58 protein-coding genes and 1 pseudogene (2 of these 59 only partly in view) are annotated in these 55,622 nt (G+C 63.9%); 24 read left to right on the top strand and 35 right to left on the bottom strand.

Annotation, left to right across the window (positions count from 1 at the left end; all coding sequences use genetic code 11):
* The 6 genes in view from JN279_RS33765 to JN279_RS33740 are tightly spaced (at most 23 nt apart) and all read right to left on the bottom strand, a layout consistent with a single transcriptional unit that may run on beyond the window.
* Positions 1-753, bottom strand: partial view of a branched-chain amino acid ABC transporter permease gene (locus JN279_RS33765; protein WP_202351361.1) — the 5' portion only. 111 nt of this gene lie to the left of the window's left edge; the window shows 753 of its 864 coding nt (coding positions 1-753); the start codon lies at positions 751-753; its stop codon lies beyond the left edge, outside the window.
* Between the two features lies 1 nt (position 754).
* Positions 755-1,459, bottom strand: a complete 705-nt coding sequence (locus JN279_RS33760; protein WP_202351360.1) for an ABC transporter ATP-binding protein — start codon at positions 1,457-1,459, stop codon at positions 755-757.
* A complete protein-coding gene (locus tag JN279_RS33755; RefSeq protein ID WP_096454367.1) occupies positions 1,459-2,178 on the bottom strand; it encodes an ABC transporter ATP-binding protein in 720 nt (239 codons plus the stop codon). The genes JN279_RS33760 and JN279_RS33755 overlap by 1 nt, the downstream gene beginning before the upstream one ends.
* A 2-nt stretch (positions 2,179-2,180) precedes the next feature.
* Positions 2,181-3,455 carry an ABC transporter substrate-binding protein gene (locus JN279_RS33750; protein ID WP_096454369.1) on the bottom strand — a complete coding sequence of 425 codons (1,275 nt, stop codon included), beginning with the start codon at positions 3,453-3,455 and terminating at the stop codon, positions 2,181-2,183.
* Between the two features lie 23 nt (positions 3,456-3,478).
* The gene (locus tag JN279_RS33745; RefSeq protein ID WP_096454371.1) at positions 3,479-4,540 is read right to left on the bottom strand and encodes a maleylacetate reductase; all 1,062 of its coding nucleotides are present in this window, start codon (positions 4,538-4,540) and stop codon (positions 3,479-3,481) included.
* The gene (locus JN279_RS33740) at positions 4,537-5,400 is read right to left on the bottom strand and encodes a dioxygenase family protein (RefSeq protein WP_096454373.1); all 864 of its coding nucleotides are present in this window, start codon (positions 5,398-5,400) and stop codon (positions 4,537-4,539) included. Before JN279_RS33740 ends, JN279_RS33745 begins: the two co-directional genes overlap by 4 nt.
* Before the next feature lie 91 nt (positions 5,401-5,491).
* Between JN279_RS33740 and JN279_RS33735 the strand changes: the two genes are divergently transcribed.
* The 12 genes and pseudogenes from JN279_RS33735 to JN279_RS33685 all read left to right on the top strand — a co-directional run bounded on the left by JN279_RS33735 (position 5,492) and on the right by JN279_RS33685 (position 15,409).
* Complete coding sequence (locus tag JN279_RS33735) at positions 5,492-6,442, top strand: LysR family transcriptional regulator (RefSeq protein ID WP_096454375.1); 951 nt, start codon at positions 5,492-5,494, stop codon at positions 6,440-6,442.
* A 62-nt stretch (positions 6,443-6,504) separates the two neighbouring features.
* Positions 6,505-6,645 (top strand): annotated as a pseudogene (locus tag JN279_RS38765) (serine hydrolase domain-containing protein); the annotation flags it as partial.
* A gap of 49 nt (positions 6,646-6,694) precedes the next feature.
* A complete protein-coding gene (locus JN279_RS33730) occupies positions 6,695-7,633 on the top strand; it encodes a serine hydrolase domain-containing protein (protein WP_274608617.1) in 939 nt (312 codons plus the stop codon).
* A 248-nt stretch (positions 7,634-7,881) separates the two neighbouring features.
* Positions 7,882-8,931 carry a PilN domain-containing protein gene (locus JN279_RS33725; protein WP_096458681.1) on the top strand — a complete coding sequence of 350 codons (1,050 nt, stop codon included), beginning with the start codon at positions 7,882-7,884 and terminating at the stop codon, positions 8,929-8,931.
* A 2-nt stretch (positions 8,932-8,933) separates the two neighbouring features.
* The gene (gene gspM / locus JN279_RS33720; RefSeq protein ID WP_202351359.1) at positions 8,934-9,527 is read left to right on the top strand and encodes a type II secretion system protein GspM; all 594 of its coding nucleotides are present in this window, start codon (positions 8,934-8,936) and stop codon (positions 9,525-9,527) included.
* Entirely contained in the window at positions 9,524-10,081 is a 558-nt protein-coding gene (locus JN279_RS33715) for a hypothetical protein (RefSeq protein ID WP_202351358.1), read from the top strand. The genes gspM and JN279_RS33715 overlap by 4 nt, the downstream gene beginning before the upstream one ends.
* Positions 10,078-11,004, top strand: a complete 927-nt coding sequence (locus JN279_RS33710) for a general secretion pathway protein GspK (RefSeq protein ID WP_202351357.1) — start codon at positions 10,078-10,080, stop codon at positions 11,002-11,004. Before JN279_RS33715 ends, JN279_RS33710 begins: the two co-directional genes overlap by 4 nt.
* Positions 11,001-12,644: a GspE/PulE family protein gene (locus tag JN279_RS33705; RefSeq protein ID WP_202351356.1), complete on the top strand. Its 1,644-nt coding sequence runs from the start codon at positions 11,001-11,003 to the stop codon at positions 12,642-12,644. Before JN279_RS33710 ends, JN279_RS33705 begins: the two co-directional genes overlap by 4 nt.
* A complete protein-coding gene (locus tag JN279_RS33700; protein ID WP_202351355.1) occupies positions 12,644-13,861 on the top strand; it encodes a type II secretion system F family protein in 1,218 nt (405 codons plus the stop codon). Before JN279_RS33705 ends, JN279_RS33700 begins: the two co-directional genes overlap by 1 nt.
* Positions 13,858-14,331 carry a GspH/FimT family pseudopilin gene (locus JN279_RS33695; protein ID WP_202351354.1) on the top strand — a complete coding sequence of 158 codons (474 nt, stop codon included), beginning with the start codon at positions 13,858-13,860 and terminating at the stop codon, positions 14,329-14,331. Before JN279_RS33700 ends, JN279_RS33695 begins: the two co-directional genes overlap by 4 nt.
* A complete protein-coding gene (locus JN279_RS33690; RefSeq protein WP_202351353.1) occupies positions 14,328-14,687 on the top strand; it encodes a PulJ/GspJ family protein in 360 nt (119 codons plus the stop codon). Before JN279_RS33695 ends, JN279_RS33690 begins: the two co-directional genes overlap by 4 nt.
* Positions 14,688-14,752: 65 nt before the next feature.
* Entirely contained in the window at positions 14,753-15,409 is a 657-nt protein-coding gene (locus tag JN279_RS33685) for a general secretion pathway protein GspJ (protein WP_244734265.1), read from the top strand.
* A gap of 21 nt (positions 15,410-15,430) precedes the next feature.
* On the opposite strand, the gene gspG is transcribed toward JN279_RS33685, so the two are convergent.
* The 8 genes from gspG to JN279_RS33645 form a co-directional block, all read right to left on the bottom strand.
* Positions 15,431-15,883: a type II secretion system major pseudopilin GspG gene (gene gspG / locus JN279_RS33680; protein WP_202351352.1), complete on the bottom strand. Its 453-nt coding sequence runs from the start codon at positions 15,881-15,883 to the stop codon at positions 15,431-15,433.
* The gene (locus JN279_RS33675; RefSeq protein ID WP_202351351.1) at positions 15,883-16,377 is read right to left on the bottom strand and encodes a prepilin peptidase; all 495 of its coding nucleotides are present in this window, start codon (positions 16,375-16,377) and stop codon (positions 15,883-15,885) included. Before JN279_RS33675 ends, gspG begins: the two co-directional genes overlap by 1 nt.
* 2 nt (positions 16,378-16,379) lie before the next feature.
* Entirely contained in the window at positions 16,380-18,506 is a 2,127-nt protein-coding gene (gene gspD / locus JN279_RS33670; protein ID WP_202351350.1) for a type II secretion system secretin GspD, read from the bottom strand.
* A 265-nt stretch (positions 18,507-18,771) separates the two neighbouring features.
* Positions 18,772-19,227 carry a hypothetical protein gene (locus JN279_RS33665; RefSeq protein WP_202351349.1) on the bottom strand — a complete coding sequence of 152 codons (456 nt, stop codon included), beginning with the start codon at positions 19,225-19,227 and terminating at the stop codon, positions 18,772-18,774.
* Positions 19,228-19,231: 4 nt separating this feature from the next.
* Complete coding sequence (locus JN279_RS33660; protein WP_202351348.1) at positions 19,232-20,131, bottom strand: RHS repeat-associated core domain-containing protein; 900 nt, start codon at positions 20,129-20,131, stop codon at positions 19,232-19,234.
* 80 nt (positions 20,132-20,211) lie between these two features.
* On the bottom strand, positions 20,212-20,889 hold the full coding sequence (locus tag JN279_RS33655) for a transposase (RefSeq protein WP_096454402.1): 678 nt from the start codon (positions 20,887-20,889) through the stop codon (positions 20,212-20,214).
* Positions 20,890-21,223: 334 nt separating this feature from the next.
* Positions 21,224-21,760: a hypothetical protein gene (locus tag JN279_RS33650; protein WP_210347615.1), complete on the bottom strand. Its 537-nt coding sequence runs from the start codon at positions 21,758-21,760 to the stop codon at positions 21,224-21,226.
* Positions 21,761-21,881: 121 nt separating this feature from the next.
* Positions 21,882-23,204, bottom strand: a complete 1,323-nt coding sequence (locus JN279_RS33645) for an MFS transporter (RefSeq protein WP_038644843.1) — start codon at positions 23,202-23,204, stop codon at positions 21,882-21,884.
* 215 nt (positions 23,205-23,419) lie between these two features.
* Here JN279_RS33645 and cyoA point away from each other — a divergent pair, with 215 nt between their 5' ends.
* The 8 genes from cyoA (at position 23,420) to JN279_RS33605 (ending at position 31,692) form a co-directional block, all read left to right on the top strand.
* Positions 23,420-24,601, top strand: coding sequence for a ubiquinol oxidase subunit II (gene cyoA / locus JN279_RS33640; protein WP_202351347.1), 1,182 nt, complete (start codon positions 23,420-23,422; stop codon positions 24,599-24,601).
* Positions 24,602-24,611: 10 nt separating this feature from the next.
* Entirely contained in the window at positions 24,612-26,609 is a 1,998-nt protein-coding gene (gene cyoB, locus JN279_RS33635; protein ID WP_202351346.1) for a cytochrome o ubiquinol oxidase subunit I, read from the top strand.
* 9 nt (positions 26,610-26,618) lie between these two features.
* Entirely contained in the window at positions 26,619-27,245 is a 627-nt protein-coding gene (cyoC, locus tag JN279_RS33630; RefSeq protein WP_202351345.1) for a cytochrome o ubiquinol oxidase subunit III, read from the top strand.
* The gene (gene cyoD, locus JN279_RS33625; protein WP_202351344.1) at positions 27,242-27,616 is read left to right on the top strand and encodes a cytochrome o ubiquinol oxidase subunit IV; all 375 of its coding nucleotides are present in this window, start codon (positions 27,242-27,244) and stop codon (positions 27,614-27,616) included. The genes cyoC and cyoD overlap by 4 nt, the downstream gene beginning before the upstream one ends.
* On the top strand, positions 27,613-28,431 hold the full coding sequence (locus JN279_RS33620; RefSeq protein WP_202351343.1) for an SURF1 family protein: 819 nt from the start codon (positions 27,613-27,615) through the stop codon (positions 28,429-28,431). The genes cyoD and JN279_RS33620 overlap by 4 nt, the downstream gene beginning before the upstream one ends.
* Entirely contained in the window at positions 28,428-29,777 is a 1,350-nt protein-coding gene (locus tag JN279_RS33615) for an ATP-binding protein (RefSeq protein ID WP_202351342.1), read from the top strand. The genes JN279_RS33620 and JN279_RS33615 overlap by 4 nt, the downstream gene beginning before the upstream one ends.
* Positions 29,767-30,303, top strand: coding sequence for a response regulator transcription factor (locus JN279_RS33610; RefSeq protein ID WP_027047188.1), 537 nt, complete (start codon positions 29,767-29,769; stop codon positions 30,301-30,303). Before JN279_RS33615 ends, JN279_RS33610 begins: the two co-directional genes overlap by 11 nt.
* A 126-nt stretch (positions 30,304-30,429) precedes the next feature.
* Positions 30,430-31,692, top strand: coding sequence for a DUF763 domain-containing protein (locus JN279_RS33605; protein WP_202351341.1), 1,263 nt, complete (start codon positions 30,430-30,432; stop codon positions 31,690-31,692).
* 21 nt (positions 31,693-31,713) lie between these two features.
* Here JN279_RS33605 and JN279_RS33600 read toward each other — a convergent pair whose 3' ends face one another.
* Positions 31,714-31,914 (bottom strand): KTSC domain-containing protein, encoded by a 201-nt coding sequence (locus JN279_RS33600; protein ID WP_096454422.1) that lies wholly within the window; start codon positions 31,912-31,914, stop codon positions 31,714-31,716.
* 136 nt (positions 31,915-32,050) lie between these two features.
* Here JN279_RS33600 and JN279_RS33595 point away from each other — a divergent pair, with 136 nt between their 5' ends.
* Positions 32,051-32,665, top strand: coding sequence for an alpha-ketoglutarate-dependent dioxygenase AlkB (locus JN279_RS33595; RefSeq protein ID WP_202351340.1), 615 nt, complete (start codon positions 32,051-32,053; stop codon positions 32,663-32,665).
* A 35-nt stretch (positions 32,666-32,700) separates the two neighbouring features.
* Here the strand turns inward: JN279_RS33595 and JN279_RS33590 are convergent, their stop codons facing one another.
* Positions 32,701-33,486, bottom strand: coding sequence for an SDR family NAD(P)-dependent oxidoreductase (locus JN279_RS33590; RefSeq protein ID WP_096454426.1), 786 nt, complete (start codon positions 33,484-33,486; stop codon positions 32,701-32,703).
* A gap of 103 nt (positions 33,487-33,589) precedes the next feature.
* On the opposite strand from JN279_RS33590, the gene uxuA reads away from it, so the two are divergent.
* Positions 33,590-34,774 (top strand): mannonate dehydratase, encoded by a 1,185-nt coding sequence (gene uxuA / locus JN279_RS33585; RefSeq protein ID WP_202351339.1) that lies wholly within the window; start codon positions 33,590-33,592, stop codon positions 34,772-34,774.
* Between the two features lie 13 nt (positions 34,775-34,787).
* Here uxuA and JN279_RS33580 read toward each other — a convergent pair whose 3' ends face one another.
* Entirely contained in the window at positions 34,788-35,645 is an 858-nt protein-coding gene (locus JN279_RS33580) for a sigma-70 family RNA polymerase sigma factor (RefSeq protein WP_202351338.1), read from the bottom strand.
* The gene (locus tag JN279_RS33575) at positions 35,645-36,121 is read right to left on the bottom strand and encodes a carboxymuconolactone decarboxylase family protein (RefSeq protein ID WP_095198044.1); all 477 of its coding nucleotides are present in this window, start codon (positions 36,119-36,121) and stop codon (positions 35,645-35,647) included. The genes JN279_RS33580 and JN279_RS33575 overlap by 1 nt, the downstream gene beginning before the upstream one ends.
* Before the next feature lie 188 nt (positions 36,122-36,309).
* Here JN279_RS33575 and JN279_RS33570 point away from each other — a divergent pair, with 188 nt between their 5' ends.
* A complete protein-coding gene (locus JN279_RS33570; protein WP_202351337.1) occupies positions 36,310-37,749 on the top strand; it encodes an FAD-binding oxidoreductase in 1,440 nt (479 codons plus the stop codon).
* A 121-nt stretch (positions 37,750-37,870) separates the two neighbouring features.
* On the opposite strand, the gene JN279_RS33565 is transcribed toward JN279_RS33570, so the two are convergent.
* The 16 genes from JN279_RS33565 to JN279_RS33490 all read right to left on the bottom strand — a co-directional run bounded on the left by JN279_RS33565 (position 37,871) and on the right by JN279_RS33490 (position 53,814).
* The gene (locus JN279_RS33565) at positions 37,871-39,187 is read right to left on the bottom strand and encodes an aspartate aminotransferase family protein (RefSeq protein ID WP_202351336.1); all 1,317 of its coding nucleotides are present in this window, start codon (positions 39,185-39,187) and stop codon (positions 37,871-37,873) included.
* Positions 39,184-39,969, bottom strand: coding sequence for an N-formylglutamate amidohydrolase (locus JN279_RS33560; protein ID WP_202351335.1), 786 nt, complete (start codon positions 39,967-39,969; stop codon positions 39,184-39,186). Before JN279_RS33560 ends, JN279_RS33565 begins: the two co-directional genes overlap by 4 nt.
* Positions 39,969-41,291, bottom strand: a complete 1,323-nt coding sequence (locus tag JN279_RS33555) for a glutamine synthetase (RefSeq protein WP_202351334.1) — start codon at positions 41,289-41,291, stop codon at positions 39,969-39,971. The genes JN279_RS33560 and JN279_RS33555 overlap by 1 nt, the downstream gene beginning before the upstream one ends.
* Positions 41,288-41,950 (bottom strand): cysteine hydrolase family protein, encoded by a 663-nt coding sequence (locus JN279_RS33550; RefSeq protein WP_096454438.1) that lies wholly within the window; start codon positions 41,948-41,950, stop codon positions 41,288-41,290. The genes JN279_RS33555 and JN279_RS33550 overlap by 4 nt, the downstream gene beginning before the upstream one ends.
* Before the next feature lies 1 nt (position 41,951).
* Complete coding sequence (locus JN279_RS33545) at positions 41,952-42,884, bottom strand: MurR/RpiR family transcriptional regulator (RefSeq protein ID WP_096454440.1); 933 nt, start codon at positions 42,882-42,884, stop codon at positions 41,952-41,954.
* A gap of 306 nt (positions 42,885-43,190) precedes the next feature.
* Positions 43,191-43,700: a helix-turn-helix transcriptional regulator gene (locus JN279_RS33540; RefSeq protein ID WP_096454442.1), complete on the bottom strand. Its 510-nt coding sequence runs from the start codon at positions 43,698-43,700 to the stop codon at positions 43,191-43,193.
* Between the two features lie 183 nt (positions 43,701-43,883).
* The gene (locus JN279_RS33535) at positions 43,884-44,699 is read right to left on the bottom strand and encodes a trypsin-like serine peptidase (protein ID WP_096454444.1); all 816 of its coding nucleotides are present in this window, start codon (positions 44,697-44,699) and stop codon (positions 43,884-43,886) included.
* Entirely contained in the window at positions 44,696-45,052 is a 357-nt protein-coding gene (locus JN279_RS33530) for a hypothetical protein (RefSeq protein ID WP_096454446.1), read from the bottom strand. Before JN279_RS33530 ends, JN279_RS33535 begins: the two co-directional genes overlap by 4 nt.
* Positions 45,053-45,069: 17 nt before the next feature.
* Positions 45,070-45,768 carry a hypothetical protein gene (locus JN279_RS33525; protein WP_096454448.1) on the bottom strand — a complete coding sequence of 233 codons (699 nt, stop codon included), beginning with the start codon at positions 45,766-45,768 and terminating at the stop codon, positions 45,070-45,072.
* Positions 45,769-45,818: 50 nt separating this feature from the next.
* Positions 45,819-46,853 (bottom strand): DUF4438 domain-containing protein, encoded by a 1,035-nt coding sequence (locus tag JN279_RS33520; protein ID WP_202351333.1) that lies wholly within the window; start codon positions 46,851-46,853, stop codon positions 45,819-45,821.
* A complete protein-coding gene (locus tag JN279_RS33515) occupies positions 46,850-47,683 on the bottom strand; it encodes a hypothetical protein (RefSeq protein ID WP_096454452.1) in 834 nt (277 codons plus the stop codon). Before JN279_RS33515 ends, JN279_RS33520 begins: the two co-directional genes overlap by 4 nt.
* A 131-nt stretch (positions 47,684-47,814) precedes the next feature.
* Positions 47,815-48,918 (bottom strand): hypothetical protein, encoded by a 1,104-nt coding sequence (locus JN279_RS33510; protein ID WP_096454454.1) that lies wholly within the window; start codon positions 48,916-48,918, stop codon positions 47,815-47,817.
* Between the two features lie 41 nt (positions 48,919-48,959).
* Positions 48,960-49,634 carry a hypothetical protein gene (locus JN279_RS33505; RefSeq protein ID WP_096454456.1) on the bottom strand — a complete coding sequence of 225 codons (675 nt, stop codon included), beginning with the start codon at positions 49,632-49,634 and terminating at the stop codon, positions 48,960-48,962.
* A 23-nt stretch (positions 49,635-49,657) separates the two neighbouring features.
* Entirely contained in the window at positions 49,658-51,418 is a 1,761-nt protein-coding gene (locus tag JN279_RS33500; protein ID WP_244734262.1) for a hypothetical protein, read from the bottom strand.
* An 11-nt stretch (positions 51,419-51,429) separates the two neighbouring features.
* Positions 51,430-52,722 carry a hypothetical protein gene (locus JN279_RS33495; RefSeq protein WP_096454458.1) on the bottom strand — a complete coding sequence of 431 codons (1,293 nt, stop codon included), beginning with the start codon at positions 52,720-52,722 and terminating at the stop codon, positions 51,430-51,432.
* Positions 52,723-52,755: 33 nt separating this feature from the next.
* Complete coding sequence (locus JN279_RS33490) at positions 52,756-53,814, bottom strand: hypothetical protein (protein ID WP_202351332.1); 1,059 nt, start codon at positions 53,812-53,814, stop codon at positions 52,756-52,758.
* A gap of 560 nt (positions 53,815-54,374) precedes the next feature.
* Here JN279_RS33490 and JN279_RS33485 point away from each other — a divergent pair.
* The gene (locus JN279_RS33485; RefSeq protein ID WP_202351331.1) at positions 54,375-55,394 is read left to right on the top strand and encodes an isopenicillin N synthase family dioxygenase; all 1,020 of its coding nucleotides are present in this window, start codon (positions 54,375-54,377) and stop codon (positions 55,392-55,394) included.
* 36 nt (positions 55,395-55,430) lie between these two features.
* Here the strand turns inward: JN279_RS33485 and JN279_RS33480 are convergent, their stop codons facing one another.
* Positions 55,431-55,622, bottom strand: the 3' portion of a protein-coding gene (locus JN279_RS33480) for a hypothetical protein (RefSeq protein ID WP_202351330.1). 18 nt of this gene lie beyond the right edge of the window; 192 of the gene's 210 nt are visible here — the last part of the coding sequence; its start codon lies off the right edge, out of view; it ends in the stop codon at positions 55,431-55,433.

Raw genomic sequence — 55,622 nt, 5'->3', positions numbered from 1 at the left:
TTGGGCGATGCCGATGACGATGCCGCCGGCGAGCGTCCCCCACAGCGAGCCGAGACCGCCGATGATCACCGCCTCGAAAGCGTAGATCAGCCGCGCCGGGCCGATGGTCGGATCGAAATTGGCGCGCGTGCCGAGATAAAGCGCGGCGATCGTCACCACCACCATGGCGATGCCGGTGGCGGTGGCGAAAATCCGCTTTGGCCGGATGCCCATCAGCCCGGCTGTGACCGGATCGTCGGAGGTGGCGCGGAAGGCGCGACCGAGCGACGTGCGGTAGAACAGCTGGTTCAGCCCGACAATCACCGCGATGGCCGAAGCCAGGGTCAACAGCGGCATGACGCCGACATTGATCGGGCCTATTGCCAGCGACGCCGATTCCAGTCCGCCAACCGAAATGCGTCGGCTGTCGGCGGTAAAACCTTCGAGCAGGCCATTCTGGATGACGATCGACAGGCCGAAGGTAACGAGCAACGGCGGCAATATGTCGGTGCCGAGCGTGCGGTTGAGCAAGAAGAATTGCAGTGCCCAGCCGATCGCGAACATCAGCGGCATTGCCACCAGGGCGGCGACGAAGGGATTGAGGCCAAGGGCCGAGACCAGCATCAGGATCAGGAAGGCGGCGAGCACGATCAAGTCGCCATGCGCCAGATTGACCAGCCGCATGATGCCGAAGACCAGGCTGAGGCCCGCCGCGAACAATGCGTAGAGGCCGCCAAGCAGAATGCCCTGGATGATGGTGTCGAGCCACGCCATGTCAGGCCACCCCGAAATACGCAGCGTGGATCTTTTCGCGCGTCAGATCCGACGGCGCACCGGAGAGCGTGATGCGACCCTCCATCATGCAGTAGACGCGGTCGGCGACCATCAGCGCCTGGCCGATGTCCTGTTCGACCATGACGATCGAGGCGCCGGCGGCGCGGATGCGGGGGAAGGCGGCGTAGATATCCTTGATGACGACCGGCGCCAGGCCAAGGCTGATCTCGTCGCACAGCAGCACGCGCGGGTTGGACATCAGCGCGCGACCGATCGCCACCATCTGCTGCTGGCCGCCGGACAGCGCCGTGCCCGGATTGCCACGTCTCTCCCTCAGGATCGGGAATAGCGCGTAGACGGTGTCGAGACTCCAATGTCCTTCGACCGCGCGGCCATAGCGGCCAATGAGAAGGTTCTCCTCGACGCTGAGCGAGGCAAACAGTTTTCGCCCTTCGGGCACCATGGCAATGCCGTGCGCGACGATGTCGGGAGCGGGCAGGGCGCCGATCTTCTCACCGTCGAACAGCACCGCATCGGGCTGGTTGGCCAATATGCCTGATATCGAGCGCATCAGCGTCGTCTTGCCGGCGCCGTTGGCGCCGATGATGGCTATGGTCTCGCCCTGGTTCAGCGCGATGTCGACGCCGAACAGTGCCTGGAAGTCGCCATAGCGCGCGGTGAGGTTCCTGGTCTCGAGCAGCGCCATCAGACTTCGATCCCGAGATAGATTTCGCGGACCTCGCGCGACGCCATCACGGCATCGGGCGCGCCCATGCCGATAACCCTGCCGAAATTGAGCACCAGCAGCCGTTCGACCACCGAGTTCAGCGCGTGCAGCACATGCTCGATCCAGATGATCGACATGCCACCTTTGTGGATGGTGCGGATGGTGTCGACCAGCATGCCGCATTCGCCTTCGGTCAGGCCGCCGGCGATTTCGTCCAGCAACAGCAGCCGCGGCTCGGTCGCAAGCGCGCGGGCAAGTTCCAGCCGCTTGCGCTGCAATAGGCTCAAGGTCCCCGCTGGATGATTGGCGCGGTCGATCAGTCCTGTCTCGACCAGGATCTCGGCGCAACGCTCACCGACCTCGGCTTCAGTCTTGCCTGCCCCGAAGGCACCGGCGACCAGCAGGTTCTCGAACACGGTCAGTTTCTCGAAGGGTTGCGGGATCTGGAAAGAGCGGCCGACGCCGGCAAGGCAACGTTGCATCGGCGGCAGTCGTGTCACCTCGCGGCCGTCGAAGACGATGGTACCGGCATCGGCCGATATGTTGCCGGTGATCAGGTTGAACAGCGTCGACTTGCCGGCGCCGTTCGGGCCGATGATGCCCAGCGCCTCGCCCTCGCCAAGTTCGAACGAAACCGCGTCGGCGACCGTCAGTGCGCCGAAGCGTTTCGACACATTGGAGAGGGCGAGGATGGCCATGGCTAGCCGATGGCTTCCATCTTGCCGCCGGTCGGAATGTTCGGCGCGGTCTTGTTGTCGGTGATGACGAGGTCATAGCCGCCGCCGTCCTTCAGCCGCCACTGGCCGCCGACCAGCGGCGTCTTGGCGATATTCTTGGCGGCAAAGGGCGGCAGTTTGGCACCGTCCCAGGCGATCGGCCCGACCAGCGTGTCGAGCTTGGTTGCGGCAATCGCCGCCGCCACCTTGTCGCCGTCGCCGGCTTCACCCGCCCGCTTCATCACATCCACCGCGATCTCAAACAGCGCGTGGACAAAGCCGATCGGCTGCGTCCACTGCCGGCCGGTGGCCTTGGTGAAGCCATCAGCCACCTGCGCCGAGCTTTCTCCGGTCAGCGACGATTTGAACGGGTGGTTGGGTGTCCACCAGACTTCCGACGACAGGTTGTGGCCGGACTTGCCGAGCGCCTCGACCGATTGCGGGAACAGCAGCGCCTTGCCGATCGAGGCCACCTTCGGCGCAAAACCCTGCTGCTTGGCCTGGTTCCAGAAAGTGGTGAAATCGGGCGGGATCATCACGCCGGTGATGATTTCGCACGACGCGCCCTTGAAGGCGTTGATCTGCGCGGAAAAATCGTCGGTCAGGTTCTGGTAGCGGCCGGTATCGGTCAGCCCGTAGCCGCCCTTGGCCAGCACCGGCGGAAAGCCGACCGTGCCATCGCCCCAGGCATTGCCGTCACCATCATTGGGGAAGAGCCCGCCCACCTTCTTGTTGGTCTCGACCTGCGCCCACATGTTGGTGAAGACGGCTATGACGTCTTCCAGCCCCCAGAAGAAATGATAGGCGTAGTTGAACGGCTTCCACGAAGCGGGATCGCTGGGATTGCCTTGCTGGCCGATGAACCAGGGCTGCCAGGGCGCCACGGTCGACAGGCACGGCACTTCCTCGGCCTCGCAGGTGGTGGCGACCGGATTGGTGGTCTCTGGCGTCGAGGCGACAAGCATCAGATTGACCTTGTCGTTGACGATCAATTCCTTGGCGACTTCCGCCGCGCGGTTGGGATTGGACTGGCTGTCCTTGACCACGACCTCGTAGTTGAGGCCGGCGGCCTTGGTGGCGGCCATAAAACCGTCGATGATGAATTTGTCGGCCTCGGCGAAGGCGGCGAGCGGGCCGGATTGCGGGCTGACATAGCCAAGCTTGATCGGCGCGCTCTGCGCGATCGCCGGCATGGGCAGGCCGCCGGCAAGCAGGCCGGTGGCGGCCGTATTCCGGATGAATTCGCGTCTGGTAATCACTGTTGTTCCTCCCTGTGTTGCCGTCAGTCCTGCGGACGTCTTCCCTCCCACGCGTCCTGCAACAGGGCGCGGATTGCGGCGCGGTCGAAAGGCCGCGGGTTCCAGTACGGGTTCTTCGTCGCGATCTCGGCGGCGCGGTCGAGGTCGGCCTGCTTGAGGCCAAGCTCCTTCAGCGTCAGCGGTGCGTCGACGGACCCGGCAAAAGCGTGGAGACCGCCGCCGGCACTGCCGCCAAAGAGATCGGCGACCGGCTTGAGCAGTTCGGGCACGGCGACGGCGTTGAAGCCGATCGTGTGCGGCAGCATCACCGCATGGGTCTCGGCATGCGGCATGTCGAAGGAGCCGCCCAGCGTGTGGCAGATCTTGTGATGCAGCGCCATGCCGACTGTGCCGAGCACCGTGCCGCACAGCCAGGCGCCGTAGAGTGCGTCGCCACGGGCATCGAGATTCCTGGGTTCTCTCACCAGAACGGGGAGAGCCGCCTTCAGGGCACGCAGTCCCTCGCTCGCCATCAGCGTCGAGATCGGATTGCGGTCCTGGGCGTAAAGCGCTTCCGCCGCGTGCGCCATGGCATTGAGACCAGAGGTGACGCTCATCGCGACCGGCAGGCCGATGGTCAGTTCGGGATCATAGATCACCACTTCCGGCAGGATTTTCGCATCGCGTACCGTGGTCTTTTCGCCATGCTCGGTCTGGCCGAGGATCGGCGTCACTTCCGAGCCGGCATAGGTGGTCGGGATGACGATCTGCGGCAGGTCGGTGCGATACGCGATCGCCTTGCCGAGACCGGTGGTCGAGCCGCCGCCAAGCGCGACGACGCAGTCGGCCCTGACCTCGGCTGCCTTGCGCATGGCGGCTTCGGTCACCTCGACGGGCGTGTGCATGGCAGCGCCCGAAAAGGTCCCGGCGGCCAGCGATCCAAGCCGCTTCGCCAGCGCCTCGCCATCGCCCGCTTGATGCGGCGTCGACAGCACCAGCGCGCGTTTGCAGCCGAGCTTTTCGATCCAGCTGCCGACCTGCGAGGCGGCGCCATTGCCGAAGACGATGTTTGCCGGGCTGCCGGAATAGGTGAACGTTCTTGTCATGCCGCCCCCTTGCGCGCCATCGCCATGACGAAGCTGTAGTCGAGCGACCAGCCGTCGCCAGTGCTAGAGCGCTTGAAGTCACCGACCAGTTCCGGCCTGACGCCGAACAGCGCGTCCTGGTCGAGGCGCGGGTCGGCACGATCGAACACTTGCGTGGTCAGAGTCTCGAAATTGTCGGCGCGTATGAGGAAGTGGATATGTGCAGGCCGGCTGAGAGGATAGTTCAGGCGGCCGAGCATCTGTCCGACAGGTCCATCGTCCGGCACGCCGTAGCCGTCGGGCTTGACGGTGCGGTAGTGGAAGCGGCCGTCTCTGTCGGTGATGAAGACGCCGCGCAGATTATATTCCGGCTGCAGGTCGGGCTGCTGGTTCTCGTAGAAACCTTGCGCGTTGGCTTGCCAGGTTTCGACCATTGCTCCCGCTATCGGCATGCCGTCGAGATCGGTCACCCGCCCCGACACGATGAGCGGCGCGCCGGCGCGATCGAGCGAAATGTCGGCGCCGTGCGGCAGCCTTGGCGCATCGGGGCGATAGAAGGGACCGCGCCCGGTGTTGGGCGTCGCGCCGTTCGGGCGGCGGGAGTTGATGTCCTCGACCAGCGCGGTGACGCCGAGCAGGTCCGACAGCAGCACCCATTCCTGCCTTTTGTCGTCGCTGGCATGGCCGATTTCGGTGAGGAAGGCGATGGCCTGGCGCCAGTCCGCCGCGGTCGGTCGGGTTTCCCTGACGATCTGATGGAGGTGGTCGACGACAACAGCGAGAAAACGCGGCAGCGGCCCGGCCTTCGCCTTGAGCAGGCGCTGGGCGACCATCTCGGCCGAGTTGGCCTCGCTGAATGGTGGGATACCGGTCTGTGACATGCTCCTCCCCGGTTTCATCTCACCGGGGAACATTAACGCGGGCCAAAGACGAAGATGATGATTTCTGCCAGATTTAATATACCATATCGTTATGAAGCTCGATGAGAGGCATTTGATTCAGCTGGCAGCGGTGGTGCAGGCGGGCGGCGTCACCGAAGGCGCCGCGCTTATCGGCCTGTCGCAGCCGGCCGTGTCGCGTACTTTGTCGATGCTGGAAAAGCGGCTGGGCGAACCATTGTTTCTGAAAGGCCGCCGGCCGTTGCAGCCGACGCCACTCGGCAAGGCGCTTGCCGATCATGGCCAGGTGATGCTGACGGCCTCGCTCAAGGCCTCCGACATCGTCGCCAATTTCAGCCAGGGCCGTTCCGGCGTGGTGCGGGTCGGCGGCACGCCGTTTTTCATGGATGCGCTGATCTCCGGCATGATCGCCGATTTCCAGAACGCCTATCCCGATGTGCGCGTCGACCAGAGCTATGGCTATCTCACGGACCTGCGCGCCGCCATCAACGCCGACCGCATCGACCTTGCCGTTTGTCCGATCGACATACTGGAGGAAGGGTCAGGGATGGAGTTCCGCGAGATCCTGCCCGGCCGCAATGTCGTCGCCTGTCGCGCCACGCATCCATTGCTGCTGCGGCGCAAGCTCAAGACCGGCGACCTGCTCGATTATCCCTGGATCGCGCCGCCGCCGGGCAGCCCGCTGCTGGAAGATCTGCGCAGCCTGCTGTTGTCGCTCGGCGCCACCGAGATAAAGATCCGCTATTCCGGCGGATCGCTGACCAGCGCCGTCAACTACATGAAGGAGACTGATGCGCTGACCGTGCTGCCGCACAGCGTGGTCTTTGCCTTTCGCAAGGACAAGTCGATCACGGCGCTTCCCGTTGCCATTCCGCATCCCGAGCGGGCGCTCGGCCTGCTTCGGCGCGCCGACACCCCGCGCGCACCGGCCGTCGATGCCTTCGCCAAACACATCCGCCAGAGCTTCGACAACCTCAAGCACCTGATCAAGCGCCATGAGCAGGCGGTAGTCTGGGGCATGTGAACTGCATTCATGCTGCGCAGGCTGTTTGATTCAGCGAGCCCAGCCTGACATAGAATTCGCGCATGAACATAAATGGTATCTGTGATCCACGCTTTGCCGCCGTTGGCGAGGCATTCGCCGAATGTTTTGCCCAAGGGCTGGAACATGGCGGTGGCGTATCCGCCGTCGTCCACGGCAAGACTGTCGTCGATCTGTGGGGAGGCCACGCGGATGCCGCGCGCACCCGCCCTTGGCGGCAGGACACGCTGATCAATGTCTGGTCCTTCCACCAAAGGCGTCGTGGCGCTGGCGATCGCAATGTTGGTGGAGCGCGGCAGGCTGGATTATGCCGCACCCATTGCCCGCTACTGGCCGGAATTCGCGGCCAGCGGCAAGGAGCGCATCACGCTCGATCAGGTGATGTCGCACCAGGCCGGGCTGAATGGTCTTGCCGTGCCGATGGACGAAGCGGGAATGTTCGCGTGGACGCCGTTTGTCGACGCGCTTGCGGCCATGTCGCCGCTATGGGAGCCTGGCAGCCGCTGCATCTATCACGCCCTGACCTATGGCCACCTTGCCGGCGAAGTGCTGCGCTGCGTCGACGGGCGAAGCATCGGCCGCTTCATCGCGGAAGAGATCGCAGGCCCGCTCGGAGCCGACTTTCATGTCGGTCTGCCGGACCGCGAGGATTCCAGGGTCGCCGAGATGATCGAGGGTCCCAGGACTTCGGACTGGGTCGAGTTCGTTCGCGCTTCGCCATTTCCCCACGCAAGCGACAATCCGGCGCCGCGTGCATTGGCCCCCAACGACCGCGTCTGGCGCGCCGCCGAGGTGCCGGGCGGCAATGGCCAGTCGACGGCGCATGCCCTGGCACGTATCTACGGCATGATGGCAGCAGGCGGGGTCTGGGAGGGCAAAGCTCTGATCGGCCGCGCGGCGATCGAGGAAGCAACGCACCTGCGCATTCGCGGCATGGATGACAGCTTCGCGGTTCCAACGGCCTTCGCCGCCGGCTATCAGATGGAGGATCCGGTCTATGCCGGCCGTGCGTCGCCGCAAACCTTCGGCCACACCGGCTGGGGCGGCGCCATCGGCTTTGCCGATCCCGGTGCCGGCGTCGGGTTCGGCTATGTCACCAACCGCATGCTGGGCTTTGACGATTTGGACCCACGCCGCAAACTGTTGATCGACGCCGTTTACGACTCGCTCTGACTGAATGGCGCAAGGTCAGCCGGGTTGCTGCATGCCGGAACGAAAACTGACCCTGGTCCGCGCCGTCGGCTTGCCGCCTTCGGGTCGTTCGAGACGTATAGCTCCCGCAATCTCTTGGCACTCCCAACAAAAGCTGTGGCTAATCCCTCTCCCACACCCCCGCAAATATCCGCATCGCCACACCATCTGTAGTAGTCTCGCCTTGAATACCTCGGCCGAGAATCAGCCGGGGCGGCGGGTGGTTGATTGTGGCGACACTCAACGCGCAATTTCTGGATTTTTTCGACTGGTGGCTCGATGAGCTGCGAGGGGTCCGGACGCGGGTTGTTGCCAGGAAAGAACAAGCCTCCACCGCCGACTGGATCGTCAGCCTGGCGGATGACGGCATTCGCGTGCGGGAGGCCAATGCGCCGGAGTTTCAGTCGATCCCCTTGGCGCTGACTGCTTCCTCGGATGAGATCCTGGCATTGCTCCAGGGTGGCGCTCGGCGCAGGCGGCCGAGCTTCGATATCAGGGTCCAGCCCGGCCTGGTCCTGACCCGGCAACTGGCGGCTCGCCGGCTGCCGCTTCGGCAGGCACGCGACATGGCCGAACTCGACCTTCTGGCTGCGACGCCGATCGACCCGGCGCAGGTGCATGTCATCTTCGCCACGGCTGCGGAACAGGACAGCGCCTACCATGTCGTCAAGGCCAAGACGCTTGCCGCCGTGCTGGACGCGGTCCGCCGGGCGGGTGGCTCGGTCCGCTGCCTGTCGCTGCCGCGGCCGGCCGGCACGCTGCACGCCGATCCGCTCAGCCTTGCCGCCATCTGGCCGCCGACGGCGCGTGACCGGCGCGCCAGGACTGCATGGATCACGGCCATTTCGGTGCTGGCCGGGGCCGTGCTGGTGACCTTCGCGCATGCGCATTGGCGCGCCTGGCAGGCCGAGGCCGAACTGGACATGCAGATCGCCGATGCGCAGGTGCTGGCCAAGGCGGCGCGAACCTCGCTGCAGAAGCGCCAGGCCGGCATAGAGCGGATCGAGAAGATCCGTCAGGAAAAGAAGACGACGGCATCGCTGGTGCGCGTCTGGGCCGAGCTGACGCATCTGCTGCCCGACACGGCATGGTTGACCGATCTCTCGGCCAAGGGCGACGACCTGACCATTTCCGGTTTTTCCACTTCGGCCGCCGAACTGATCCAGCCGATCGACGCCTCGCCGCTATTTTCGGCGCCTGAATTTGCTTCGCCGGTGGTCAAGGTTCCCGGCCAGGACGGTGAGCACTTCACCATTTCGGCAAAGATCGGAGCGCTTTGACGATGCTCTCCGCCATCCTCAACACCAGACCGACGATCCGCCGCCTGATTGCGCTGGCGATTGCCGTGGTCACGGCCTGTATGCTTGCCTGGGTGGTGTTCGCGGCGTTCGACAGCGTTGCCTCCGCACAGGCCGGGATCGAGGAAAAGCGCGAGCTGCTCGGTCAACTGCAGAGCGTGGCGGCACTGGCAAAGCGCCTCGATAGCGCCGCCAGTCCGCAAGCCGCGGCCAATCCCGAATTTCTCACCGGCGGCAGCGAAGCGATTATCCGCGGCGGGCTGCAAACCCGCCTGAACGCGATTGCCGCCGCCAATGGGGTGAGCGTGCTGTCCGCCGGCAATGCACCGGTGCTGAGCGAGGCCGGCGTCGATTTCATCGGGCTGCGGGCCAATTTGTCCGGGCCGCTGGAAGGCATCCATAACGCCATCCTCGCCATCGAGACGTCGCTGCCGGTGCTGTTCATTCGCGAGGCCACCTTGCGCACCACCGATGTCAGGCCCGCGGCGGGGCGAACCGGCGACCCCGAGCTTTTTGCCGAGATCCTGTTTTACGGGCCGCTGCAAACGCAGATGGCGCCCGCCGGGGTCAAACCATGACCGGGAAATTCGCAGGCCTGGCGATTGCGACTGTGATCGCGGCCCTCGCTTTGGTCAATGTCGCGCTTTACGACACACCTGTCGACATCACACCGGTCGCCTCCGGCAAGGGCCATGATGGCGGCCCGACCTCGGTGGCGGGATCGCTGCAATTTCCCGAAGCCGGCGATCTCAGCGAGACGTTTCAGCGTCCGCTGTTCACGCCGACACGCCGGAAATTCGTGCCGCCGCCGGTCGCGCCGCCACCGCCGGTGGAGGTTGCCGTTGCCCCGGTCGCGCCAGCACCGGCGCCGCCGCCACCCGAAGCCCCGCCGGCCGTCGCACCATCGCTTCTGGGCATCAGCATTCAGGGCGGAGCGGCAAAGGCGCTGCTGCGCGTCGCCGGCAGCGGGGCCGCGGTCTGGTATGGCAATGGCGAGACCGTCGACGGCTGGACGGTGTCGGCGATCGACAAGGATCAGGCCGTGCTGGAGCGGGATGGCAAGGTGGCACGCATCCCGCTTTATCCGCCCTGGAAGAGTGGCCCACCAACTCCGAATGCCCCGGAACTATGAGAGATCGCGCCGCCCATGACAGCGCCAATGAAAGCGCAGCAGACGACAGTGCCGGCGCCGGCTTTTCGCTGGTTGCCGTGCTGGTGTTCATGCTGATCGTCTCGGCAATCGTCGTCCCCTTTGCCGTGATGGCCAAAACGCGGCTGATGATCGCCAACAACGAGGTCGAGCAGGAGCGCCTGTCGCTGCTTGCCGAAGGCCTCGGCAATGTGGTTGCGAGCGCATTGACCGGCGGCTCAGGCGCGGAAAAGTTTCCGCTGGATTCCACACCGACAGCATGCCAGTCGGGGGCACTCAGTTTCGCCGTGCGCGTCCAGGATCACGGCGGACTGATCGACCTCAATGCCGCGGATGACCGTCTGCTGGCGCTTGGCTTCGCCGCGCTCGGCTTCGAGCAGCAGACATCGGATGACCTGGCCAAGGCGGCGATCCGGTTTCGCGACAGCGCCAAGTTGTTCGCCGGCCTGCCGCAGCCCAGAGGCGTCGTCGGGCCAGCCGAAGACAAGCAGGCGCCGTTTGAATCCGTGTCCGAACTGCAGGAGTTTTCGGCACTGTCGTCGATACAACTGCAGACCCTGGATGGTGTTTTCACGGTCAACTCGAAGCGTGGCACGATCAGCGCCGATCACGCGCCAGGCCGTCTTCGTGCGGCCCTTGCCAGTGGCTCCGACGCTACGGTCGTTCAAGCGTCGGCCGAACCATCGGCCTACACGGTCGATGTGGTGGTGAGGCGGGACAGTTCCGGGATTACGGGCGAGGCCGGGTTCATCATCGAAAAATCTCCGGCAGGTGCGTCATTCTCGCGCGTCGCCCGAAGCCCGGCCATCGAAGCCGGCGTGTTGCCGCCGCTCGCCGGCACCGCCGACTGCGAAGCGCTTTTCGGCACTGAGGCGGCGCGGATTCTGCGGGGGTGGAGCTCATGAACGCCTCCGCGCAGTCGAAGGGGATAGAGGCGTTTCTTGCATTTCTCGAAGGTGAGAAGGTGCTGACCGCGCATGCCGCCCAACGCGCTTTGGGGGCATCGCGGACATCGGGACACCCGTTCGATACGGTGATGACCGAACTCGGGCTGATCGGCGAGCAAGACCTAGCCAACAGCCTCAGCCGCTATCTCCAAGCGCCGACGCCGGTCGAGATTCCCGAACAGGTCAGCCCGGAAATGCTGGCAGGCGTGCCGCTGGCCTATCTCAGGGAAAACGCCATCCTGCCGCTGCAGATGGACGCCGAGCAGCTGGTCGTCGCGGTGGCCGATCCTTTCTCGTCGGCCACCATCGACGCACTGGCCTTCCACTATGAGCGGACACTGGCGCTGCGCATCTTGCCAAGACGCATGATCGCCGAACACATCGATCGCATCGAGCAATCGGCCATGGCTGCCGTTTCGAATGGCGGCGGCAGCGGCGAAACCTTGGATTTCGGTCCTGACGACCTCGAGCGCTTGAAGGATTTCGCCCGTGAAGCGCCGATCGTGCGCTTCGTCGCCGAAACCATCCACAAGGCGGTCGATGCAAGAGCCACCGACATCCACATCGAGCCGCTCGAGGACCATGTCCGAATCCGCTTCAGGCATGACGGCATGCTGTCCACCGTCGACACCGCGTCGATCGCCATGCTGTCCGGCATCTCCACCCGCATCAAGATCCTGTCGCGGCTCAACATTGCCGAACGCCGCCTGCCGCAGGACGGGCGCATGCGCATTGCCGTGCGCGGCAGGGATGTCGACCTGCGCGTCTCGGTCATTCCGTCCATTCACGGCGAGGCCATCGTGCTGCGCATTCTCGATCGTGCCGGCGTTGAGCTGAAACTGGAGAAACTCGGTTTCGACAGCGCCGCGCAAGCGAAGATACGCACCATGTCGCAATCGGCCAACGGCATCGTGCTGATCACCGGACCGACCGGCAGCGGCAAGACGACGACGCTCTATTCGATCCTGGCCGAACGCTCGCGGCCGGATGTCAAGATTTTCACCGTCGAGGATCCGGTCGAATACCGCATGGCCGGCATCACCCAGCTGCAGGTCAATCCGGCGATCGACCTCGACTTCGCGGCCGCCTTGCGCTCGATCCTGCGGCAGGACCCCGACATCATCCTGCTCGGTGAAATCCGCGACCGCGAGACGGCTCAGGTCGCGGTCCAGGCGGCCTTGACCGGCCATCTCGTCTTCTCGACGTTGCACACCAACAGTGCCGCAGGCGCGCTGACGCGCCTGCGCGACATGGGCATCGATGGCTATCTGCTCGGCGCCACGATCCGCGGCGTCATTGCGCAGCGGCTGTTGCGCCGTATCTGCCCGACTTGCCACGGCGCCGAGCAGACCGGCCCGGCCTGCCGCACCTGCAACGGCTCCGGTTACAGCGGCCGCACGGTGACCTATGAAATGCTGCAAGTGTCGCCACGCATTGCCGAGCTTATCGACCAGGGTGCCGGCGAAATGGAGATCGGCCGCATTGCAGCCGAGGACGACCTCGTGCCGATGTCGGCCCACGCAACCGCCCTTGCGCGATCGCAGGTGACCACGATGGACGAAGTCCGTCGGGTCATCGATCTCGCGGGAGGTGACTGATGCCGGCCTTCGCCTATCGCGCCTATCTGGCCGACGGCTCGACGGAAGCCGGCGTTCTCGATGCATCGACCAAACAGGACGCCGCGCGCAAATTGGCGCAGCAGGGCCGCCGATCCTACCATCTTGCCCCTGTGAACAGCGAAAGGCCGCAGCTTCGCCTGCCCGGGCGCAGCGCGCTGACGCTGACGCGCAGGGTCGACCTCAGCCGCTTGTTTTCCGAACTTTCGGTGCTTCTGAATGCCGGCTTCACGGTCGACCGTGCCTTGGGCGCGGTCATCTCCGGCGAAGCCAACCGGCAGCGGCGCCAGCAGCTGCAAGCGGTGCTCGATCTGACGACCGGCGGCCGGCCGATCGCCGAGGCCTTTGCCGCCCTGCCGGGCATCACCCCGGATATTGCCGCGCTGCTTGCCAGCGGCGAGCGCAGCGGCAAGATGGCTTATATCTGCCAGCGGCTGGCGGACACGTTCGAGGCAACAGCCAAGCGCCGCGCGGCAATTGGCGAGGCGCTGGCCTATCCGGCCTTCCTGCTGCTGGTCATGAGCGGCGCGCTGGTCATCCTGGCAACAGTCCTGGTGCCGGCGCTGGAGCCGATCTTCGAAGGGTCATCCGCCCCCAAGCCGTTCACCATGACCATGCTTTCCACCTTCGGCATCGTGTTCCGCGATTACCCCTTCGTTTTCCCGCTGGCGGCGGTTCTCGGCCTGCTTTGTTACCTTCTGATGTCCCGTTCCGCTGGCGCCAGGAGACAGCTTTCGCACTCGGTGTTGAAGATCCCGCTGATCGGCGCACTGGTCAGGGATGCCGTGGTCGCGCGCTATCTCGAAACGCTTGCGCTGCTGCTCGGCAATGGCGTGGCGATGACCGAGGCGCTTGGCCTGGCCGCCAATGTCTCCCGGCAGAGTTCATTGGCCGCGAGCTTTGCCACCATTGAAGAGAACGTCGCCAATGGCGCGCGCCTGCACGGCGCGATCGTCAAGGCGGGGATCTTTGACCACGCGACAATGTCGCTGGTCTCGCTTGGCGAAGAGGCCAATGCGCTTCCCGTGGTGCTGGATCGCGCCGCGAAAATGCTGCAGCTGACGCTGACGCGGCGCATCGACACCGTGCTGAAGCTGTTGACGCCGGCGCTGACGATTTCGCTCGGCTTTCTCGTCGGCAGCCTGGTCATTTCGGTGATGACGACGATCCTCAGCATCAACGATCTGGCGCTGCAATGACCGCCGCCCCTGGAGCCAACACAGAGACGGACGCAACGGCGGGATTCACCCTGGTCGAAATGCTGGTGGTACTGGCGATCATGGCGCTTGTCGCCGCCATCGCCGCACCGGGGCTGGTCAGCCACTATCGCACCAAGAGCCTGGAGACAGTGGCCGGCGAGATCACCATGCGGTTGCGCCTGTCGCGCACATCGGCCATCGCCACCGCCCGGCCGAGGCAGATCGTTGTCGATCTCGGCAGCCGTCTCATCCGCTTCGGCGAACGCGACAGTCTTGCCTTGCCGGACGATGTCAAAGTGACCGTGATCACCGGCCAGGAGACTGTCGTCGCCGATCGGCAGACAGTGCTGACCTTCCTTCCCGACGGCAGCGCTTCCGGCATGGACATAGCGCTGGAGCAAAAAGGGCGGACCGCGCGCATCGCGGTCAACTGGCTGACAGGGCTTTCGACATGGCGAACCCTGCCATGACCGGGCCATCGTCCCCATCCTCATCCGAAGAGGGATTCTCGATCCTGGAGATGATCGTTGCCATGACGATCCTGGCGCTCGTGCTCGGCATCGCCAGCCAGTCGATCGTGCTGGCCAGCCGCAGCATTGCCGCGGCCAAACGCCAGGTCGAAGCGGCGAGAACCGTCCGCATGATGCTGGCCGACTACGAGGCCCGGGCGCAAACCACGGCGCAGCCCGGCTGGACCCTGAAGACCCGCACGATCGACGTCGCGAAGGCGAAGGTGACCGCCGTTCTCATCGAGAAGCCGGGTGGGGCGTTTCCAAGCGGCCCGTTCCTGACCTTCGTGCCGGCGCAAGGCCCGGCTGCGCGATGAGCTGGCCGGCCTCCCGCGCTCAGGCGAAGGCCCGAGCTGTTCGCCGCCGTCTTGCGGGGGCTGCTTTGTCGAGCGGCAAGTCGCATCCGCAACCCCCGGCATCGGTGGCGGGTTTCGCGCTCATCGACGTGCTGGTGGGGCTGGCGCTGATCGGCGTCATCACATCGCTGATGATGGTCTTTCTCGGCCAGGCGCGAACGATGATGCGCATCGAAAAGGCGACCGAGTTCCAGATGGAGGTCGATGCCGCGTCGCGGTTCCTCGAGACGACGATCAGCCACGCCGAAGCCTTGCCATTGTCCAAATCGTCGCCGGACCAGGTGCTTTATCTCAGCGGCGATGCTGCCCGGATCGAGTTCAATGCCGTTCAGGCGATCGGCTTCAAATCCTCGGCACTCCGCGAAATCGTGATTTCGCTTGGTGACGGTGGCCAGTCGGGAGCAGCCCTGGCCATCGTCCAGAAAACGCGGCGCGGCAGCAAACCCGGCGCATCGGTGTCGAGCGAACCGGTGCGGCTGATCGGCGGCGTAAGTGCGATGAAATTCGAATATCTCGACAACGCGCTGGCGCCGCCATCGTGGCTGCCGGGTTGGAATGCACCGCGGCGGCTGCCGGCCGCCGTGCGCTTCACCCTCTCGGTGGTACGCAATGGCGTCGCCTATTCATCGCGAGGTTTTGCCCGCCTCGATCTGGCCAGCACCCCGGCGCCGCGCACGAATTGAGCACGCTCTCTCCGGCCACCGTCAGTTGCTGACGTCCTGGTCTTCGCCGGTTCCGTCGGGCTTGCCGTCCTTGCCAAGGCTGCGAATGACCACGCCGCTGGCATCGGCCTTCACTTCGTAGGTGTAGGGCCTGCCCCATGGATCCTTCAGGCCGGTGTTTCCCTTGAGGTAAGGGCCGTTCCAGCGCGTTTCGCCGGCAGGCTGCGCGACCAGGGCGTTAAGCCCCTCTTCATCGGTCGGGTATTTGGCGTTGTCGACATAGTAGAGTTCGAGCGCGCTTTCGATGTTGCGGATCTGCGCCTTGGCCGCATTGGTCCTGGCCGCGCCGAGATAGCGCAGCACCTGCGGTGCCGCGAGTGTCGCGATCAGCGCGATGATGGCGAGCACCACCAGCAGCTCGACCAGGGTGAAGCCGCTTTCGCGATCATCGCGGTCGCGGCGGGATCTTTCGGAGGGTTGAAGAAAGCGCATCATCAGAGCAGTCCCATGTCTAGACCTGCAAATTGTTCCAGCGCCCAGCTTGAGCCGAGGCCGATGGCGATGAACGGACCGAAGGCGACGCGAGCCCGCGCTGCCGCCGGCCCTGTCGCGACAACCTGCCCGCCGACGAACAAAAGAGCGCTGGCGCTGGCGATGAACAGCAGCACCGGCAACAGCAGCGGGCTGATCCAGCACGCGGCGGCCGCCAGCATCTTGACGTCGCCGAGGCCGAGGCCGATCCGGCCGGTCATCAGGAAATGGCCGCGCCGCAACAGCCAGGCAGCAGTGAAAGTCGCGGCGGCAAACAGCAGATGCAGCGGCAGACCATTGGCGTCCGCCGCCAACTGATAGCAAAGGCCGATGCCGGCCAGCGCCAGGTTGAGCGCGTCCGGGATGATCTGCCGGCGGAAATCGGCGACCGCAATGGCGGCGAGAACAATCGCCAGGGCGATCGTGGCAGCCAGTACGAGAGATGGATGCGTAGCCATCGTCAATACGCCAGCCTCTTCAAATCCTGCTGCAGCTTGGTGCCGCCACGCCGCTTCTGGATCGGCGTCTGCAGGCTGATCTTGCCGCGGAATTCGTCGGTCACCTCGCGCGCTTCATTGATATCACGCACGACATGGGGGCGGATGAAGATAATCAATTCGGTGCGCCTGATGGAATCGTCTTTCTGCTTGAACGCATTGCCGAGAATCGGGATATCGCCGAGGATCGGCACCTGGCTGCGGTCGACATTGTTGTTCTGCTGGATGAGGCCGCCCAGTGCCAGGCTTTCGCCGTCATTGACCAGCACGCGCGTCTGGATCTTGCGCTGCTGGATGGTTGGCGAGTCGATATCGGAACTTTCCGTCTTGGTGACGTTGCTGACCTCCTGCTGGATGTCGAGCATGACCCTGCCGGCATTGTTGATGCGCGGCGTCACCGTCAGGATGACGCCGGTATCCTTCATCTGGACCGAGTTGATGATCGGCGCACTGCCGTTGCCGGTGTCCTGCGATTGCTGGGTCAGAATCGGCACCTGGTCGCCGACCTGCAGGATCGCCTTCTGGTTGTTGAGCGCCATGATGGTGGGCGCCGAAATGACGTTGACGTCGGTGATCTTGGAAAGCGCGTTCAACGTCACCTGGATGTTGTCGGTTGCATAGCTCCAGTTGAAGCCGGGCAGGGTGGCCGCCGCGGCGGCCTTGGCCACGTCCGTCACGGAGACCTTGGTGCCGCCATTCTCGAAGAACCAGCGCAGGCCGTATTTCAGGTCGTCGTTGAGCGTGACTTCGGCGATCACCGCTTCCAGCATGACTTGCGTCGGCAGCACGTCGACCTTGGTCAGGATCTGCTCGATGCGTTCATAGTCGCGCGCCGTGGTCTGGATCAGCAGCGCGTTGTTCTCGACATCGGCGACCACAGTGGCATGGGCGGGCGCCTCATTGTCTTGCTGAGGCAGCGAGGGCGAGGGCCCGGTCAGCGGCGCCGGCGTGACGCCGTCCGACTGCATGGCGATCGGCGTCTGGTCGGGCGACACGTTCGAGCCGCCCGATTGGCCTTCGGTCTTCACCGTGGTGCCGAGAACCGAGCTCAGCACCGCCGCCAGCTCCTTGGCCGGCCGGTTCTGGATCTGGTAGACGAAGAGCTGGCTCTCATTGGTCTCGGCCAACCTGTCGAGCTTGTTGATCCAGCTTGCGGCGCGCGCCAGATAGGCCGGGCGCGAGGTGATCACCAGCACCGAATTCAGCCGGTCATTGGGGATGAACTGGATGAGCTTGGCGCCTGGCCCTTCCTTGGTGCCGAAGATCGAATCGAGCTCGGCCGCAACCGCTTCCGGCTTGGAGGTCTTCAAGGGATGCAACGCCACCGACATGCCGCGCATCCAGTCGACGTCGAACACCGAAACCGCTTCCCGGATGGCATTGAGGTCGCTGTCGCTGCCGGCGACGGTGATGATGTTGCGGGTGGAATCGACGCGCAGCACCGAGCCCTGGCGGGTGATCGGCTCGAGAATGGTTTTCATCTCGTCGGCGGCGATGAATTGCAGCTGCAGCACCTGCACCTTGACGCCGGGGCCGGACGGCGACGTCGACGGCACGCTGACCGGCGGCGTGCTGGCCATGATCTCCGACAGCGGCACGATCTGGTAGGTGCCGGCGCGGCTGGTGATGCCGGCGGCGTTCACCGCCAGCGCCGATTGCAGGATATCGACCAGCGCATCCTTCGACACCGGCTGCGAGGTCTGCAGCGTCACCGTGCCTTGCACGCGCGGGTCGACGATGTAGTTGAGGTGCAGCGCGTCACCCAGCACCGCCTTGGCCGCGTCGGCGATCGGCGCGTTGACCAGATTGAGCTCGAACTTGCCGGAGCCGTCGCTGGTCACCTTGGTGACCGGCGCGCCCGACGACACGAACTGCCCCGTGCCCTGATACTGCGCGCCGTTGAAGCGCTGTGCCGCGCCCGCCGCCGAGGTGATGGTGGCAGGCCCAGTATAGCCCGACCGCAAGGGCGAATTCTTGGCGTGCAGGCTGTCGATGGTCTCGGTGAAAAAATCCTTGCCCGGCGCGGACGTGCAGCCGGCAACAGCCAGCAGCGTGAACAACACGACGCAATGACTCGGCTTGCTCGACATCCACCCGATTCCCCTAGGGGTTCAGTCTAGGGCTTCTTGCAAGCCGATGTCGGGAATGATGGTGGTGTTTGGGGTCTATCCACAGGGTAGGTGGGGGAAGAGAGTGCGCGCGATTTGGAGATCGATGCGGAACGCTTGCGCTCCAGCGGAGCAGCGGCGGTCTCGGTTGGGACTGCTTTAGGCTACAGAGGCGGCGTGGCCTTGGCCCGGGAGGTCAAGCCGACATCGCGAAAAAGTACACTGCCACTGCAATTCTTTGACCGATCTATGGAGATTCGACTAACGAGTCGATGAAAACTGCGGGGTCAAAAAACTCTACATCAGAAAATTTCAAATCTAATACAACAACAGACGGCGCCATAAGTGATAATTTACCTGTTAGGTCACTAATTTTCAACGATGGATCAGGAAACGCGACTTTTTCGTATTTTTTTGAACACTCAGATCTTTTTCGGTGAACGTCTTTCCAATCGTATACAAAAAATCCGCGCCGTGCCATCGATAGGAAACTGTCAGATCCTTTGATAGGTATCAGAAATTCAGCCTTTGAACATATCGGTAATATTTCTATGTACTCCTCTATGTCAACGATATCGATCCATTCATTACTCAATATACGAGTTGGAATCGGCCCTTCGCCCCCGGTTACAAATGCACCCAAAGATCCGGTCGAGTCAGATGCGATCCATACGCAATCTATTCCTATCGGGTAGTCCGTCATTTTTTTACTCGTCCGATTTGAATCGGGTTCCCAGAGGAAATGCGCCTCGACCATAGCGGGCTTCGCAGCGTGCGCATACGGGAACCTCATTGCTATTTCGTGGACGCATTGCCGGTGTAAAGTGTGTAGCGTCTTTGTCACTTCCTAGTGCCTCAAATACATGGTCTTCGGCGCACTTTCCTCCCTCGCACGCCCGAGCAACTACCTGTCCGGTTGTCGTATTGTACCCGCCCGTTACGGTTGCTGGTGCTCGACCTTTCAACGGAGCCAATGACTCCGCGAGGGCATCGCGCGCGGCAATTGCTCGTGCCTCAAGAAGCGACACCCTTGCAGCAGCCACCCTTGCCATCGCTAACTCGGAAAGGGTGGTCACCGCTTTTACGCCAATCCCTGGACCGGGCATCAGCCCAAACACACCGTCGGCGTTGTCCACCTTTCCTGAAGCGCTGAGTTCACTCTGGCGAGCCACTTCATCCGCCACCCTCGGACTTAGACGTTCATATGGGTCCCTGTCTGCATTGAAGAAGTCTCGCCGACCCGTCCTTATGGCCTCCGCGCGGGCTTCAAGCTCTGCCCGCTCGTGGTCAGCTTTTTGCGCTGCTGCCCTCGCTTCGGCGGCCGGGCCCACTACACCTGTAGCATGCCCGTTCTGATCGCTCTTGTTGACGGGATCATTCTGGGCATAAGCATATCGATTGGTGCCAACACCCTCCTTTGTCGGATCCCAATCATCCGGCGAGATGAAACGCCCCAACACCGGATCCATATACCGTGCATTGAGATAGAGCAGCCCGGTCTCGGCATCGAAGCGCTCGCCGATATAGCCCTTTTGCGTCTGGAAGCCGGTGTTGAGGCTCTCGCCATAGGTGGCGTAGGTGGTGCCTTCAACCACGGCGCCCGACATGTCAGTGACCAGGCGCACTGAGGCCAGATGCTCGCGGTGCAGAAAGTATTTGGTCGTGCCGACGACCTTGATGTCGGTAATTACGGTGACAGTGCACTAATTTTTCTCCGTCGGCCTCGCTTTCTCGGTTTCACGGCTCTTCCGGTTTGTGCGGCAATCCGGCCCAAAAAGGCTTCATCTCCAACCGGTCGGCCGATGCTCTCGGCCTTGCGCAGCGCGTCGAAGGCAGCGACATCCGTCTCGAGCAAATCGAACAGCCCGGTAGACGATGGCAGACGATCCCTTATTGGTTGCAGATCCGTAACGCCATCGGGCTCGCCCGTCAGATGCGCGCGAGCGCTTGACCAGGGCCAGTCCGCCGCCTGCTTCACCAGCCCCGCGCGCACCGGATTCAGTCCAAGATACCGTACCGCCGACAAGAGGTGATCCTCGTCCATCGCGACGGCGCCGAAGCGGCCTTGCCAGAAATGTCCGGTTTTCTTCTGTCTCGCATGGATGATGCCGGCATAGGTGCGATGCACCTTGGCGAGCGCGCGCCGGAGACCGTCCGGATCGGTCGGCGTCAGGATCAGGTGCACATGGTTCGGCATCAGGCACCATGCCCAGATGCCGACATTGGCGGCGCGGCAATGCTCGACCAGCAGGGTCTTGTAGAGCGCGTAGTCCCTGGGCGTGAAAAACACCTTGGCGCGCCCGTTGCCGCGCTGCGTCACGTGGTGCGGCAGACCGGGAACGACAATGCGAGCAAGGCGAGCCATGCGGTCAGTCTACACGCGGCCATAGCCAGGCGGACAGGGTAAAAAGTGCACTGTCACCGTAATTCGAGAATGATGGCGGTGTTTGGGGTCTATCCACGGGGTAGGTGGTGGGCGAGGCTGCAGGGGTGAGGAGAAGAGTGTGCGCGATTTGAGGATCGATGGACGCGTGCTACTCCAGCAGGGGGGTATGATTTTATCCGAGACGGCTTGGACTACAGAGGCGGGGTGGCTTGGCCTGGGAGGCCAAGCCGACATCGCGAAAAAAGTGCACTGTCACCGTTATTCTACCTCAGATTTATCAAAAACAAATAAAAGTGACACTGTCGACACAAAATCAAGCCGCAGCGAACCGGAGTCCTGTTAGCTTATTGGAATCGTATATATTTTTAAAATTATCAGAAACAATTATGTCGAACCTGGCGACAACTGGATCGTTCATTCTAAATATGTCAAGTTCTGTCGAAAATCCATTTTTCAATTTGAGCTCGAAAATCCTAGATATACTACCGTCGTCGTATTTTTCATAAGACGAAGTTAAAAAATCGAATCCGTCCACTTCATCCATAGGAACATATATTTCTATATCGTACTTGTCAGTTTTTGCTGCGTAGAATTTGTGTCGGCTCTGTAAAATTATCGCCCCAAATAGCTCGAACACTTCGCGCCTTGCAAAAAAGCCACTCCTTATAGAAGTCGCCACGAAATCTCCGATAGGGAGGGGACGCTGTTTGTCAAAGCGGAATTGCAACTTGCTTTGGTCGATATCCCTCGCACCTTCCATTCCTAGAAAATCTTGCGGTCCATAGTCATTCCCCCAATCACTAAGAATGGCATAATTTCTGGAATCTTGCTGGGTCCGCCAATATAACATCATAGCCCCTTAGAGTTGAGTTCTACCAGCGTCGACGTCGTTCGAATTACGGTGACAGTGCACTAATTTTCCCTCGCCGGCCTCCTGCTGGAGGATATCCAGATCCCGAAGCGGGGCTAGTCTAGTCAGGTTGACGGTCCGCGGCCGGGCGGCGGCCGTCGATCCACAGCGCAAGCAACGTGCAGGCCGCGCCCGACAGCAGATAGGCGCCGGCGGCGATGAGGCCGAAATTACCGGCCAACAGCAGGGCGGCGAGCGGCGCGAAGCCGGCGCCGAACATCCACGCCAGATCCGAGGTGATCGCCGAGCCGGTGTAGCGATACTGCCGGGAAAAGCGCGAGGCGACGACGCCCGACGATTGCCCGAAGCTCAACCCGAGCAGAATGAAGCCCAGTACCATGAACAGCGCCTCGCCGACGGCGCCGCCATCCAGAAGCTGCGGGGCAAAGCCGCTGAAGGTCGCGATGGCGATCGCCGAACCGCCGAGCAGCGCACGGCGTCCGACGCGATCGGCCAACGGGCCCGATGCGACGATGGCAGCGATGCCGAACAGCGCGCTCACCGCCTCGATCATCAGGAAGCGTGCCGGCCCCTCATTGGTGAAAAGGAACACCCAGGAAAGCGGAAACACCGTCACCATGTGGAACAGGGCGAAACTCGCCAGCGGCGCGAAGGCGCCGATGACGACGTTATGGCCCTCGGCCCTGATCGTGTCCCTGATGCGCGTTGGCTGCAGGTCGCCGCTCTCGTACAGTTTCGAGAATTCGGGCGTGACGACGATGCGAAGCCTGGCGAACAGGGCCACGACATTGATGGCGAAGGCGACGAAGAAGGGATAGCGCCAGCCCCAGGAAAAGAAGTCGTCGGCCGACAGATTGGCGACGAAGAAGGCGAAGAGGGAGCTTGCCACGATGAGGCCGATTGGCGCGCCAAGTTGCGGGATCATGGCATAGAAGCCGCGTCGATTCTGCGGCGCGTTCAGGGCCAGCAGCGAGGGCAGTCCATCCCATGTTCCGCCAAGCGCCAGCCCCTGGCCGATGCGGGCAAGCGCCAAAAGCCACACCGCGACCGCACCGATGTCGCCATAGGCCGGCAGGAACGCAATGGCGACGGTCGACGTGCCGAGCAGGAACAGCGCGATCGTCAGTTTCGCGCCGCGCCCATAGGCGCGGTCGATCGCCATGAACAGAACCGAGCCGAACGGGCGCGCGACGAAGGCCAGCGCGAAGATGCAGAAGGAATAGAGCGTGCCGACGAGCGGGTCGTGCGTCGGAAACACCAGCTTGGGGAACACGATGACGGAGGCGATCGCATAGACGAAGAAGTCGAAGAATTCCGACGTCCTGCCGACGATCACGCCGACCGCTATATCGCCGGCGCTGACCTGGCCATGATGCGAGCCGATCAGCTCGCTGTTTGTTTCGGCAGTCGAAGTCTGAGCCATCTTATCCGTCGCCACCGCGTGGAATGAACTGTCCGGAACCCGATTCTGGGGATTCCCCAAGGGTTCTATTGTGCACTGCACACTGCGCCAAAGCCATGCCGGCTGGGCATTGGACAAATTGTCCAATGTTGCCGCGCCGCCGCGAGCAGTAGCCCTTGGATCGATACCGCACTGCAACATGAACGGTTGCCGCGGTCCATCGAGGGCAGCGTTTGATGAAACGATTTGGAGCCTTGCTTCTGTTCCCCCTGGCCGGGCTGTTGAGCGGCTGCGATCTGGTCGTGCTCGCGCCCGCCGGCGATGTCGCGGCCCAGCAGCGCGACCTGCTCGTGGTCTCGACCCTGCTGATGCTGGTCATCATCATCCCGGTCATGGCGCTGACGGTGTTCTTCGCCTGGCGCTACCGGCAATCCAACGCCGCGGCGACCTATGCGCCGGACTGGGATCATTCGACGAAACTGGAACTGGTGATCTGGGCGGCGCCGCTGCTCATCATCATCTGCCTTGGCGCGCTGACCTGGCTCGGCACGCATCTGCTCGACCCGTACCGCCGCATCGACCGCATCGAGCCCGGCCAGCCGGTCACCCAACTGCACAAGCCGCTGTGGGTCGAGGTCGTGGCGCTCGATTGGAAATGGCTGTTCATCTACCCGGACTACGGCATCGCCTCCGTCAACGAACTGGCCGCACCGGTCAACCAGCCGATCGACTTCCGCATCACCTCGTCGGCGGTGATGAATTCCTTCTACATCCCAGCCCTTGCCGGGCAGATCTATGCCATGCCGGCGATGGAGACGAAGCTGCACGCCGTCATCAACCGGCCGGGCACCTATAGCGGCTTTTCGGCCAATTACAGCGGCGCCGGCTTTTCGGGGATGCGCTTCGCCTTCCACGGCCTGTCCGACCAGGCTTTCGAGCAGTGGGTGGCGCAGGCCAGGACCGCGTCGGCCGCGCTCAGCCGAGAGAATTATCTCGAACTCGAAAAGCCGAGTGAGAACGAACCGGTCCGCCACTATGCCTCCGTCGATCCCGACCTTTACGGCGCCATCCTCAACCTGTGCGTCGAGCGCGGCAAGATGTGCATGAACGAGATGATGTCGATCGACGCCAAGGGTGGCCTCGGTCTTGCGGGTGTGCGCAACACGCTGCCGCTGCAATACGACAAGCTCGCCCGGCGCGGCGCGGTGTTCGGCAACGATCCGTCCTATGTCGCCAGCATCTGCACGGCGGAGGAGGCGGCTGCCGCGGCGCGCGCGGCTAGCGATGCCACGCCGGCGGATTGGCCGGCCAGGAATCTTTCCCCGCTACGTGGGGCGGGGCTGCTGAGGCCAGGCACCGAGAGCCGCCGCGCCGAGGCGGATACGCCGTCGCTTGGCCTGCTGCGGCGCGAATTGTGAGAGACAGAAGATGCCCGATACGCTGATCAAATTCATCTTCGGCCGCCTCACCCTGGACTCGCTGCCGCTGCACGAGCCGATTGTCGTCGCCACCTTCATCGCGGTAGCGCTCGGCGGCATCGCCCTTCTCGGCGTCATCACCTATTTCAAGCTGTGGGGCTATCTGTGGCGTGAGTGGTTCACCAGCGTCGACCACAAGAAGATCGGCATCATGTACATGGTGCTCGGCCTGGTCATGCTGCTGCGCGGCTTCTCCGACGCCATCATGATGCGCCTGCAGCAGGCCATCGCCTTCAACGGCTCCGAGGGCTACCTCAATTCGCATCACTACGACCAGATCTTCACCGCCCACGGCGTGATCATGATCTTCTTCGTGGCGATGCCCTTCGTCACCGGCCTGATGAACTTCGTCGTGCCGCTGCAGATCGGCGCGCGCGATGTCTCCTTCCCCTTCCTCAACAATTTCAGCTTCTGGATGACGGTCGGCGGCGCCATACTGGTCATGGCCTCGCTGTTCGTCGGCGAATTTGCCCGCACCGGCTGGCTCGCCTATCCGCCGCTCTCCGGCATCGGCTACAGTCCTGATGTCGGCGTCGACTATTATATCTGGGCGCTGCAGGTGGCGGGCGTCGGCACGACGCTGTCGGGCATCAACCTGATCTGCACCATCATCAAGATGCGCGCACCCGGCATGACGATGATGCGCATGCCTGTCTTCACCTGGACGTCGCTCTGCACCAACGTGCTGATCGTGGCGTCCTTCCCGGTGCTGACGGCGGTGCTCTCTCTGCTGGCTCTCGACCGCTATGTCGGCACCAACTTCTTCACCAACGACTTCGGCGGCAACCCGATGATGTATGTGAACCTCATCTGGATATGGGGTCACCCGGAAGTCTACATCCTCATCCTGCCGCTGTTCGGCGTCTTCTCCGAAGTCACCTCGACCTTCTCCGGCAAGCGCCTGTTCGGCTACACCTCGATGGTCTACGCCACGGTGGTCATCACCATCCTGTCGTACCTCGTCTGGCTGCACCACTTCTTCACCATGGGCTCGGGCGCCAGCGTCAATTCCTTCTTCGGCATCACCACGATGATCATCTCGATCCCGACCGGGGCGAAGATCTTCAACTGGCTATTCACAATGTATCGCGGCCGCATCCGCTTCGAACTGCCGATGATGTGGACGATGGCCTTCATGCTCACCTTCGTCGTCGGCGGCATGACCGGCGTGCTGCTTGCCGTGCCGCCGGCGGACTTCGTGCTGCACAACAGCCTGTTCCTGATCGCGCATTTCCACAACGTCATCATCGGCGGTGTGCTGTTCGGCCTGTTCGCCGGCATCGCCTATTGGTGGCCCAAGGCCTTCGGGTTCAAGCTGGATCCGTTCTGGGGCAAGGTGTCGTTCTGGTGCTGGGTGGTCGGCTTCTGGTTCGCCTTCATGCCGCTCTACATACTCGGCCTGATGGGCGTGACGCGCCGCATGCGCGTCTTCGACGACCCATCGCTGCAGATCTGGTTCGTCATCGCCGCCTTCGGCGCGGTGCTGATCGCCTGCGGTATCGCCGCCTTCCTGGTCCAGATCTACGTCTCCATCCGCAGGCGCGAGGCCCTGACCGATCCGACCGGCGACCCCTGGGACGGCCGCACGCTCGAATGGTCGACCTCCTCGCCGCCGCCCGCCTACAACTTCGCCTTCACGCCTGTTGTGCGCGACAACGACGCCTGGTGGGACATGAAGAAGGCCGGCTACGTCAGGCCGCTCGCCGGCTTCAAGCCGATCCATATGCCGAGCAATACCGGCACCGGCGTCATCCTGGCCGCCTTCAGCGTCGCGCTCGGCTTCGGCCTGATCTGGTACATCTGGTGGCTGGCGGCGCTGAGCTTCGTCTGCCTGATCGCCACCGCGATCGGCCACACCTTCAACTATATCAGAGACTTCCACATTCCGGCTGCCGAGGTCACGCAGACGGAGGAGGCGAGGACGACGCTCCTCGCCGCTCAGGGCTAGGGGTTGAACATGGCGTCGATAGCGACCACGGCCGGAACCGAGCCGGTCTTCCACCTGGAAGAAGAGCATGCGCATGCCGAAGGCAGCAGCACGATGCTCGGCTTCTGGCTCTATCTGATGAGCGACTGCCTGATCTTCGCCATGCTGTTCGCGGCCTATGGCGTGCTCGGCGGCAATTACGCGGCGGGGCCTGCTCCGAAGGACCTGTTCGATCTCGACCTGGTCGCGGTCAACACCACCATGCTGCTCTTGTCGTCGATCACCTATGGCTTTGCCATGCTGACAATGGACAAGGGCCGCGTCGCTGCAACGCAAGCCTGGCTTGCCGTGACCGGCCTGTTCGGCCTGGCCTTCCTGTCGATCGAACTCTACGAATTCGCGCACATGATCCATGAAGGCGCGACACCACAGCGTAGCGCCTTCCTGTCGTCCTTCTTCACTTTGGTCGGCACGCACGGCCTGCATGTCACCTTCGGCACCGTCTGGCTGGTGACGCTGATGACGCAGGTCGCCAGGTTCGGCCTCACCGAGGCCAACCGCCGCCGGCTGATGTGCCTCTCGATGTTCTGGCATTTCCTCGACGTCGTCTGGATCGGCGTCTTCACCTTCGTCTATCTGATGGGGATGTTGCGATGAGCGCTCATGATCATGCCGATCACGGCCACGCCCATGGTGGAGCCGCGCATGGATCGTTCAGGGGTTATCTGATCGGCTTCGTCCTGTCGGTGATCCTAACCGCCATCCCGTTCTGGCTGGTCATGAGCGGCGCCATCGACAACAAACAGGCCACGGCCATCGTCATCATGGCCTTCGCCGTGGTGCAGATCGTCGTCCACATGGTCTTCTTCCTGCATATGAACACCGCCTCGGAGGGCGGCTGGTCGATGCTGGCCCTGATCTTCACGCTGATCCTGGTCGTCATCGTGCTGACCGGTTCGCTCTGGGTGATGTACCACCTCAACGCCAACATGATGCCTGGGCTTCACGACATGCGCGAGATGCCATGAGCCCGGCGCCGGGCGCGCGGAGGGCCACTGTCGAGTCAGGGATCGGGCAGGCCGGCATTGATCTGTCCGCCGCGCCACGAAAGGACGCCGACAGATCGCCTGCGTCGCGGCTTTTCCTCGCACTGCTCGGCCTCCTCGGCGTGCTGGTGTTTCTTGGGCTCGGCATCTGGCAGTTGGAAAGGCGGGTCTGGAAGCTCGACCTGATCGCCCGCGTCGACCAGCGCATTCATGCTCCGGTTGCCGATGCCCCCGGCCCGGGGGCCTGGGCCGGCATGACCGCGGCCAGTGGTGAATACAGCCATGTGCGACTGGCTGGGCACTTTCTGGGCGGCGCCAACACGCTGGTGCAGGCGGTGACGGAACTTGGCGGCGGCTATTGGGTGCTGACGCCGCTGCGGACCGACCGTGGCTTCGTCGTGCTGGTCAACCGTGGCTTCATCCCCCAGCAGCGCAAGGCCGAATTCGAACAAGAGAGCGGTAGCTTCACCGCGCCGGCCGTCATCGATGGGCTGTTGCGCAAGAGCGAGCCGGGCGGTGGTTTCCTGCGCAACAACGATGCCGCGGGCAATCGCTGGTATTCGCGCGACGTCACCGCCATCGCAACTACGCGCGGCCTGACGGATGTCGCCCCCTATTTCGTCGATGCGGAGGCATCCGGCACGGACGGCTGGCCGCGCGGCGGCCTGACCGTCGTGACGTTCCGCAACAGCCACCTCGTCTATGCTTTGACCTGGTTCACGCTCGCTGCGATGCTTGTTGCAGCCCTGGCCGCGCCGATGATCGGCCGCCACCGGCGGCGAGGACCGGCAAGATGAGCGTCCCGACGCAAGCGCTTCGCAACGACAAATCCTTCGCGGTATCCCATGCGGGCAATGGCGGCACGGTCTCGGATCCCGATGCGGCGAACAGGAAGAACCTGCTCCTGCTCATCCAACTGCGTTGGCTGGCGGTGGCGGGTCAGGTGCTCACCATTCTGGTGACGGAATACTGGTTCGATATCCCGCTGCCGCTGCCGGAGATGGCTGGCGTGGTGCTTTTCCTGATCGGGCTGAACATCTTCAGCCTCTTGGCTTCGCGCGGCCAGCGCCCGATCAGCAACGCGCAGCTCTTCGTCGCGCTGATTTTCGACATGGCGGCGCTGACGACACAGCTTTATCTGAGCGGCGGTGCCTCCAACCCGTTCGTGTCGCTCTATCTCTTGCAGATCACGCTTGGCGCCGCGCTGCTGACACCCTGGTCGACCTGGAGCCTGGTGGCCGCCGCTTCGGCCTGCTTCGTCTTCCTCACCTTCCAGTTCCAGCCGATCGCAATCCCGCACCACGGCGGCAGCGACCTGCTGGCCTTGCATATCAGGGGCATGTTCATCTGCTTCGTGCTGGCGGCCGGCCTGATCGTCATCTTCATGACGCGCATCAACCGCAATCTGCGCGAGCGCGATGCCTATCTCGCCGATCTGCGCCAGCACTCGGCCGAGGAGGACCACATCGTGCGCATGGGCCTGCTGGCCTCGGGTGCCGCGCATGAACTGGGCACGCCGCTGTCGACCATCTCCGTCATCCTCTCCGATTGGCGCCAGATGCGCAGCGTCACCCGCAACCGCGAACTGGCGGGAGATATGGCCGAAATGCAGGCGCAGATCGAGCGCTGCAAAAGCATCGTGTCGGGCATCCTGATGTCTTCGGGGCAGGCGCGGGGCGAGGGCACGATCCGCACAAGCATCCGCCATTTCCTCGACGATCTTGTGATGGAATGGCGTGTCAGCCGCCAGCCGTTCAATCTGGACTACAAGAACGATTTCGAACCCGACGAGCAGATCGTGTCCGACACGGCGCTGAAACAGGTCATCGTCAACGTGTTCGACAACGCGCTGGAGGCCTCGCAGGCTTGGGTCGGCGTCACCGCCGAGCGGCAAGGCGAGAAACTGGTGATTGCCGTGCGCGACCGTGGGCCGGGTTTTGACGAGGCTATTCTGGCCGCGCTCGGCCAACCCTATATGTCGAGCAAGGGACGGCCTGGCGGCGGCCTCGGCCTTTTCCTCGTCGTTAACGTGGTTCGAAAGCTGGGAGGCGACTTTTCGGCGCGTAACATGGAGCAGGGGGCCTGTGTTACGCTCTCGCTGCCGCTCGCGGCGCTGACCGATGGAGATGATCATGAGGCCTGATCGATCCCTGTTTATCGTCGAGGACGACGCCACCTTCGCCAAGACGCTGAAACGCTCCTTCGAAAAGCGCGACTACGACGTCGTGGTCTGCCACGGCAGGGAAGAATTGCTGGGCGCTCTCGAAACAGCGGTTCCTTCCTACGCCGTCGTTGATCTCAAGCTTGGCGCCGGCGGCTCCGGGCTGGAATGCGTGAAGCTGCTCAGCGCCCGCGACGCTTCGATGAGGATCGTCGTGCTGACCGGCTTTGCCAGCATCGCCACCGCGGTCGAGGCGATCAAGCTCGGCGCATGTCATTACCTGGCCAAGCCTGCCAACACCGACGACATCGAAGCCGCCTTCGGCCGCGCCGAAGGCGATGTCTCGGTTTCCGTCAGCAATCGTCCCACCTCGATTAAGAACCTCGAATGGGAGCGTATTCACGAGACGCTTGTCGAGACCGGCTTCAACATCTCCGAAACCGCGCGCCGGCTTGGCCTGCATCGGCGCACTTTGGCCCGCAAGCTCGAAAAACGCGTGGTGAGATAGCGGGAAGCGCCGTGTGACGATCAGGCCGAAATCGATTTGGTCATAATTCGAGCGGAAGCCTTCAAAGCTTTCTTGTGCGGCCTTGGATGCCTATCTGTGTGGACAGATACGGAACAGGCAAAAAAATTGGCGCAACGATCGGGCAGTGCTGATCTTCCACTTCACGGCGGGCGCGTGCCGAAATGGCTGGGCGACCGCATGACGCGGCTTGGCGCCGTCATGTGCGAGGCGATCATCCATCATTATGGCCGCAACGAGCTGCTGCGGCGGCTGGCGCATCCGTTCTGGTTCCAATCCTTCGGCGCCGTCATGGGCATGGACTGGCACTCATCCGGCATCACGACCAGCGTCGTCGGCGCCTTGAAACGCGGCCTCACGCCGCTGTCGGGCGAACTCGGCATTCACGTCTGCGGCGGCCGTGGCGCGCATTCGCGCAAGACCCCGCATGAGCTTGCGGCAATCGGCGAGCGCATCGGCTTCGACGGAGAGCACCTGGCAACCGTCAGCCGGCTTGTCGCCAAAGTCGACAGTGCCGCCGTTCAGGATGGCTTCGACCTCTATCTGCATGGCTTCATCGTCACTGACGACGGCGATTGGGTGGTGGTGCAGCAAGGCATGAACGGCGACAGCAAGGTGGCGCGCCGCTACCATTGGCTGTCCGAAGGTCTGAAAAGTTTCGTCGATCAGCCGCACGCCGCCATCGAGGGCGCCAACCAGGGCGAGATCGTCAACCTGACCGACCGCCGCGCCGAGGCCTCGCGCCAGGGACAGCTGGACCTGCTCCAGGATCTTGGGCCGGATCGCATCCTGCGGGAATTCGCTGCCCTGGAGCCAGGCACCGCATCGGCTCCGGAGCAGCCGCTGCTGCCGCACCTGGTCATGCCGGCACACCATGATGTGCGCGAAAGCGATGTCATCATGCGTCGCCTGCATGGAAACATGGCGGCGGCCGCCGAGCGTGGTCCGGCGGATTTTTCCGAGCTCCTGCTGGTTCCCGGCGTCGGCGCGCGTACCGTGCGCGCGTTGGCCCTCGTTGCCGAAGTGGTGCATGGCGCGCCGTGCCGTTTTTCCGATCCGGGCCGGTTCTCACTCGCCCATGGTGGCAAGGACAGGCACCCTTTCCCCGTTCCGCTCAAGGTCTATGACGAGACGATCGGCGTGCTGAAGTCCGCGGTGCAGAAGGCCAGGCTCGGCCGCGAAGAGGAAATCGGCGCGTTGAAGCGGCTCGACGATCAGTCGCGGCAGGTCGAGCGATACGTCACCGGCCCCAGCCTTAAGGAAATCGTCGCCGGAGAATTCGACCAGTCGCACCTGCTTGGCGGCCGCAGTGTCTTTGGTTGGGAACCGGCGCCGGACAAAGCGCCCGCGGAGCTCAACAAGAAGGCATGACAAGGCAAACAACCCTCAGTGTCATGCCACGCGACGGTAGCTGTAGCGATCGCGGATGAATTCATTGAAGAAGCGGCCTTTCGAGGCGGCCTTCTTGAAAGCCGCATAAGTTGCCGGGGCAACGTCCGCATAGTCATAGCGATTGCCGCTCGGCACGAACCAGACGGAGAGCGTCCTGGTCGTGGGATCGTATTGTGTGTTTCGGATCGCGGTCGACGGCATAGTGGCACCTGGCTGCTCAGCCAGATAAATTCGCTAACCATGGTCCGGTTCCCTGCCATTGCCACCGCACGGTCTATGACGCATGGAAGCGCGGTTCCGTATTGCCTTGCGGTCCGGCCCTCACCATCTAGGCGGGATGTCGTCACTCAAATCGAAAGCCACGGGCCACACTCCCGCATTCCAGCACGATCTCTTTGGTGATGTCGCAGAGCTGCCCGAAGGTTTCGCCTACCAGGCCGGATTGATCACGCCGCAGGAAGAGACGGAGCTTGCGCGGCATCTTGAGAGACTGCCGTTCCAGGCGTTCGATTTCCACGGGCATCTGGCAAACCGGCGCGTCGTCGGGTTTGGCCTGCGCTACGATTATGACCGACGTGAAGTCGTCGAGGCGGCGCCGATCCCTGATTTCCTGCTGCCTGTGCGCGAGCAGGTCGCGGCCTTTGCGCGCCGGCCGATAGAGGCTTTCGCGCAGGTGCTGATCAATGAATACCGGCCGGGCGCCGGTATCGGCTGGCATCGCGACAAGCCGCATTTCGAAGACGTCGCCGGCGTTTCGCTGCTGGCGCCCTGCAGCTTTCGGCTGCGGCGACAGAACGGTGACAGATGGGAGCGCCGGACCATCGCCGTCGAGCCAGGATCAGCCTATCTCATGACTGGTCCTTCGCGCAGCGAATGGGAGCACAGCATCCCGCCGCTTGCCGAGCACCGCTATTCGATTACCTTGCGGACATTGCGGTCTCAAATGCCCTGAGCGTCCTGCTGGCGATGAAGGCCACGCCGATCTGGTTATTTCACGCCGATACCGGCGGTCAGGCCGCCATCTATCTTGTAGTCGGCGCCAGTGCAGAAGCCGGCCTTGGACGAGCACAGGAATGCGATGAGTTCCGCCACCTCCTCCGGCTCGCCGATGCGGCCAAGCGGATGGGCCGCGCCGAAGCGCCTGTAGGCCTCTTCGACATCGGCATCGCTGCCACTGTCGCCGCGCGCGGCCTTCTCGAGGATTGGCGTGCGGATCGAGCCTGGGCTGACCGAATTCACTCGGATGCCTGATGCCGCATAGTCGAGCGCAAGTGAACGCGTCAGCGTATGGATCGCGCCTTTGGTCGTGGCGTAGGCGGCGACATTCTGCTGGCAGGCGAAGCCTTGCACCGAAGCGACATTGACGATGGCGCCGCCGCCGCGCTTGATCATTTCCGGAATGCCGAAATGGGCGGTCAGGTAGATCGAGCCGACATTGACCGTCATCGCCCGATTCCAGGTTTCCCAATCGGTCGTCGTCGCGGTTCCGTAGGGATGGACCGCCGCGGAATTGACGATGACGTCGATGCCGCCGAATCTCGCGACGCCGGCTGCGACCGCGTCACGCACCTGATCGGAAACGGACACGTCGACCGTTTGCACCAGCGCACTCGCTCCGGCCTTGGCAAGGCTTTCCTGCATGGCGGCATTGGCGGCCCGGTCGATGCCGCAGGCGATGATCGCCGCACCTCCCTGCGCCAGCCGTCTGGCGGTGGCGAGCGCGATGCCGGTCGTTCCCGTCACCAATGCCACCTTGCCGTCGAAATCCTTCATCGCGGGAGCTCCTTCATGCGCCATCAAAAAACGTGGTTCTGAGTTTGACACTCATCGGTGTCAAACAATAGGTTGCCGGTCTCTCGCAAAAAGGAAAGCGGTAATGGAACAGTGCTGGCGCTGGTATGGTCCCGATGATCCGGTGACACTCGATCATGTCAGGCAGGCTGGCGCCACCGGCGTGGTTTCAGCGCTTCACCACATCTACGATGGCAGGGCCTGGCCCGAAGCCGATGTGCTCGAGCGCAAGCGGATCATCGAGGCCGCCGGCCTGACATGGTCGGTGGTCGAGAGCATCCCGGTCCACAATTCCTTCAAGATCGGCGCGCCGGAACGCGAGCGCTATGCCGGCTACTATCGCGACAGCATCCGCACGCTCGCCAAGGCCGGCATCAAGACGATCTGCTATAATTTCATGCCGGTGGTGGACTGGACCCGCACCGACCTCATGTATCGCCTGCCGACAACCGGCTATGCCTTGCGTTTCGACGCCATCGACTTTGCCGCCTATGATCTTTTCCTGCTGCAGCGCAAGGATGGCGCGGCCAGCTATACGCCGGCACGGATCGCCGAAGCCGAGAAGCGGCTGAAGGCGTTGACGTCAGAGCAGGTCGACCAGATCGAGCGCAACCTCATCGCCGGCCTGCCGGCGACCGAGCGCAAGTATGACCGCGACAGTTTTCGCGAGGCTTTGGCCGAGTATGACGGGATCGGGCCGAAGGAGTTGCGCGACAACCTCGCCTGGTTCCTGCGCGAGATCATTCCGGTGGCGCAAGAGGAAGGGGTGCGCATGTGCATCCATCCCGACGACCCGCCCTTTTCGCTCTATGGCCTGCCACGCGTCGTTTCGACCGCGCAGGACGCGCGTTTCATCCTCAACGCCGTCGACAGCCCGGCCAATGGGCTGACCTTCTGCACCGGCTCCTACGGCACGCGCGCCGACAACGACATTGTCGCCATGGTCAAGGAATTCGCCGACCGCATCCATTTCGTCCATTTGCGCAACATCACCATCGAGGAGGATGGCTCGTTCTACGAAGCCGAGCATCTCGAAGGCGGCACGGACATGGCGCATGTGATCCTGGCTCTGATGCAGGAGGAGGCGCGCCGCCGCAAGGAGGGCCGTGCCGACTGGCGCATCCCGATGCGGCCGGACCACGGCCACCTGCTCGCCGACGACATCGGCAAGAAGAAGATCAATCCCGGCTACTCGCTGATCGGCCGGCTGAAAGGCCTCGCTGAATTGCGTGGCATCATGCGCGCCGTGGAGAAGTTCGGGTTGGCCTGATGAGCCAGGCACCTCAATGCAGGTGCCTAAGCTTGTCGGGGTTTCGCACGACGTAGATGGCCGCGATCTTGCCGTTCTCGATGTCGAGTGCGGTGGTCTGGAACTCGCCATCGGCTTCCAGGGTGACGAACCCCGGCAATCCGTTGATGAAACCGAGGCGGACAAGTTTCGAAGCATGCGTGCGCAACCAGGCCGCCACGCGCTCGTACTGCGCCATCACGGCATCGAAACCGAGGGCCGGTTGCGTGGCTGCAGGACGATTGCCGCCACCGTCGGCATGGGCGATGACATCGGTCGTCAACATGGTCCCAAGCGCCTTCATGTCACCGCTGCGCGAGGCCGCGAAAAAGGCCTCGGCAAGCTCCAGGCCGCGTTGCCTTTCCACCGTGAAGCGAGGCCGCGCCTCGCGGACATGGCCGCGCGCCCGGGCCGCCAGTTGCCGGCAGGCCGCCGGGTCGCGCTCGATGGCGGCCGCGACCTCGTCGAACCCGAGCCCGAACACATCGTGCAGCAGAAAGGCCGCCCGTTCGAGCGGAGACAGGCGTTCCAGCACCAGCATAAGCGGCAAGGTGACGTCTTCCACCTCGTCCTCTTCCACCAAGGGATCGGGAAGCCAGGGGCCGACATAGGTCTCGCGCTGGCGCCGCGCGGATTTGAGCTGATCGAGACAGAGCCGCGTCACCGTGCGGCGCAGGAATGCCTCGGGCTCGCGCACCGCGGCGCGGTCGGCCTTCATCCAGCGGATGAAGGCCTCCTGCACGGCGTCCTCGGCGTCCGACACCGAGCCCAGCATGCGGTAGGCGACGCGCATGAGCTTGTGCCGCAGCGGGCCGAAGCCTGCTACCGCATCGTCGGGCGCTGAGCTCGTCATCAGGCCGCGGCCACCCGGGCGGCCTTCACGGCGGCCGGGTCGGCATACAGGCCGAAACCGACGGCGATGCGGTTCCAGGCGTTGATGATGTTGATCGTCAAGGTGAGCTTGATCTGCTCCTCCTCCGTGAAATGCGCCTTCAGCTCTTCATAGGCGCCTGCACGGCCGGTGTCTTCCGAAAGCCGGGTCAGTGCCTCGGTCCAGGCAAGGGCCGCGCGTTCACGATCGCTGTAGCAGGGCGCCTCGCGCCAGGCCGGTAGCAGATAGATACGCTGCTCCGTCTCACCGTTCTCGCGCGCTTCGGTAGCGTGGAGATTGATGCAGTTGGCGCAGCCATTGATCTGCGAGGCACGCAGTTTCACCAGTTCGGTGAGGCTGTGCTCGAGGCTGGCGGCGGCGGAGAGCTCGATCGAGGAACGCTGCCAGTTCTTCATCAGCGAAGGGGCGGCGGCGAAGAGGTCGATTTTTGCGGTCATGGTTGGCTTCCTTCTGTTGGTGCCGATCCCATGACGAGTGAGGGCTTGCTGGTGTGACATGCACGCCAGGATTTTTGTCCGCCATGCGCCGTTCCCGTCAGCTGCTCCAACTTGCGCGACATCTAATATAAGAGCAGAATTGAAGGCGTTTGAAGGAGAACGGCTCATCAGCAAATCGGGAGGAAACCATGAACACCATGAGCCTCACCACGCTTGATCGCGGCAAGACGACGGTCGACGCCGCAGCAATAGAAGCGCTTTCGGCACAATTGCGCGGCACACTGCTTCAGCAGGGGGACGTCGCTTACAACGAAGCCCGCACCGTGTGGAATGCCACGGTCGACCGGCGACCCGGGCTGATTGTGTGTTGCGTCGGCGCCTCCGACGTCATTCGTGCCGTGAATTTCGCCAGGGAAAACAGGCTTCTCGTCTCCGTGCGCGGCGGCGGCCATAACATTGCCGGCAGCGCCGTCTGCGATGGCGGTCTGATGATCGATCTGTCGCCGATGAAGTCGGTGCGGGTTGATCCCGCCGCACGGCGGGCATGGGTCGGACCCGGCGCTACGCTTGCCGATGTCGACCGCGAAACGCAAGCCTTTGGGCTGGCGGTGCCGACCGGCATCAATTCGACCACCGGCATATCAGGCCTGACCCTGGGCGGCGGCTTTGGCTGGATCACCCGCAAATTCGGCCTGACCATCGACAATCTTGTCTCCGCCGATGTGGTCACCGCCGACGGCAAATTGCTGCGCGCCAGCCAGACGGAAAATCCGGACCTGTTCTGGGCGTTGCGTGGCGGCGGCGGTAATTTCGGCATTGTCACGGCATTCGAGTTTCAACTCCACCAGATGGGTCCGCAGGTTCTGTCGGGGCTTGTCGTCCATCCTTTCGCCGATGCCGAGAAGGTGCTGGAGGAGTATCGCAAGGCGCTCGAAACGGCTCCCGACGAACTGACCTGTTGGGTGGTCATGCGGCAAGCGCCGCCGCTGCCTTTCCTGCCGGCCGAGTGGCATGGCAAGGATGTTCTGGTGCTGGCCATGTGCTATTGCGGCGATCTCCAGGCAGGTGAAAAGGCGACGAAGAAGCTTCGCGCCATCGGCTCGCCGATTGCCGATGTCGTCGGCCCCAACCCGTTCACCGGCTGGCAGCAGGCATTCGACCCATTGCTCACCCCCGGCGCCCGCAACTACTGGAAGAGCCATGACTTCACCCAGCTTCCCGACAGGGCAGTTGAGATCGTCACCGAAGCGATACGTGAGCTTCCTGGCCGGGAATGCGAGATATTCATCGGCCACGTCGGCGGTGCGGCGGGCCGTGTGGAGCAGAACGCAACGGCGTTTCCACAGCGCAGTTCGCACTTCGTCATGAATGTCCATGCCCGCTGGCGCGAACCGGCAATGGACAGGGCCTGCATCGGTTGGGCGCGCAGCCTCTATGAGGCGGCCAAACCCTATGCTGCCGGCACCGCCTATGTGAACTTCATGCCTGAGGACGAGGTTGACCGGGTCGAAGCGGCCTATGGCGGCAATTACCAGCGGCTTCTGGAGATCAAGCAGCGCTATGACCCGCTGAACCTGTTCCGCATGAACCAGAATCTACGGCCCAAACAAAGCCAGCGCGCCGCCTGAAGAGCCCGCATTACAGTGACAAAAAGCCCGCGCCTCCGCCATGGGCGCGGGCTTTCGCGTACTCTTCCGCGGCTCACTTCACAGGGGCTGCCACCGCGTGGGGCGCCTGGCCCTGTTCCCATCACCACATCATGAACGACGCGACATCCACATCCGAGACCTTGCCAGCACTCACATCGGCGATGGCCTGGTCGACGATCGCCACGCCCTCGGCCACTTCGTCTTCGGTCAACGTCAGCGGCGGCATGAATTCGAGCACATTGGCCTTCAGCCCGACATAGGTGAAGGCAGCCCCCAGTTCGTAGCCGCGATAGATGATCTTGGCCGTGGTCGTGGCAGGCACGGGCTCGCGCGTCGCGCGGTCTTTGACCAGGTCGACACCAATGGCGAGCCCGCGCCCGCGTACGTCGCCGATGATCTCGTGTTTTTCGCCGAGCGTCCGCAGCGCATCGGAAAAGAGTTTGCCGATCCGCGCCGAACGTTCGACCAGGCCTTCGCTCTCGATCGTCTTCAGCACCGCATTGCCGGCCGATGCCGCCACCGGATTGCCGGCGGTGGTCTGCAAGGCGAAGGCCGGCGCATGATCCATGATCGTCTTCGGCCCGATCACGGCCGACAGCGGCAGCCCGCCGCCAATGCCCTTGCCGAAGACGACGAGGTCCGGCGTCAGCCCTTCGTGCTGGAAGCAGTGCATCATGCCGCTGCGGGCGAGCCCGACCTTGACCTCGTCGAGCACGATCTTGATGCCGTGTTTGCGGCAACGCTCCTGCAGCGCCTTGAGGAACCCTGGTGGCGGCACGATCAGCCCGCCATCCGACATCAGCGGCTCGATAAACACGGCCGCGACCTGATGCGGCGGGCAGGTGGTCTCGAACTGGTAGTCGAGCAGGGCGAGCACCTGCTCGCCGCTAAAGGTCGGGCGGAACGGATCGGGGTAGGGCAACAGCACCACGCCAGGCCGCGGCAGCGTATGCGTCATGGCGGTGTGCCCGCTGATGCCCATCGAGCCCGAAAGGTTACCGTGATAGGAGCCGATAAAGGAGATGAAGCGCGACCGGCCGGTGGCTGCCTGCAGCACGCGCACCGCGCAATCATTGGCGTCAGAGCCGGAATGGCCGAACCAGACACGCCGTTCGCCGTCTCCAGGGGTGATTGCCAGCAACCGTTCGGCCAGCGATACCGCCGGCTCGTTCGGATAGAGCAGCAGGCTGGCGCCCGCCATGTCGCGGATCGAGGCTTCGACCGCTTCGACGATGGCCGGATGGCCGTAGCCGAGCACTGCCGGGCCGGCCGATCCCGACAGGTCGAGCAGCGAGCGGCCGCCTTCCTCGATAAGCCGGTTGCCCCGGCCGCCGACGACGCTGAGCGGCGAGAAGCGCAGCTTGCCGATCTGCGCGATGGTCACGGCGTCGCGCTCGCGCAGGCTGAGATTGCTCACGAAACCGTCTCCGTCTCATGTGCGGGCAGTGCCGCCGCCAGCCGGTTCGCCCATTCCTCGATGCCGGACCGGTTCGCCAGCAGGTCCTGCCGGATCTCGACGAGGACGGCGGGGATGCCGCGGTCGTCGCCATGGACGGGCACGGCATAATCGGCGTCGCGACTGATCACATAGGGCACGTTGGCCGCGACGTTGAGCGTCGCGTCCGTGCGCAGGCCCAACAGGATCGCTTCGGCGAGATCGGCCGCATGCCCGTGCAGCACGCCCGCATGCCATGGCCTGGCAACACTCAGGAAGACCGGCGTGAAGGAGTGGATCGTCACGATCCGCGTCGGCCTGCCTTCGGCCTCGCGGCGATCGAGATGTTCGGCGACCTGGTCATGGAACGGCGAAAACATGATTCTCGCGCGCCGGTCCCGTTCCACGGCATCGATGCCGACATTGCCGGGAATGTCGGTGTCTTCCGATAGGACCGGAATGCTGCCGGAGGTGCCGAGTGGCCGGTTGAGGTCGATCAGCAGCCGCGAATAGCCGCTGAGGAAGGCCGCTGCATCGAGCCGTGCCGACAACAGCCGCGTCACCTCCGCGGCGCCGATATCCCAGGCGATGTGGCGCTGCAGATGGCTGGCATCGAGACCGAGCCGCCGATACTCGACCGGTATGTGGTTGGAGGCATGCTCGCACAACAGGACGATATCCGAGCGGCCATGCTCATTGAGAACCTCGACGGCGTCGGGCCAATCTTTTTGAGGGAGCAGGTCTTTTTCAGTCTGCGCAGTCATCAATAAAGCGTCCGGTAGAGATCGCAGATGGCAGCCGGATCGAGGCCGGCCAGCCGCTCGGCCTCATGCTGCTTCAGGCCGACGAAGGTCTCGATGAAGATTGGCGCGAACCATCCGGTGACGATCTTGTCGGCGAGAAGCGCGTCCAGCGCCGCCGGCAAGGTCTCCGGCAGCCGCACCAGACCGAGCTTCGCCCGTTCCGCCTCGCTCATCAGCGTCGGGTCGCCGGTGACCAGCGGCGGTGATGGTAGCTCCGCCTTCAGCCCTTCCAGCCCGGCGCGGATAATCGCTGCCAGCGACAGATAGGGATTGCCGGTGGCGTCGGCCGCCCGGAATTCGACATTGTACTGCCGTGCCGGATCGCGTCCGCCGATCGTCACCGTCGGGCAGATACGCAAGGACGCTTCGCGGTCGCGGTCGGCGAGCCAGGTGTAGGACGAACTCCAGCTATGCGGCTTCAGCCGGTAGAAGGACGACACGCTCGACGCCGTCATGGCGGTGATCGCCGGCAGATGGCGCAGCACGCCGGCACAGAAGGCTCCGGCCTTGGCGGACAGGCCACCAGGTTGCGCCGCATCGTATGTCACCGGCTTGCCGGCCGCGTCGACGAAGCTGAAATGGATGTGGACGCCGTTGCCGACGGCATTGGGCGCGGTCTTGGGCGCGAAGCTCGCGCGCCAGCCGGCATTGCGCGCCACTTCACGCGTGATTTCGCGGATGGCGACGGCGCGGTCGGCGGCCGTGAGTGCGTCGGCCGGCTCATGCGTCACTTCGAACTGCTCGTCGCCGAATTCGGCGATCACCACTTCGGGTCCGACGCCTGCCTCCTCCAGCGCCGCCATCAGATTGGGAGCGAACGGATCGGTGCGGCGCAGCGCGGCGAAGGACATCGAATGCGCCGGCGCGAAACTGCCGTCGGCAATGTGGAATTCATGCTCGAAGGCGGCGATGACGGAAAGCCCGGTTGCGGCCTTCAGCTCCGCCAGCGCATCCCTGAGCATGGTCCGCGTGCAGCCGAGCCACGGGCTGCCGTCGAGCTCGACGATGTCGCCGGCCACCATGTCGAAGGGCGTTGCCGATCCGGTGCGTTCGGTGCGGAAGCGCGCCTTGAGGTCGGGGATCAGCCGCAGATCGCCCGACGAGCCCCAGGGATTGGGAACGACGATCGAATTGAACGGTGTCATCGACAGATTGGCCTGCAGCCAGCCGACACCGGTCGTGGCGGTTTTCTGCAATCTGCTTTCGACAACGAAACGGCCCCGCGTGATGGCGCAGAGATCCGTTGTGACGACGGCAACGAGGGGCTCGACGGTCGATGTCATGCAGTTTTTCCCAGCGCGTTGAAACGGTCGACGACGGTGTCGGTGTCGGCAACCCAGCAATAGCCGCCGAAGGCCTTGAGCGCGATGTCGTGGCGCTCCTGGGTGATGGTGGCGCAGGCGTCCGATACGCAGGTGACGAGGTAGCCGCGGTCGGCGCCGTCGCGCACCGTCATGTCGACGCACTGGTCGGTGAGCACGCCGACCACGACGAGGTAGCGGATGCCGAGGTTCTTCAGGAGGTAGTCGACATTGGTCGAGTTGAAGATGCCGGAAGAGGTCTTCGGCAGCATGATCTCGTCGCCGACAGGTGCCAGCGACGCCACCGGCAGGCCTTCGGGGAGACTCGGCGCGACATGGATCGGTGTCAGCTTGTGGTCGAGCGAGCGGTCGCGCCCATCTTCGGTCAGGCTCTGGATGATGGTGTGCAGCACTTCCACACCATTGGCCCGCGCCGCCGCCAGCAGACGTTCCTGGTTGGGGATCGTCTGCGAGGATGTCTGCCGGTAGAAATAATGGTCGGGGCCGCGCTCTGGATGCGAGGGATCGGCGCCCGGCTCCAGCCAGATGCGCTGCATGTCGACGAGCAGCAGTGCCGTCTCGCCGGCACGAAAGGCTTCGTCTCGCTTGGGTAAGGCCCGCTTCGGTAAGGTTTGGGTCATGCTAGTCGTCCTGCTTTGCTGATTTCGGTCCGGGTGTCTTGCGCGGTTCGGATGTCTGGCGCTTGCCGTTCGACTGCGGATCGCTGTCGAGCGTTACCGCATTGGCGTGCCGCACCTTCTCGATCCTCTCGATGCGCGCCCGGGCGTCGTCGCCCAGCGTCGAAACGATATGCGCGGTAAGCGCTTCCATCTGTGCGATCGCCGGCGCCAGCGTGTCGTAGGGCGAGGCGACTTCCAGCGGGCTGACGATGGTGACTTCGGCGAGATCGGATATCGGCGACAGCCATTGGTCGGTGAAAAGCAGAATGCGCACGTCGGACGCCGCCGCCTGGCTTGCATAGGCCATCACGTCGAGCTGGTAGCGGCGATAGTCGAAGACGACCAGCACATCGCGGCGGCCGAGGTCGGCCAGCGTGTCGAATGTCTGAGGAGAAAGCACGCCGAGATCGCGGACTCCGGAGCGGAACTGCCCGAGATATCCGGCCAGCATGCCGGCGATGTGGCGGCTGAACCGGCCGCCGACCAGCACGATCTCGCCCTTGGCCTCCATCAGCAGGCGGGCTGCCCGCTCGTAGGTCTGTACCGGCGTCGCGGCGGTGGCTTTCTGCAGCGCCGCGGTGACGGAATCGAGATAGGTGAGCACGGCGCTGTCGCTGGAGCCGCTTTGCCGCTTGGCCTCCATCATCAACAGAGGCGAATGCAGCCTGGCCTCGACCTCGGCCAGCAGCTTGGACTGGAAATCCGGAAAGCCTTCATAGCCGAGCTTGACGACCAGGCGGACCACGGTCGGATCGCTGACGCCGGCGCGCCGCGCGAGCGAAGAGGCGGTGCCGAGGCCTGAGGTCGGATAGTCCGTCAAAAGCAGCCGGACGATCTTCTCTTCCGACGGCGTCAGCGCCAGATCCCCGCGCATCAGAACATCGCGTATCGCCATTGGCCTCCCCGAATTCCACGGCCTCTTATTTGTGGAGTTTGTTACAGAAATTTAGAATTTTGTCAACAATGAAGAGATTATTACATTGACCGATCGCTGCTTTATTGTGTCGGAAAGCAGCCAGCCGGCGCCCCGGCACGGCGTTGATCGGCAACAGCGCGATTGAGGACTTTCGGCGCTGCGCTATTTCAGGAATCAGGTGAAGAGTCGACCGGCCTTTGCGGGGAGTTCGACATTCCGGCCGACCCGGAAGAGCCGGCGACCTGCTGCTTAGTGCCGATCCCTCGAAAGCCGCTTCGACTAACCCTATCGCACGTCATGGCGGAAGTCCGCCCGACCTGCCAGCACACAGGATGCGATAGCCGAGCGCCGGCCGATATTCAGCTTGGCGAAGATGCGCCTGATGTGTTCGCGCACCGTGTAGCTGCTGATGCCGAGCTGCCGTGCAATCTCCTTGTCGAGCTTGCCGTCGGCGATCAGCAGCGCGATCTGCAGTTCGCGCCGGGTCAGCAGATCGGCGGCCGACAGCGGCAGATCTGTAGCAGCATCAGGGACATAGACTGCATCATAGATCAGATAGTGCGTGCCGGCACATACGATGCGGCCAACCGGCCGCTGAGCGCCATGGCCGCTCGGCCCGCCGCGATCGTCCTCGTCGAGATGACGGATGGCGACCAGCGAATGGCCGTTGACGACAAAGCTCGACGTGGCCGTGTCGCGCTCGCATTCTTCGCCTGGCGAAGAGCTTTTCCGCGCGGCGGAAATCTCGTCAGCGAAGTCGGAAAGTCTCTGCAAATTCTCGGCACGTGCAACCATGGTCGAACGCCCCAGTTGGCAGGAAACTCAGTACAATCACAAGCCCTGGCGCACCAACAAAACTGCTACGCCGCCGAACCCCCGGCGCAACCAGTATGAAAGCTGCATAGATGGCCTTGACTATAACACCTTCCGAAATATTAGCATTCCAAAAATCATCATCGGGTCGCCAATTTTCACCTTTCAGCGCCCGAATCCGGCGCGGATCGAGCGCAAAAGATCTGGGGTAAGCCTGACGCCTCGGTTGAACAGTCCGGCCGGCGCCAACGGTACACCCGGCCGGCAGCCCCAGGCGCCGCCCGAATGCGGGCGCGGACCGGCAGTGTGAACCGCGATCACCACCGGTGGGCCGGCCTGCTGACGCTGGATCCATACAGGCGCGCCGCTATGTCCCGGACAGGTATCGACGCTGTAGAAAAGCTGTCGTTCGGTGATCCGGTCGAGACGCTCGGCATGCTCCCATTGCGTGCCATCGGGTTTGTCGGCCGGATAGCCCGAAATGTGCAGCAGGCGCGAACTGCGCAGCCGTTCGAGGTCTTGGCGGTTGGGCGACCACAGCCGGAAGAAGCCGGGCGCTGGCGAAAACGGCCGTTCGAGTTCGATCAGCCCGACATCGTGCAGCGCCGACGGTCGCCGGCGATAGGGCGGATTGACATGCCATCGCTTCGCCCATTGCCAGCCGAACGGCCGCGCCTCGCGAGACGCGCGGCCTGGTGTGACGCGGATGCGCACCGCCAGATTGGGCAGGCCGAGGCGCTTGCGGATCGGGCTGGTGATGCAATGTGCGGCCGTCAGCAGTCGCGTCGGCGAAATCAGGAATGCCGTGCAGCCGGTCAGCCTGCCGTCGCCGAAGTCGCGCTCGATATGGCAGACGGCGCTGTGCGGAAAGCGGTTGGTATGCGTGACCCTGGCGCGGCCATCGGTCGGCCCGACCACGGCATAGTCCGCCTCGTCGGCCAGACGGTCGAGTTCGAAGGGCGTGGGCGAAAACAGCGTCATGTGTCTTGCCCGTGTTCGGCCTGCGGCGGCACGACATCCCGCGGCGTCACGTCCGGCGACGACACATCGTCGATCCCGGCCCCGCCCGCCGGCTCCTGTGGCGCCTCGACGGGATCCGTCTCATCGGTTGCCGCCGCGCCGAGCATGCCGCGCAGGCGGTCGACCAGCAGGTGGGCCTCTTCGCCACGGCTCTCGAGATAGGCCATGGCCCGATCCATGAACTCCTCGTCGGACCGGAAAGGCACCTCCGTCTGGCGGTGCGGCGGCGACCGCAGCGCCTTGACCTCTTGCAGAACGATTGCGTCCAGATCGGCCCATACCGACCTTGAATGCGGTGCGACTTGCCCGTGCATCGGGGCCTCCTTCGGGTTCAGTTGTCGTACATCAGTGCCGCTTCGTCGAATGTCGTGCTGTTGGGGTCGTAGAGCAGCGGGCGCTCCCGGTCCTGCAGCCAGCCCTCATAGTTCCTGGCCCGGCGCGGATGCATGGCCTGGCGGGTGAGCCGGGCCGCCTGGACCAGAATCTGGCCCGGCTGCAAATTGCGGATCGCGGCGTTGACCCTCGGGTCGGCGCGGCTCGGCTGCCGGTAATGTTCGATGATCCGCTGTGCGATGGAATTGGTTCCCTTGGTCATGCCGATGCTCAGCGGACGGTTGCGGTCTATGCCGGCGCGGGTGATGCGATAGACCTGCGGCCCCGGTGCCAGGAATGGCCGCAACAACGCATCGACCTGGCCGCCCCGGCTGGCAGCGGTGCGCGCCGCGTCGATGGCCGCGAGCGACACCGGCGGGGTCCAGCCGCGCCAGCCCGGCAGTTGCGAACCGCGCGCCCGCACCGATGTCTGGCGGCGCGCCGGCCGTGGCGCACGCCGCACGGTCGCCTCGTCGAAAGAGGCGTCGCCACCGCAACCGCAACCGCAACCGCCGCTTGGAAAATGCCGGCGCCGGACCTCGACGGCGCGAAAGCCCTGCTGCTGGCGGCAGCGCGCGCAGCCGCATAGCCGGCGGTGGGGCACTATTTGCGCTGCCTCGTCGACCAGCGCGTCGAGTTGTTCGTCGAGATATGACATGCCGGCTCCCTTCCTCGTACCCTGTTTCAACACGGTGCGCCGGTACGGCGTCACCCCGGACCAGCGTTGACTGTTGCGTCCGATGCCGTGGCCCGCCGGCGCAGCCTCGCCACTGTCCTCTCCCGCTGTTCGACCGTCGGCAACGGAAAGGACAGCCGCGCCGGCCGCGGGGGCCTGATGTCGAGATAGCGCGCGATATTGGCGTCGGGGCTGAGCTCCAGCTGAAGCACCGAGGCCGGAGCCGAAAGCAGCGAGACAACGCCCGGGCCGTGGCCGGCGACGGTGCTGTCCGAGTGCACGACCACGCCCACCGAAACATGCCCGCCCAGCCGTGACCGGCCAAAACGGTTGTCTGCGTCCATGATCCCGACGATGTCGCCGAACCGCAGCGAGCCGAGCTTGTAGCGCCGCACCATGCCAGGATCCGACATCTGGATGTCGTAGTCGCCGCGCAGCACATTGTTGCGGCCCAGCCCCGAGCCCATGACGCGGGCCGGAATGCGGTGTGTCACCTTGACGTGGATCCGGCCGTTGCGCTCGACCGGCCGCCAGCGGGCAAGCAGCCGCGGCGAGCAGTTCCAGATCGCGACGTCGGGATAATCTGTCAGGCGCAGGCCAAGGCCATAGGCCCAGACCTGGATGCGGTCACCGATCGCCATCTGCCGCATCGCCGGCAGCGGAAAGTCGATCAGCACCGTATCAACGCCGCCATGCTTGCCGGTCACCACGCCGCGTGCACCGGCGGCGCGGCCCGTGGTGACGATGGCGTGATTGCCGATACAGGAATAGCTTTGCAGCGCCTGGTTGGCGGCATCGGGGTTGCCGCCCGCGGCGCGCGCCTCGTTGCGGATCGACACCGCCGGTTCGACATGGTCGCCGGCCAGCCCGACGCAGGGGTCACCCACGCGATGGTTGAGCACGATGCCGCCAGTGCCCGGCAGCGAGCGTGGCCTGCCATCATAGCCGATACGCCATGGCGTCCCCCTTTCGGTCGGCGAGGCCACCTGTCCCGCGACGCTGATCATGACCAGGTCGCGCGCGTTGGTGCGCAAGCCGTGGACCGGAAGGATGAGGGGCGGTTTCATGCCGCAGCCTCCGCAGGGGCCAGTTCGTACCAGAGCGCGCAGGCATTGCGCCAGGGATCGTCCGGCGTCTCGTCGTGGTCGGCAGGATCCTCCAGCGCCCAGTCGGTTTCGCTCCAGCCGTCCGGCAGCGCCAGGATGACCGGGGCGATCACCTGGATGATCGCGGCACTGCGGCCGCTGGCGGCTATTGGGGCCGCGGCCGGCCAGAACGCCGCACCGGACCAGCCCTGGATGGCGCCAGGATGGCGCGTGACTGGAAACGCCAGCCGTCCGAGATAATCACATAGCGGCGGGAGCGCGCCGGCGGCGCCAGCGCTGGTGAGGATATAGGTGCTCTCGGGCTGAAGGGCGGCGGACAGCGCGATCACATCGCGGGCGCATTCATCCAGTGGCGCGGCGGTGCCGGCCAGATCGCCAAGCCGCGCTTCGAGCGCGGCGCAGCAGCCTTCGAAACGCGGCAGCAGGGCCGTTCCCTCGCGTTCTGGCAGCGCACTCTCATACTGTGCGTCGCCGATCCAGTGCACGCGCGACGACAGCCGGCCGTTCTGCCAGGCCCGCCGCCATGGTTCGAGTTCCAGCACCAGTTCCCGCAATGTGGCGTCCCTGACATCGGGACGGAGCCAGCCGCCGCCCATCTGGTCCGGCCGGTGGCGGTAATATTCGTCATTGTCGAGCAAGGTGTAGAAGCCGCGCGGCAGCCACACCCGCGCCGATTGCGACAGCGTCACCGTCACCAGCAATCCCATCGGCGACAGCGCCAGCGGCGCGTCGATGACGATGTTCGGCGGCTTTGGCGAAAAGCGCCCGGGAAGAGCCAGATGGTGGTCCATCACTGACAACCTTCAGACTGCCTAGAGCAATTCCTGGAAAAGCGTGACGCGGCTTTCCCACTGGAATTGCCTAGAAACAAAGCTTTGGAGCTGTTCAGCAATTCCGCGCGACGCCGAACAGCTCCAACGGTTCAGGCGGCTATGCGCGAGGCGGTGTTGCGATTGAGCCCGTAGGACCAATGCACACGATCGCCATCGAGGCCGGGGAAGCGGCGCCCTTCGCGCGTCAGCCGGTAGGCGGCGAGCCATGCATCGGCTTGCGAACCCATCTTCTTTGCGTCGGCGTCGAATTCGGCCGGCGTGATCGTCGTGCGGAAATCGTTCTCGGCGATATATTGCAACGTCCTGCGCCCAGCATCCGCCATCTTGGCGCGCTGCGACATCTCGGCCGCACCGCCCAGGTGCCGGTTGGCGACGGCTTCGATAACATCCCATTTGGTGTTGGCGTCGAAGGATTTCTTGATATCGGGCGCGTCGAACAGCTCGAAGATCTGCTGCACGTATTGGCCGGTTTCCCGCGTCAGCGCCAGGATGTTGCCGTAGCTCGAACGATCGAGATGGTAGCGCAGGTCCGTGCCGACGCGCTGCACCGTGGCCAGTGCGGCGAATGGCCGGTCGTTGATGGTCGAACTGCCACGGATGACCTGGCCGATCGTCAGGTCCTGGAAATACTGCGACATCGCATTCATGAAGGCGACCAGCATGAAGTGGAAGCTGCGGTTGACGATCGCGCCCGAGGGCACCGGCGCGCGGCCATAATTGAAGACACGACGGTAGGCAATCAGCCGGTCGCGGCGCTTGTAGCGGATCGGCCGCCACTTCTCGAGGATGTAGAGCCCGCGCGCGCCGGGGCCGCGCTGGATGCGGATCTGCCCGTTCTGGAACAGCCGGCGCAGCACATCGACCACCTGGAACAGCTTCATGCGGTCCATCTGGTAGATGTAGTAGAGTTCGGCCGATGCCTGCAGCTGCGGCGGGATGATGGATTCGTCGAAATCATTGCGCAGCAGCGGCATCTGCAGCGCATCGAACGGCTTGACCGGTCCATCGCCGAAGCCGACCAGATCCGCGAAGCTGGTGGTCGTCGAACTGGACGACCGATCAAGCAGTTCACCATAGCGGCCCTCGAACTCGCTTTCGAAAGCAGCCCGGTCCGCCGGCGACAATCCGGGCAGTTCGTCCCTGAAGAAGCGCTGGAACAGCCGTTGGATGACCTCATTGGATTCGCTAGCCATAACAGACCTCATGTTGCTCGAATTGGCGGCTCACGGTTTTTTCAGGCTTTGGGCGGCTCGCCGGACGCTGCGTCCTGGCTGGCGGCAATGGCGTTCAATACGGCTGGCGCCAGGTCGAAGAAGCGCGCCAGTTCGCTGTCGGTCACAACTGTGGGAAGTCCAGTGCTGAAAGTGTTGGCGTCGCGGACGCGTCTCACGAATTCGTTGCGCCGGGTTTCCAGGGGCTTGCCCTTCTGGAATGCCACGATCTCCTGCAACGATGCGAATTTCGCCTGGTTGAACCAGCGCCCTGCGATTGTCCGGCCGACGATATCGCCTGATGTGTCGACGGCCGCAGCATAGAGCGCGGTGACATTGTCCTTGTCGCGCAGGCCAAGCGACTGAACCGTTTCGTCCAGCCTGTCGATCGCCTTGCCGATCTCGCCAAGCTTCTTGTCGATAATGTCGCCATTGGGCTGGTTCTTCAGCGTGGTGGCAATGGCTTCGATCGCCACGGTCAAGCGGTCGAAGGCCTTCGATTGTTCGCCGTCGGGGAACCCCTTGATTGCCTTGGCAACGTCGCCGATGGCCTTCTGGGTCCCCTTGCTGCTGCTGTCGACTTTCTCGGTCAACAGATCGATCGACTGCGGCGTCTCGGCCTCTACTTCGAAGCGGGCTTTGACCCCGGCGTGGAACTTGTTGGCCGGATGGTAGGGAAACGGAATTTTCGCAGCCATTGTCCTGCTCCTCTCCTGCCTGCTCAAGCCGACCAGTAGTCGGGACGGTTCTGCCCCATGCTCGCCATCGAGCTGGCGATCGGCGACGGCATCTGGACCGGGCTCGGCAGATTGGTGCCCTGGCCGAACGTATCGGCGAGGATCCGGCGGATCATCCAGCGGATCAGCGACTGGTTGTTGCGGAAATTGAAGACGTTGAAGTCGCATTGTGGGGTCAGCGACCGCACCAGGCGCTCGGTCTGGTCCTCCGCTTGGTAGAAGGTGCGCAACTCACGCACCACCAACCCTTTCAGGCTCGAATCCCAGGCGCCGGGACCACCGAACGGGTTGAGCAATTCGCCGGAGATCGTGCCGAGCTTGCTCTTCAGCCTGTCGCTGAATTCGCACAAAAGCACACCGGGGTTCTTCAACTGGTCGGTCAGCTCCAGCACCGCGTCGACGACGATACCGACGGCGGTCGCCCGCCTCTCCTGTTCGCCGAGGCCGTCCGGGTCGGTGCCGACCGCGTAGAGATCGATCGCCCTGTCGAGCAGGAACAGCATGTAGTCCAGCAGCACCTGGCAGCTGATGTCGTCATCGTCGCAGCCGCAGCCGGCGAAGCAGTCGACCTGCTCGAGCAGGAAGCCGCGCGCGATGGTGAGGTTCATCAGGCGGATGGCGCCTTGGTCGGGGCCGCCCGCGCCGTAGAGGCCGTAGACGATGATCGGTGGCCGCGCGACATAGAGCAGCCGCGAGCTGCCTTTGGCGACAAACGCATCGACGAAGAGCTGCAGGCTGGAGACGAATGCCACCAGCGGCGGCGATTCCGGCGGGCCTGAAGTGATCGGCACGTCGATCGGAACCGGGATGCTCTGGCCGAACTGGATCAGACGCTGGAAGCGGTGGACCAGCATCGCAGACGCCGTCGACAACTCACGCAGCCCCTCGACGCTTGCTCCTGTCGACAGGTCGACCAGGTCGTCCATCGCTTGTGACAGCGCGTTCTCCTCCAGCAGTGCGCGCAGGTCCGCCTGGCCGCCGGCCTCCAGTTGCTGCACCAGATTGCGGTAGGCTTCGATGCCGCGCGGCCAGTCCTCCTGGCCAAGCGCGCTTTCGACCGAGCCGGTCAGGCTGCGCAGTGCCATGATGACGGCGTTGCGGCGCGCCTGCAGTTCGCCGGCCGCCGAACGCACGATCGCGGTGCTGCGGGTGATGCCGTTGGACGCCAGTCCCTCGCCGATGGCGACAAGGATCAGCCCGGCCAGGACGTCGCAGCTCTGGGCAAAGCGCCGGAAAAGGATGGCGCTGCCGTCGGTCAGCGTGCCGACATAGCGCGCCAGCCGCGAATACTCGCCGAGCTGGCGTCGGGCCGACATGGCCCGGTCGTGGTTGACCGAATCCAGCGCCAGGCGTGCGGCCGCAAGCCCATCAGTGGCGAGCTGACGGATCGAGCGTCCCCAACCAATCATCTCGATGCGGATATCCTTCAGCGGCGATGAGGTTGAAAGTGTCTGCAGATCGCGTTCGAGGTCATCCTGCGCCTGCGCCATCTCGACGGAGGACGGGCCTGTATTCTGGACCTGCGGCACGTAGTCGGGCACGCTCGAATAGGGCAGTCCCGCGCGTTCGCGTCGGTCCCTGTCCGCTTCCTGCGGGTAGAAATTCAAGAGCGCGTTGGCGATCTGGTCGGGATCGCGTGGATCACTGACGCGCAGCGTCTTGCGCAGCAGATTGTCGACGGCGACCGTGGCGGGCGACCGAAACTTCGAGACCGGGCTGGCGGCGGTGGTAAACAGGTCGGCCATGACATCTCACCTCATGCTACGAGTGCGGCTGGGGACGGTTGCGCGGCGGGCCGTCGGCTTGCCTGGCGCTGGGCCAGGTTCCTGATGACGAGCTTGGCAATGGCGTCCGGTTCGGCGCCGGCCTCCAGCGCAAAGCGGCTGGCCGACACAAGAAAGCGTGGCGGCAGGTCGGGGACTTGCCCCGCCGCGATCAGGATGCCGCCGCGACGGATGCGGGCTTCGTCGGCGCGCGAAAAAGGAATGGCATCGGCCAGCGCGTGCTGGCCCAGGCCGCGCCGCGGCTGGTAGGCGATCTCGTCGACGACAGCCGGGATGACGCGCGGCGCTGCGGCGAGCAGGGCCGGCGGCAGCCGGTGCCCCCTTGCCGGATTGTAAAGGCCGCGCCAGACGCGTTCGGCGCGCGCGGCCTCGGCGGCAAACCCCATGCGCCGCAGCATCTCGGTCAGGATCAGCACCCGGATCCAGCCGGTCGGATGGGCGCCGCCCGGGCGATAGGTCAAGGCACGCGCGCCTGGGTGGGCGAGGAACTCCATCATGCCCCAGACCGACGCCGTGCCGCCCAGCAAAAGTGCCGCGAGGTCGGCGAAAATCTCCTTGTGCCAGCGGCGCAGGATCGTCACCACCAGCGGGTCGAAACGCATCGAGGCGAGCCGGTTGCCGACCGCTTGAGCGTTCTCCTGCCACAGGCCCATATCGGCCTGCAGATTGTGAGCGACCTCATGCAGGAACACCGACTGCCAGGGATTGTCGCGGTCCCAGGGCACGCGGATGACCGGGAACGGATTGCTGTCGCCAAGCAGGCGGGCCAGCGCTACGCCACGCCGCTGCGTGGCCGGCGAATAGCCGTGTTCCATATAGGTCAGCGGCTTCAGCAGCGGGCCGCCGAACACGCCCGGCAAGGCCGTGCGGACAACCGTGTAGCAATCGAGCGCGATCGCGTCGTGGGCGGCGAGCGCCGGGGCGAAGCCGGAGCCGCGCTGCGACATGACCTCGAAGAACATGCCGAAGGTGCGGCGCAGCCGGTCGATCCTGCGGTCGAGCATCGCCATCTGAGTGAGTGCGGCCTGCGCCGTTGCCGGCGGCCAGCCGCGCTCGATCTCGGCGATGTGCCTGTTGATGTCGTTGCCAATGTTCGCCAGCCGCTTGTTGGCTGCATGGAAGTGAGCCCGTGACGGCGCATAGGGCAGGTCTTCGGGACGCAGCCCGATGCGCCGCGGCGTCAGGCGGTTCAGGCGCTGCGCGCGCGCTTTCAGCGCCCGCAGCTTGGTGTCCAGGAACCGCCTGGTCGAAGAACCAGCGCGCATCGCCTCGATCCTTCTTCTTGCACCGACAGGGTTTTAGTTGGGCCGGATGGTGATGCTGACTGGACCGCGGATCACGATACGCCGTTGGCGCCCATGATTGGGGCCATATCCGCCCGTCCAACCGCCTGGCCAACCGCCTGCAGCTCGCCCCAAAGCCCGCCCGGCGATACGCGCCAGATTGCGTCCCGGGGCCATGCCGGCGCGAACCGCCGCCGCGGTGCGGCGCACGATCTGGCGCCCTCGCTGCAGGGGCCGCGTCAGCTGCCGGCGCAGACCCTGTCCGCGCGCCGCGACACGACGCGCGGTGCGGGCCAATACCAGCGGCCGCACGGACGCCGGGGTGCGGCGTGTCACGGCCGTGCGGCGGACGCTGTTGGCGATGCGCGGCAGCGCACGGATCGCGGTCGGTCCGCCACGGTTGACGAGCTGGGTGGCAGCGCGGCGCACGGTGCGGACCGCGTGGACGCGCGCCGCCGCCGGCATACGTACGGCCGCCGGGCCAAGCACGCGCCTGGTTGCAAGGGCGGCGACCACGGGAATGGCACGGCGATTGCGCACCGCGAGTTCGGCGAAGGCGTCGAGCGCCTCGTCTTCGGAAGCCTCGTCCGCCATCAACTGGCCGACGACGTTGGCGACGCCACCAATGGCGGTGCCGTAACCGGGAATGAGACTGGCGACAGGCGCCACCGCACGGGCAATGCGGCCGATTGTCGGAGCGGCACGGCGCACGGTGCGAACGACGCCGCGAAGGCCACGGGCGATGCGACGGAAGAACTCGTCGCTGTCTTCAGCGGCAAGCGCGTAGCTCATGGCCTGGTCCCAGGCATCGTCGTCGGACTCATCGCCTTCGTCGAAGCCATCGCCCTCGTCGAACTCGTCACCGGCATCGAATTCGTCGCCGGCGTCCATCTCGTCGAAGCCGGAGGCCTCGAACTCGTCGCCTTCGTCGAACTCGTCGCCTTCGTCGGCCTCATCGGCGCCGTCGAAGCCGTCGCCCTCGTCCATTTCGTCGAATTCATCATAGCTGTCGGCGGGGCCTTCCGCTTCATCAAAGGCTAGGTCGTCGAACATCGATTCGTCATACCCGTCCATCTCGAGATCTCCTCTTGAGCGATCGGCCCCTCAGGGGAGCGGGACCAAAGCGATTAACGCCGGTCGGGAGTGTCTGCCCCAGCACGATGGCTCTCAAGTCGGCAGGATCGGGTAGCTCAAAGATGGTCGTCAATATAAGTGACTATTCAGGTGGGTTATTTTGTGTAGCTATAGTAATAATAATATTATTATTTAACGTCAATTTTAATAGAGTTTGCTTTCGGCCCAGATTGTCGTCGTGCGCGGCCGATCATTCCGATGGTTGCGAAATACTTGGATTAAAAGCTTGGGCGGGACGCGCCGCAGCTTCCGCTACCAACTTGCATACTTCCTGAATGAGCAGCCATCATCATCAAGTCCCCCGTGCGAATGGAAAAATTATTCGTCGCGGCCGCGACGAAAGGCCGATCGTTTCTTTCCCGGCAATCCGAAGTCGATGAAACTTGCGCGCATTGATGGCGGCTATGGTCGCTGAAATGTGCCTGCATGTTCAATCGACTGGGTTTTCGGGTGGCGGTTTCAAGCAACGCCTCGGAAAGCGACCAGGAAAGGAGCTTGATATGCCTAGAATAGTGCCTGTGCTCGATCTGGGCCGCCTTGAGCAAGGCGCGTCGGAGCGTCGGACTTTTCTGGCGGACTTGCGTTCCGCTTCGCGCGACATCGGCTTTTTCTATCTGGCCGGGCATGGCATCTCCTGGGCGGAGATCAGCGAGGTGCTCACGGCATCGCGCCAGTTCTTTGCCTTGCCTGAGGCCGACAAGCTGGCGATCGAGATGGTCAAGTCCTCGCAGTTTCGCGGCTACACCCGCGCCGGCGGCGAACTGACCAAGGGCAAGGAGGACTGGCGCGAACAGCTTGACATCGGCGTCGAACGCCAGGCAATCGCGCAAGGGCCGGGGATTCCCGCCTGGACACGGCTGCAGGGACCGAACCAGTGGCCCGCGGCGCTGCCGGATCTCAAACCGGCGCTGCTTGCCTGGCAGAGCAAGGTGACGGCCGTGGCGATCCGGTTGCTGAAGGCCTTCGCGCAATCGCTGGATCAGCCCGAGGATGCGTTCGACCCGATCTACAGCAGCGAGCCCAACCATCGCATGAAGATCGTGCGCTACCCCGGCCGTGATGCGACCGGCGGCGACCAGGGTGTCGGCGCGCACAAGGATGGCGGTTTCCTGACGTTGCTGCTCCAGGACGACAATAAGGGGCTGCAGGTCGACTATGATGGCAGCTGGGTGGATGTGGACCCGATTCCCGGCACGCTCGTCGTCAACATCGGCGAATTGCTCGAACTGGCCTCCAACGGCTATTTGCGCGCCATCGTGCACCGTGTCGTGACGCCGCCCGCCGGTGTCGAGCGCATTTCGGTGCCGTTCTTCTTCAGCGCCAGGCTCGATGCGACGATACCGTTGCTTGGGCTTTCCGATGAACTGGCGGCGCAGGCGCGCGGGCCGGCAAGCGATCCGGACAACCCGCTGTTTCGCGATGTCGGCACCAATGTGCTGAAAAGCCGGTTGCGCTCGCATCCCGACGTCGCGCGCCGCCATTACGCGGATCTGCTCGAAGGGGAAAGCCGGGTTGGCTGAGCTTGCTGGCGAAGAAAGGACAGGATTTTCGCCATTCTAACCGATCTTTAGAAAACTGTTCGTCGTATCTGCCCGAGAATCGGTCCAAAAGAGAAAAATCCGTTCGGTGTTTTCCTCCCATTTCGCCGAGCGGTGTTCCCCTCTGAAGGTTTTGACCTTCTTTTTGGCCGGGCCGTTTTCGCGCCCGGCCTTTTTCTTGGTGCCGTCGCGTTGCCGCCGCCGTGCTGA

The sequence above is a fragment of the Mesorhizobium sp. 113-1-2 genome (genome assembly GCF_016756475.1).
In the GTDB taxonomy this organism is placed as follows: Bacteria; Pseudomonadota; Alphaproteobacteria; order Rhizobiales; family Rhizobiaceae; genus Mesorhizobium; species Mesorhizobium loti_C.
The sequence above is the reverse complement of the archived record's forward strand: the minus strand, read 5'-3'. Positions and strand labels throughout refer to the sequence as shown.

Coding starts and splice junctions, on each gene's coding strand:
- JN279_RS33700 (WP_202351355.1), top strand. CDS start 12,644: ATGCCGGCCTTCGCCTATCGCGCCTATCTGGCCGACGGCTCGACGGAA.
- JN279_RS33745 (WP_096454371.1), bottom strand. CDS start 4,540: ATGACAAGAACGTTCACCTATTCCGGCAGCCCGGCAAACATCGTCTTC.
- JN279_RS33525 (WP_096454448.1), bottom strand. CDS start 45,768: ATGTCATATCTCGACGAACAACTCGACGCGCTGGTCGACGAGGCAGCG.
- JN279_RS33485 (WP_202351331.1), top strand. CDS start 54,375: ATGCCTAGAATAGTGCCTGTGCTCGATCTGGGCCGCCTTGAGCAAGGC.
- JN279_RS33730 (WP_274608617.1), top strand. CDS start 6,695: ATGTCTGGTCCTTCCACCAAAGGCGTCGTGGCGCTGGCGATCGCAATG.
- JN279_RS33755 (WP_096454367.1), bottom strand. CDS start 2,178: ATGGCCATCCTCGCCCTCTCCAATGTGTCGAAACGCTTCGGCGCACTG.
- cyoB (WP_202351346.1), top strand. CDS start 24,612: ATGCCCGATACGCTGATCAAATTCATCTTCGGCCGCCTCACCCTGGAC.
- JN279_RS33710 (WP_202351357.1), top strand. CDS start 10,078: ATGAGAGATCGCGCCGCCCATGACAGCGCCAATGAAAGCGCAGCAGAC.
- JN279_RS33600 (WP_096454422.1), bottom strand. CDS start 31,914: ATGCCGTCGACCGCGATCCGAAACACACAATACGATCCCACGACCAGG.
- JN279_RS33505 (WP_096454456.1), bottom strand. CDS start 49,634: ATGGCTGCGAAAATTCCGTTTCCCTACCATCCGGCCAACAAGTTCCAC.
- JN279_RS33520 (WP_202351333.1), bottom strand. CDS start 46,853: ATGAAACCGCCCCTCATCCTTCCGGTCCACGGCTTGCGCACCAACGCG.
- JN279_RS33615 (WP_202351342.1), top strand. CDS start 28,428: ATGAGCGTCCCGACGCAAGCGCTTCGCAACGACAAATCCTTCGCGGTA.
- JN279_RS33655 (WP_096454402.1), bottom strand. CDS start 20,889: ATGGCTCGCCTTGCTCGCATTGTCGTTCCCGGTCTGCCGCACCACGTG.
- JN279_RS33490 (WP_202351332.1), bottom strand. CDS start 53,814: ATGGACGGGTATGACGAATCGATGTTCGACGACCTAGCCTTTGATGAA.
- JN279_RS33595 (WP_202351340.1), top strand. CDS start 32,051: ATGTCGTCACTCAAATCGAAAGCCACGGGCCACACTCCCGCATTCCAG.
- gspM (WP_202351359.1), top strand. CDS start 8,934: ATGCTCTCCGCCATCCTCAACACCAGACCGACGATCCGCCGCCTGATT.
- JN279_RS33675 (WP_202351351.1), bottom strand. CDS start 16,377: ATGGCTACGCATCCATCTCTCGTACTGGCTGCCACGATCGCCCTGGCG.
- JN279_RS33690 (WP_202351353.1), top strand. CDS start 14,328: ATGACCGGGCCATCGTCCCCATCCTCATCCGAAGAGGGATTCTCGATC.
- JN279_RS33695 (WP_202351354.1), top strand. CDS start 13,858: ATGACCGCCGCCCCTGGAGCCAACACAGAGACGGACGCAACGGCGGGA.
- JN279_RS33555 (WP_202351334.1), bottom strand. CDS start 41,291: ATGACATCGACCGTCGAGCCCCTCGTTGCCGTCGTCACAACGGATCTC.
- JN279_RS33650 (WP_210347615.1), bottom strand. CDS start 21,760: ATGTTATATTGGCGGACCCAGCAAGATTCCAGAAATTATGCCATTCTT.
- gspG (WP_202351352.1), bottom strand. CDS start 15,883: ATGATGCGCTTTCTTCAACCCTCCGAAAGATCCCGCCGCGACCGCGAT.
- JN279_RS33570 (WP_202351337.1), top strand. CDS start 36,310: ATGAACACCATGAGCCTCACCACGCTTGATCGCGGCAAGACGACGGTC.
- JN279_RS33535 (WP_096454444.1), bottom strand. CDS start 44,699: ATGACGCTGTTTTCGCCCACGCCCTTCGAACTCGACCGTCTGGCCGAC.
- JN279_RS33495 (WP_096454458.1), bottom strand. CDS start 52,722: ATGCGCGCTGGTTCTTCGACCAGGCGGTTCCTGGACACCAAGCTGCGG.
- JN279_RS33530 (WP_096454446.1), bottom strand. CDS start 45,052: ATGCACGGGCAAGTCGCACCGCATTCAAGGTCGGTATGGGCCGATCTG.
- JN279_RS33760 (WP_202351360.1), bottom strand. CDS start 1,459: ATGGCGCTGCTCGAGACCAGGAACCTCACCGCGCGCTATGGCGACTTC.
- JN279_RS33740 (WP_096454373.1), bottom strand. CDS start 5,400: ATGTCACAGACCGGTATCCCACCATTCAGCGAGGCCAACTCGGCCGAG.
- JN279_RS33705 (WP_202351356.1), top strand. CDS start 11,001: ATGAACGCCTCCGCGCAGTCGAAGGGGATAGAGGCGTTTCTTGCATTT.
- JN279_RS33580 (WP_202351338.1), bottom strand. CDS start 35,645: ATGACGAGCTCAGCGCCCGACGATGCGGTAGCAGGCTTCGGCCCGCTG.
- JN279_RS33500 (WP_244734262.1), bottom strand. CDS start 51,418: ATGGCCGACCTGTTTACCACCGCCGCCAGCCCGGTCTCGAAGTTTCGG.
- JN279_RS33620 (WP_202351343.1), top strand. CDS start 27,613: ATGAGCCCGGCGCCGGGCGCGCGGAGGGCCACTGTCGAGTCAGGGATC.
- cyoC (WP_202351345.1), top strand. CDS start 26,619: ATGGCGTCGATAGCGACCACGGCCGGAACCGAGCCGGTCTTCCACCTG.
- JN279_RS33715 (WP_202351358.1), top strand. CDS start 9,524: ATGACCGGGAAATTCGCAGGCCTGGCGATTGCGACTGTGATCGCGGCC.
- JN279_RS33660 (WP_202351348.1), bottom strand. CDS start 20,131: ATGTCGGGCGCCGTGGTTGAAGGCACCACCTACGCCACCTATGGCGAG.
- uxuA (WP_202351339.1), top strand. CDS start 33,590: ATGGAACAGTGCTGGCGCTGGTATGGTCCCGATGATCCGGTGACACTC.
- JN279_RS33510 (WP_096454454.1), bottom strand. CDS start 48,918: ATGGCTAGCGAATCCAATGAGGTCATCCAACGGCTGTTCCAGCGCTTC.
- JN279_RS33665 (WP_202351349.1), bottom strand. CDS start 19,227: ATGACGGACTACCCGATAGGAATAGATTGCGTATGGATCGCATCTGAC.
- JN279_RS33550 (WP_096454438.1), bottom strand. CDS start 41,950: ATGACCCAAACCTTACCGAAGCGGGCCTTACCCAAGCGAGACGAAGCC.
- JN279_RS33645 (WP_038644843.1), bottom strand. CDS start 23,204: ATGGCTCAGACTTCGACTGCCGAAACAAACAGCGAGCTGATCGGCTCG.
- JN279_RS33545 (WP_096454440.1), bottom strand. CDS start 42,884: ATGGCGATACGCGATGTTCTGATGCGCGGGGATCTGGCGCTGACGCCG.
- JN279_RS33735 (WP_096454375.1), top strand. CDS start 5,492: ATGAAGCTCGATGAGAGGCATTTGATTCAGCTGGCAGCGGTGGTGCAG.
- JN279_RS33515 (WP_096454452.1), bottom strand. CDS start 47,683: ATGGACCACCATCTGGCTCTTCCCGGGCGCTTTTCGCCAAAGCCGCCG.
- cyoA (WP_202351347.1), top strand. CDS start 23,420: ATGAAACGATTTGGAGCCTTGCTTCTGTTCCCCCTGGCCGGGCTGTTG.
- gspD (WP_202351350.1), bottom strand. CDS start 18,506: ATGTCGAGCAAGCCGAGTCATTGCGTCGTGTTGTTCACGCTGCTGGCT.
- JN279_RS33560 (WP_202351335.1), bottom strand. CDS start 39,969: ATGACTGCGCAGACTGAAAAAGACCTGCTCCCTCAAAAAGATTGGCCC.
- JN279_RS33575 (WP_095198044.1), bottom strand. CDS start 36,121: ATGACCGCAAAAATCGACCTCTTCGCCGCCGCCCCTTCGCTGATGAAG.
- JN279_RS33590 (WP_096454426.1), bottom strand. CDS start 33,486: ATGAAGGATTTCGACGGCAAGGTGGCATTGGTGACGGGAACGACCGGC.
- JN279_RS33610 (WP_027047188.1), top strand. CDS start 29,767: ATGAGGCCTGATCGATCCCTGTTTATCGTCGAGGACGACGCCACCTTC.
- cyoD (WP_202351344.1), top strand. CDS start 27,242: ATGAGCGCTCATGATCATGCCGATCACGGCCACGCCCATGGTGGAGCC.
- JN279_RS33540 (WP_096454442.1), bottom strand. CDS start 43,700: ATGGTTGCACGTGCCGAGAATTTGCAGAGACTTTCCGACTTCGCTGAC.